Genomic DNA, 57404 nt, shown 5'->3' with positions numbered 1-57404 from the left:
GCAACGAAGGGGCGATTGCCCGGCAGCATGATGTCCAGGCGATTCACAATCTGGTGAAGAGGTTCTTTACGCTCAAGCGCCATGCCAACAATACACCAGACCATCATTTCGAGGGGAAGACGGCGCTTGCGTAGCGTTACTGTACCTGATTCGGCAAGGCAACGAGAGATGAGTTCGGGGTCGAGGTAATCCCCCAGAGAAGTCAGTGGGTTACGCAGAGAATCGTAACGGGATACCAAATCAAGGGCCTGTCCAATGTACATAAAAAAATCCGGAAACGAGTGAGCGTTTCCGGATTCTTACACAGCCACTGGATCGGTCAACTGATCCTTAACTGATCGGCATTACAGTGGGTGCTGCGGTTTTCCATAGATAAAAAAGCCGATCATGTGATCGGCTTTTTTGTCATTATGCGCGGGATTAGAAGTTGTAACCCACAACCAGGTAACCACCCCAGCCAGTAGAATGTACGTTGAAGTCGCCGTTGCCAAAGTTCAGGCTGGCGTCGTCGTTCCACTGGCCTCCGTGGTGCCAGTAACGGGCAACAACAGAGTAGTGCCAGTGATCATAACCCAGAGAGAGGATGTGGCTGGACGCGATGGAATCATTGGTACGGGTTCTGATGCCGTTATTGGCGTAACCGCTCTTATCACCCAGATCGGAGCCCCAGTCAAAGTTGGTAAAGCCGATGTAGCTTAACTGGCCGCCCCACAGGGTAGTGATCGGTACAAAGTATTTCACTTTGAAGCGGTAGCCGTCCCATTCGTTCTGGTTAGCGGCGCCGTAGTTCTGCCACTGGTATTTCGCATACACGTTCAGGGAGAGGCTCATTGGCAGACCGGTGTCGATGTCGGTGCCGAGACCCATGTACCAGGTGCTCTGACGACCAGAGGCATTGCGGCCCATGTCGTAGATATAGTTGTTCGCGAAATACCACTCTTTGAACGGACCGAAACTCAGATCGGTACCCGTCAGTTTATCGATGGAGAAACGCGGTTCGATTTCCATAAACAGCGGAGAACCGTGGTTCCAGATACCTTTCGCATCTGTATTACCGCCGAAGAATACCGGCGCATCCATATAACCGTAAAAGTCAAACCAGTCTTTTTTGGCGAACGCTTCATACTCAAGATAGGTATCGTTACGGAGCAGTGGTCCGAAACGGGTGTGATAACTGCCTACCACGTTGACGCTCTGGTGCCACCAGTCAGAAACGTATTCAGGCTTAGCGTTATCCGCTGCATTTGCAGTAAAAGACGCAGAAAGCGCCAGAGCAGCACCGGCTGCGAGGATTGTTTTTTTCATCATTTCGCCACTGATTGATATCCCGGAAGGGAGTGAAAGAAAGCACGCATTGCAATTAAAGATTCATATTTCTGGGCGCCTATTATTAAGTATCAACGCTCACAAAAATACGTGTTGTTTCACATTATTGACATGCACGTAATCGATTGCGCTCACGTTTGCGTGCAATAAACGAGGGGATTGTACTGGCATTTACCAATATTGCAAATTCGTGAATGTGATGACCAAACGTGGAAAAAGAAGAAAAAACGTTACAAATCGCAATAAAGGGCGACACTGTCGCCCTGGGGAATTACTGCGCGCTGGTGGGCTGAATATCGTGGATACGGACGAAACCTAATTGCTCCGGCGTGATACCGTTCAGTTGCAACGGAATATCGACGTCGCTGGGCGCAAGCGTGCTGGCAGGTGCGTTAATTAACTGATTTTGTACGTTAACTTCCTGGTGATTTTGCGTGGTGCCCTGAATTTGTCCCCACTCAACTGTACCGCTAAACGCCGGTAACGGATCGTTCGATTCACCCTGAATGCGCAGCAGAACGCGGGTTCCGGCAGCATTTGGCGTGACGTTTTGCAGAGACATACGCAACATACCAATCTGGCTGTTCAGACGGGCTGGCGTATTGGCACCGGGTAGCAGATAGACACCGCTGCCGGATTTTGCATTCAGCGCGTTCTGTTGGGTAATTTTCACCGTCTCTTTGTTCAGTTTGCTCATCTCGCTATTCAGCGTGCTGACGCTTTGATGCAACTGGCTGACTTCACTTTGCTGGGCGCAGGCACTGAGGGCAAAAAGGCTTCCCAGTAAGAGTGTTCTTAGGTAACGTCTTGTCATTATGTCTGTTTCCGTGAAAAGAAAGAGTGTTGTAATGGTAGATCGCAACGGTTGCGTTGCCATCGATCCATTATCTCAAAAACGGTCTGCCTTTGTTGTCATGTCAGTCCAGGGTAAAATAGATTTCAGTTAACTCACACGTCAGGACGCCGTATGCATTGCCCATTCTGTTTCGCCGTGGATACCAAAGTAATCGATTCTCGTCTGGTGGGGGAAGGCTCCTCTGTCCGCCGCCGCCGGCAGTGTCTGGTTTGTAATGAGCGTTTTACCACTTTTGAAGTGGCTGAGCTGGTGATGCCGCGCGTGGTGAAAAGCAATGAGGTGCGTGAACCCTTCAATGAAGACAAGTTACGTAGCGGTATGCTGAAAGCGCTGGAGAAACGCCCGGTAAGCGCGGACGACGTGGAAATGGCGATCAACCACATTAAATCGCAACTTCGCGCAACAGGCGAACGCGAAGTTCCCAGTAAAATGATCGGTAATCTGGTAATGGAGCAGTTGAAAAAGCTCGATAAAGTGGCTTATGTCCGTTTTGCCTCCGTTTACCGCAGTTTTGAAGATATTCGCGAATTTGGCGAAGAGATCGCACGCCTACAGGACTGATCATGCGGGACGAAATGTACATGGCGCGGGCGCTGAAACTGGCGCAGCGCGGGCGTTTTACCACCCATCCGAACCCACGGGTCGGCTGTGTGATCGTCAACAATGGCGAGATCGTGGGCGAAGGTTTTCACTATCGCGCTGGCGAGCCGCATGCCGAAGTGCATGCGTTGCGTATGGCGGGTGAGCGTGCCCGCGGCGCGACGGCATATGTGACGCTGGAGCCGTGCAGCCATCACGGTCGCACGCCGCCCTGCTGTGAAGCGCTGATTGCCGCTGGTGTCGCGCGCGTTGTCGCGGCGATGCAGGATCCCAATCCGCAGGTGGCCGGACGCGGCCTTTATCGCTTGCAACAGCAAGGAATTGATGTCAGCCACGGGCTGATGATGAGTGAAGCCGAAGCGCTGAACAAAGGTTTCCTCAAACGGATGCGCACCGGGTTTCCGTATGTGCAGCTTAAGCTCGGCGCATCGCTGGACGGTCGAACGGCGATGGCCAGCGGCGAGAGCCAGTGGATCACATCCGTGCAGGCGCGCCGGGACGTACAGCGTCTACGGGCGCAAAGCCATGCTATTCTCACCAGCAGCGCTACCGTACTGGCGGACGATCCCTCGCTGACGGTACGCTGGGAAGAGTTGGATGCTGACAGTCAGGCGCTCTATCTGCAAGAAAATGTGCGCCAGCCGGTGCGCATTGTGATCGACAGCCATAATCGGGTCACGCCAGCGCACAAACTGATCGGGCTACCGGGTGAAACTTGGTTTGCCCGTACGAAAGCGGATGAGCGCAGTTGGCCTGTGAGCGTGCGCGACATTATCGTGCCGGAACATCACGCCCACGTCGATCTGGTGATGCTGATGATGTTACTGGGAAAACAGCAAATTAACAGCATTTGGGTGGAAGCGGGCGCGACGCTTGCTGGCGCATTATTGCAGGCCGGGTTGGTGGATGAACTGGTGGTTTATCTTGCGCCGAAGCTGTTAGGTACGGACGCGCGCGGCCTGTGCGTGTTGCCGGGGCTGTCGGCGCTTGCCGACGCGCCGCACTTTAAATTCAATGAGATAAGGCAGGTTGGCCCGGATGTTTGCCTGCATCTTACCCAAGCGTGATGCCTGCTGTAAAAGGGAAGCAGCGCATAAAATATTATGCTAAAATCCGCCCCCCTGCGGGGTCCGAACTGAACCTGTAAAGGAAGTGTATGAACATTATTGAAGCCAACGTTGCTGCTCCGGACGCTCGCGTCGCCATCACCATTGCGCGTTTCAACAACTTTATCAACGACAGCCTGCTCGAAGGTGCGATTGATGCACTGAAACGCATCGGTCAGGTGAAAGATAAAAACATCACTGTCGTGTGGGTACCGGGCGCTTACGAACTGCCGCTGGCGGCTGGCGCACTGGCGAAAACCGGCAAATACGACGCGGTGATCGCGCTTGGCACGGTGATTCGCGGCGGTACTGCGCACTTCGAATATGTTGCCGGCGGCGCAAGCAATGGCCTGGCGCATGTTGCCCAGGACAGCGAAATTCCGGTCGCTTTCGGCGTGCTGACTACTGAAAGTATTGAGCAAGCTATCGAACGCGCTGGCACTAAAGCCGGTAATAAAGGTGCAGAAGCCGCACTGACCGCGCTTGAAATGATTAATGTATTGAAAGCCATTAAGGCCTGATTTTAGTAAGGGGAATTCCGTGAAACCTGCTGCTCGTCGCCGCGCCCGTGAGTGTGCCGTTCAGGCGCTTTACTCCTGGCAGTTGTCCCAGAACGACATCGCTGATGTTGAATACCAGTTCCTGGCGGAACAGGACGTAAAAGATGTTGACGTTCTGTACTTCCGTGAGCTGTTGACCGGGGTGGCGACTAATAGCGCATATCTCGATGGCTTAATGCAGCCGTATCTGTCCCGTCAGCTGGAAGAGTTGGGGCAGGTCGAGAAAGCGGTATTACGTATCGCTCTGTTCGAACTGTCCAAACGTGATGATGTGCCCTACAAAGTGGCGATCAACGAAGCTATCGAACTGGCAAAAACCTTTGGTGCTGAAGACAGCCACAAGTTTGTTAACGGCGTGCTGGATAAAGCCGCTCCTGCGATCCGTCCCCGCAAAAAATGATCCGTAAGCCGGTGATAAGCGATGCTCTGCGCGCCTGTCCCGGCTTTTTCTTTTTTCTACCGAGGCATTAACGTATGGCATGCGGCGAATTTTCTCTGATTGCCCGTTATTTTGACCGTGCACGAAATTCCCGTCGCGATGTAGAAACCGGCATTGGCGACGATTGTGCTCTGCTCAACGTTGTTGAAAAACAGACGCTGGCTATCAGTGTCGATACGCTGGTGGCGGGCAACCATTTTCTGCCGGAGATCGATCCTGCGGATTTGGCCTACAAAGCACTGGCGGTGAATTTAAGCGATCTGGCTGCCGTAGGCGCGGATCCGGCGTGGATGACGCTGGCGCTTACGTTGCCGGAGGTAGATGAAAGCTGGCTGGAGAAATTCAGCGACAGCCTGTTTGAACAGCTTAGCTACTACGATATGCAATTAATTGGCGGCGATACCACGCGTGGTCCGCTGTCGATGACCATCGGCATTCATGGTTATGTGCCGCCAGGACGGGCAATGAAGCGCTCAGGCGCCAAACCGGGCGACTGGATTTATGTTACCGGAACGCCAGGCGACAGCGCTGCTGGATTAGCGATTTTGCAGCAACGGTTAGCCGTCGGCGATAAAGCTGATGCGGAGTATCTGCTCAAGCGTCATTTGCGGCCAACCCCGCGCGTGTTGCATGGTCAGGCGCTGCGCAATCTGGCAAGTTCGGCGATCGATCTCTCCGACGGCCTGATCTCCGATTTGGCACACATACTGAAAGCCAGCCAGTGCGGCGCGCGTATCGATCTGGATGCATTACCTTTCTCCGACGCGCTCACTCGTCACGTAGAGCCTGAGCAGGCGCTGCGCTGGGCGCTTTCCGGCGGTGAAGATTATGAATTGTGTTTTACCGTGCCGGAACTGAACCGCGGCGCGCTGGATGTCGCCATCGGTCAACTTGGTGTGCCTTTTACCTGTATCGGGCAGATCAGCGCCGATGTGGCGGGGCTGCATTTTACCCGTAGCGGCAAGGCCGTCGCCCTTGACTGGAAAGGATACGACCATTTTGCCGAGAGTTAAAGATATAGCCAAAAGCCGTCTGAACCTGCGAAACCCCTGGCATTTGCTGGCAACCGGGTTTGGTAGCGGTTTAAGCCCGATTGTTCCGGGCACTATGGGATCGCTGGCAGCGATCCCCTTTTGGTGGGTAATGACATTTCTGCCATGGCAGCTCTATTCGCTGGTGGTTATGCTGGGGATTTGCCTCGGTGTCTATCTGTGCCATCAGACGGCAAAAGATATGGGCGTACACGATCACGGCAGCATTGTCTGGGATGAGTTCATCGGAATGTGGATCACGCTGATGGCGCTCCCGACCAGTGACTGGCAGTGGGTTGCCGTCGGCTTTGTGCTGTTCCGTATTCTGGATATGTGGAAACCGTGGCCGATTCGCTGGTTTGATCGCAATGTTCACGGCGGTATGGGGATCATGGTTGATGATATCATTGCCGGGATCATCGCTGCCGGACTGTTGTATCTGATTGGCCACCACTGGCCGATTGGCTTGATCTGAGGGTGATGCGCCGGATGGCGCCTTATCCGGCCTGCAAGCCCAGCTCTGACATCTGATTACGCTATGTAGGCCCGGTAAGTGCCACCGGACATTTTACCTTCCCGGGCTACGGGTTATTTAAATCCTACCACCGGGTGCTGTTTGTACGGTGTTTCCAGCTCGGCAACCTGTTCCGGTTTCAGCGTTAAATCCACTGCGCCTAACAACTCTTCCAACTGTTCTTCGCGGGATGTGCCGATAATCGGCGCAGCGACGCCCGGTTTACTCAGCAGCCAGGCAAGCGCCACCTGGGCACGGGAAGCACCGACATCTTCTGCCACACCGGCCAGCCGTTCGGCAATCTGGCTGTCGTTTTCATCGGTTTCGCTGTACAGCGTTTTGCCGAATTCGTCCGACACCAGACGCGCGGTGGTTTCTCCCCATGGGCGGGTTAAACGTCCTCGCGCCAGCGGGCTCCATGGAATAATCGCCACGCCTTCCTTGTAACATAGCGGCAGCATTTCGCGCTCTTCCTCGCGGTAGATCAGATTGTAGTGATCCTGCATGGTGACAAAATGCGCCCAGCCATTTTTTTGCTGCAAGGCCAGCGCGTGAGCGAACTGGCGAGCGTGCATCGACGACGCACCGATATAGCGCGCTTTGCCCGCTTTCACCACTTCATCAAGGGCTTCGAGCGTCTCTTCAATTGGCGTATGGTAATCCCAACGATGGATTTGCAGTAGATCGACATACTCCATACCTAGTCGTTTCAGGCTATCGTCGATGGAACGCAGGATCTGCGTGCGGGAGAGACCTTCCGCCAGATCGCCCACCTGGTGATAGACCTTAGTGGCGACGACCACCTCGTCGCGGCGGGCGAAATCGCGTAGCGCGCGTCCGACAATCTCTTCGCTGCTACCATCGGAATAGCTGTTGGCAGTATCAAAGAAGTTGATGCCGCCTTCCAGCGCGCGCTGAATGATAGGGCGGCTACTCTCTTCCGGCAGCGTCCAGGCGTGTTTGCCCCGGTCAGGTTCGCCAAACGTCATGCAGCCAAGGCAAAGGCGGGAAACCTTAAGGTCTGTTTTTCCTAATGTGTTGTACTGCATGATTCCACTCCTGCTATGAAAAACTTACGTTTAAGCATAGCAGGAGCGGCTGAAGGGATCAGGCGAGCCAGTTGCGGATGCGGGATTCGATGCCTGTAGCGTTCAGCCCCAGATCGGCGCGGGCTTCATCCTGCGTACCCTGCGGGATGAAGAAATCCGGCAGGCCGAGATTGAGCACTGGCACCGGTTTACGGTGTGCCATCAGTACTTCGTTGACGCCGCTACCTGCGCCGCCTGCGATAGCATTCTCCTCCAGCGTTACCAGCGAGTCATGATGCGCAGCGGTTTCCAGAATCAGCGCTTCGTCCAGCGGTTTGGCAAAACGCATGTCGATAAGCGTCGCGTTCAGGGCTTCGGCGGCTTTTTGCGCTTCCGGCAATAATGTACCGAAATTCAGAATCGCCAGCTTCTCGCCACGACGTTTCACCACGCCTTTACCGAGCGGCAGTTTCTCCAGTGGCTCCAGCGTTACACCAACGGCATTGCCGCGCGGGTAACGCACGGCGCTTGGGCCATCGGCATAGTGATAACCGGTAAACAGCATCTGGCGACACTCGTTTTCATCGCTTGGCGTCATGATGACCATGTCAGGGATACAGCGCAGGTAGGAGATATCAAAAGCACCCTGGTGCGTTTGCCCATCGGCACCGACAATCCCGGCGCGATCAATGGCAAACAGCACCGGCAGTTTCTGGATCGCCACATCGTGGATAACCTGATCATAGGCGCGTTGCAGGAAGGTGGAGTAGATCGCCACCACCGGTTTATAGCCGCCAATCGCCAGCCCGGCCGCGAAAGTCACGGCATGCTGCTCGGCAATCGCAACATCAAAATATTGATCCGGGTATTTGCGTGAAAACTCGACCATGCCGGAACCTTCGCGCATTGCCGGCGTAATAGCCATCAACTTGTCGTCTTTGGCGGCAGTTTCGCACAGCCAGTCGCCGAAAATCTTCGAATAACTCGGCATACCGCCACTGCTTTTCGGCAGTGTACCGCTGGTCGGATCGAATTTCGGCACCGCGTGGAAGGTGATTGGATCTTTTTCGGCTGGCTCATAGCCGCGCCCTTTTTTGGTCATAATATGCAGGAACTGCGGACCTTTCAGATCGCGCATATTGCGCAAGGTCTGCACCAGCCCCAGCACATCGTGGCCGTCCACCGGGCCAATGTAGTTAAAGCCCAACTCTTCAAACAGGGTACCTGGCACGACCATGCCTTTGATATGTTCTTCGGTACGTTTGATCAACTCTTTGATCGGCGGAACGCCGGAAAGCACTTTTTTGCCGCCTTCGCGCAGGGTGGAGTAGAGTTTGCCGGAGAGCAACTGCGCCAGGTGGTTGTTCAGCGCGCCGACGTTCTCGGAAATCGACATCTCGTTGTCATTCAGCACCACCAGCATATCCGGGCGGATATCACCGGCGTGGTTCATCGCTTCGAAGGCCATGCCAGCGGTGATCGCGCCATCGCCAATTACGCAGACGGTACGGCGCTGTTTGCCCTCTTTGGCAGCGGCGACGGCAACGCCAATTCCCGCGCTGATAGAGGTGGAGGAGTGACCAACGCTGAGCACATCGTATTCGCTTTCGCCGCGCCATGGGAACGGATGCAGACCGTTTTTCTGCCGGATGGTGCCGATTTTGTCACGACGCCCGGTAAGAATTTTATGCGGGTAGGCCTGGTGGCCGACGTCCCAGATTAACTGATCGAACGGCGTGTTGTAGACGTAATGTAACGCGACGGTCAGCTCGACCGTGCCAAGCCCGGAGGCGAAGTGCCCGCTGGAGCGGCTTACGCTGTCAAGCAGATAGCGACGCAGTTCGTCGCACAGCTTCGGCAGACTCTCTTTCGGCAGCAGACGCAACTCTTGTGTGGTATCTACCAGCGCCAGCGTCGGGTATTTGGCTATATCAAAACTCATCAGCAACTCATCTAGTGTGTCGTTTTATTTATCACGCTGGATTATATAATTCGCCAGTGCTTCCAGTACCGCCGTATCAAGCGACTGTGCAGCCAGCAGGCTAAGCGCCTGTCGGGCATCGTCAATCAGGTCGTGGGCTTTTGTCCGGGCTTGCTCAAGACCCAGTAGTGCGGGATAGGTACTTTTCCCCAGGTGCTGATCGGCGCCCTGGCGTTTACCCAGGGTGGCAGTATCGCCGACCACATCCAGAATGTCATCCTGAACCTGGAACGCCAGACCGATGCTCTGGGCATAGCGATCGAGCTGAGGCAAGGCTTCCCGTCCTCTGTCGCCCGCGCTCAGTGCGCCCATTTTTACTGCCGCACGGATCAGCGCGCCGGTTTTATGACGGTGGATCTGCTCCAGCGCTTCCAGTGAAATTTGCTCACCTTCCGCCGCCAGATCCAGCGCCTGGCCTCCGCACATGCCAGCCACGCCGCTGGAGATCGCAAGCGTTGATACCATCGCCAGCCGATCGTGTGCCGTCACTTCCAGCATCGGCGCATCGGCGAGGATCGAGAAGGCCAGCGTCTGCAATGCATCTCCCGCAAGAATGGCATTGGCTTCGCCAAATTTAATATGACAGGTCGGCAGGCCACGGCGTAAATCATCGTCGTCCATCGCGGGCAGATCGTCATGGATCAGCGAGTAAGCATGGATGCACTCCACTGCGGCTGCGGGCGCATCCAGCGTTTGCTGGCTGACGCCGAACATCGAACCGGTTGCGTAAACCAGAAACGGGCGTAGACGTTTACCGCCCAATAGTGAGCCATACTGGATAGCATCAACCAGAGGAGTGTTCTGAAAGGGCAGTGGAGCGATAAAACGGCGCAGCGCGTCATTGGCCCGATCGACGCAGGCTTGCAGTTGTTGATTAAAATCCATCGTTATTCAGCGTCCGGTGCGAAAGGCGTTAACGGCGCCTCTTCGGAATCGGAGAGCAGGATCTGCACGCGCTGTTCTGCCTGCTGTAACTTTACCTGCCCCTGGCGCGCCAGTTGCACGCCACGTTCGAATTCATTGAGTGCCTCTTCAAGTGGAAGATCGCCGCTTTCAAGACGAGTGACAATCTGTTCCAGTTCGCTCAGCGCTGTTTCGAAACTGGCTGGTGCTTCGTTTTTCTTTGGCATAGTGAATGTCTGACTCTTCTATTATTCATTCTGACTCAACTTAGCTATTTAGCTATGGTAGCGGAGTCGTGGCACTTAGCCAATTACGCTCAAGGGTAATGCATTGCGCAAGGTCTATTCGATGGTGGTATACTTCCGCGCCTGGATGCAGCCGCAGATATGGGCTGCTGTATTATTTTCCCTTACAGTCCCTGTCGGGCTTGCCAACGAACCATTGCCGCCATGAAGTTTATCATTAAATTGTTCCCGGAAATCACCATCAAAAGCCAATCTGTGCGCTTGCGCTTTATTAAAATTCTGACCGGGAACATTCGTAACGTTCTGAAGCACTACGACGAAACCCTTGCCGTTGTGCGCCACTGGGACCATATCGAAGTTCGCGCCAAAGATGAAAACCAGCGCCTGGCTATTCGCGACGCGCTGACCCGCATTCCGGGGATCCACCATATCCTGGAAGTGGAAGATGTGCCTTTCACTTCTCTGCACGATATTTTTGAGAAAGCGCTGGTGCAGTATCGCGAGCAGATTGAAGGTAAAACCTTCTGCGTTCGTGTAAAACGCCGCGGTAAACATGAATTTAGCTCTATTGAAGTCGAACGTTACGTGGGCGGCGGGCTGAACCAGCATGTCGAGTCTGCGCGCGTTAAGCTGACACACCCGGATGTAACGGTGAATCTGGAAATCGAAGATGACCGCCTGCTGCTGGTAAAAGGCCGTTATGAAGGGATTGGCGGCTTCCCGATTGGTACCCAGGAAGATGTTCTGTCACTGATTTCAGGCGGTTTCGACTCTGGTGTTTCCAGCTATATGCTGATGCGCCGCGGTTGCCGCGTACACTACTGCTTCTTTAACCTCGGCGGTGCAGCCCATGAAATTGGCGTTCGCCAGGTGGCGCATTATCTGTGGAACCGCTTTGGTAGTTCGCACCGCGTGCGTTTTGTGGCAATCAATTTTGAACCGGTGGTCGGCGAGATCCTCGAAAAAGTCGATGATGGTCAGATGGGGGTGGTGCTGAAACGCATGATGGTGCGCGCCGCGTCGAAAGTCGCTGAACGTTACGGCGTGCAGGCGCTGGTAACCGGTGAGGCACTGGGGCAGGTTTCCAGCCAGACACTGACCAACCTGCGTTTGATTGATAACGTTTCCGATACGCTGATCCTGCGCCCGCTTATCTCTTACGATAAAGAGCACATTATCGACCTGGCGCGTGAAATCGGTACCGAGGATTTTGCCCGCACGATGCCGGAATATTGCGGTGTGATCTCCAAAAGCCCAACGGTGAAAGCGGTGAAGGCGAAGATCGAAGCGGAAGAAGCACACTTTGATTTTGCTATTCTCGACCAGGTTGTGGCGGAAGCCAGCAATATTGATATCCGTGAAATCGCTCAGCAAGCCCAGCAAGAGGTGGTTGAAGTTGAAACGGTTAACGGTTTTGGCCCGAACGATGTGGTGCTGGATATCCGTTCGATTGACGAACAGGATGATAAACCACTGAAGCTGGAGGGCGTTGATGTGGTGTCACTGCCGTTCTACAAGCTGAGCACGAAATTTGGCGATCTGGATCAGAGCAAAACCTGGTTGCTGTGGTGTGAGCGTGGTGTGATGAGCCGTTTGCAGGCGCTCTATCTGCGTGAGCAGGGCTTCCAGAATGTGAAGGTTTATCGCCCGTAAACATAATGCCGGATAGCCGCTTCGCTATCCGGCAGTCAGCGCCACCGGGCATGTTAATGCCTACGCTTCGTAGTAATTATAAATCCCCGCCGCCATCACCAACTGTGACGCCACTTCATGGGCTTTTTCGCGCCCGACCAGCAGATCAATAATCTTCAGACCAAAATCAATAGCCGTGCCTGGCCCCTGGCTGGTCAACAAGTTCACGCGCGGATCCCACACCACGCGCTTATCCTGCCATTGTTCAGGCGGAATCGTCTCTTTCAGACCCGGGAAACCGGTCATATTGCCCAACGGGAAGAGCTGATGCGGCACCAGCACCGTACCGGCAGCGGCACAAATAGCGGCAACAATGCGCCCGGAAAGGTGGAACTGGCGAACGGTTTCGACCAGCAGAGGGCTGTCGCGAAAGCACTCCGCGCCTTTCAGACCACCCGGTAACACGATCGCATCGAAATTACCATCCGCAACTTCCACCAGCGGCGCATCTGCCAGCAGTTTAACCCCGCGCGAGCAGGTGATAACCAGGTTACCGTCGCTGGCTACGCTGGCGGTAGTGACAGTAATGCCGCCACGGACCAGCAGATCGATAGTAGTGACCGCTTCGGTCTCTTCACTACCAGGGGCGAGGCATATCAGAGCTGATGCGCTCATACTCACTCTCCTTACGTTTAATCATTTCATACAGACGGGCGTTTTTGGGTACCGCAATACCGTGCGCGCGGGCGCGTCTGAGCAGGTAGCCGGTAATATAATCGCTCTCGGTGTGCCGCAAGGCGCGGACATCCTGGAGCATCGACGAAATATTTTCCGCTGTATTTTCGATAATCTGGTTCACATAACTCAGCAAATCATCCGCAGAAATATGGTGGCCTTCACGTTCGATAACGGCAGCCACTTCGTGGGTGATTTTTGCCACCTCATCGGGAAATTGGCGCAGATCGCCATTTTTACAGTCGTACAGGGCGGTCAACGGATTGATCACGCAGTTCACCGCCAGTTTGCGCCACAGCGCCGGGCGAATGGTGTTATGCCAGGCCACATCCGGCAGCGCTTCTTGCAGGGTATCCGCCAGCGAGCTGAATTCACCGTCCTGCTGCCGCGCCGGGCCAATATGTGTCGTGCCGCTGGCCACATGTACAACCACGTTACCATCCCGGCGAGCCGCGTGAGTCGTGGTGCCAATCAGCAGGGGATTCGGTAGCGCTTTCAGCTCTTCTACAGTGCCCATACCGTTGTGAATCAGCAGTACCGGCGTCGCGGGAGAAAGTGCCGTTGCAAGGCCTTTTACCGCATCAGAAACTTGCCAGGCTTTTAGCGTCACCAACAGCAGATCGCTATGGGCCAAAAATTCAGGATCGTTGGCCGTCAGGGATTCATTAAAAATTGTGCCATCTTCTTCCACGACATTTACACTGCAAAAAGGCTGTGGCACACGTAACCAGCCCTGTACTTCATGTCCCTGTTTACACAGCGCTGTTAACCACAATTGCCCTAAAGCACCGCAACCGAGTACGGTAATTTTCATTGTTCCTCCTCACCTGCAACTGCGCCAGGTGTTACTCCAACCATTATAGTGCTGTCGGCTATGCTTCAGTATTACAAGTTGAGTTATACCTCGTTGCGGGTATTATGCATCGCAACAAATAGAGAGGGAGAAGAAAATATGCCATCTTTCGATATCGTTTCCGAAGTTGAAATGCGCGAAGTGCAAAACGGCGTTGAGAATGCGACCCGTGAAGTCGCGACACGCTTCGATTTTCGCAATGTTGAAGCCACATTCGATCTGAATGAAGAAAAGCAGACTATTAAGGTGCTGAGTGAATCTGATTTCCAGGTTAACCAGTTACTGGATATTTTGCGTGCCAAGCTGTTGAAACGCGGCATTGAAGGGGCATCGCTGGATGTACCGGAAGAGTTCGTTCACAGTGGGAAAAACTGGTTTGTGGAAGCAAAGCTGAAGCAGGGGATCGATGCGCCGACGGCGAAGAAAATCATCAAACTGATTAAAGACAGCAAATTGAAAATACAGGCGCAGATCCAGGGGGAAGAGATCCGCGTGACCGGGAAATCCCGTGATGACCTGCAAGCGGTGATGGCGCTGGTGCGCGGCGGTAATCTGGGCCAGCCGTTCCAGTTCAAAAACTTCCGTGATTAATCTGTTTTCCCCTCCTGCTGACGGAGGGGAAAAGAGCCTGCCTAACCTGCAACGGCCTGTTCGACTTCAAAGCGGTTTGTCACTTTGCTGTCTATCTTCACGTAAGCGCTACGTTCTTCCGCCACGACCAATACTTCACTGACTCCCGCCGTTGCGTGCAGACGCTGCTGTAGCGCGTCATCAATAGCCACATTATCAGGAATGGCGATGCGCAGGCTGCTGACATAGGGCGGTTCCTGCATACTGCTGGCAACCAGCAGCCAGAGCGCGGCCAGCAATGCGCCAAACATGAACACCATTTGCGAGTCAAATAAACCATCCACCCAACCGCCGACCGCACCGCCAATAGCGACGCCGAGAAACTGACTGGTGGAGTAAATGCCCATTGCCGTCCCTTTATAACCGGCTGGCGCTTCTTTACTGATTAATGACGGCAGCAGCGCTTCCATCAGGTTAAAGGCGAGGAAGAAGATTTGTACGCCAATCACAATTTCCCAGAAGTGAGCGCCAACGCCCCATAGCACGATTTCGGCAATCAGCAGTAGCGCAACGCAGAGTACAAAAACGCGTTTCATCCGACGTTTCACTTCGGCGTAGATAATAAAAGGCACCACCGAAGCAAAAGAGATAAGCATGGTGACAAGATAGATTTTCCAGTGCTCTGAAGCCGGGAAACCGGCAGATTCAAGCTGACCGGGCAGCGCCACAAACGTCGACATCAGCAGGATATGCAGGCACATAATGCCAAAGTTCAGCTTCAGCAGCTTTGGATTGGTGATCACCATGCTAAAGCAATCTTTGACCATTCCCGATTCGCGATTGCGTACATGGTGTTTGCTGTCCGGCACTACCCACAGCGTCAGGATGATGCCGATCGTTGCCAGCACAGCAATCATCCAGAACAATGCATGCAGGCCTAAAAGATGTGTGATGACCGGCCCTAAAACCATGGCTATGGCGAACGTGATGCCGAAGCTGACGCCGATAAACGCCATCGCCTTGGTGCGATTTTGCTCGCGCGTGAGATCCGACAGTAGCGCCATCACGGCGGCGGCAATAGCGCCAGAGCCTTGTAGCGCACGGCCAAGAATAATGCCCCAGATAGAGTCGGTGAGCGCGGCAATCACGCTGCCCAGCACAAAAATCATCAGCCCGCCGACAATCAGCGGCTTGCGGCCGATGCGATCCGAAAGCAGTCCAAAGGGGATCTGAAATATCGCCTGGGCCAGGCCGTAGATGCCGATCGCCAGCCCAATCAGGGCTTCCGATGCGCCCTGCAACGCCATACCGTATGTGGTCAGAACGGGCAGGACCATAAACATGCCGAGCATGCGCAGTGAGAATACAGTCCCTAAACCCCAGGTGGCGCGCAACTCGCCTGGCGTCATTTTATAATCGTTCATTACCACCTCAATTTAAAAACCGGACACAGTGTAGTGCGGCGGCAGGGTAGGGTAAACATGCGGTTATTTAACAAATATTACATAACCATATATTTCATGTTGTTATTGGCTTCTTCGTAACAAGGTCAGTAGGGTTTATTCCGGACGAAAAAAAACCGGGTTTCCCCGGTTTTTCCAGTCTGGTGCAGCAAGCTTGCGCTTACCAGACGTATGTCAGCAGGCTGTGTGAATCCGGCACCATAAAGTCCACGGACATCATCACCGAAAGGGAAGTGATGGCAACAATGGAGAACACAAACAGTTTGCGCGCCCACACTTTGTCATCTTCCACTTTGTATCCGCGCAGCGCCATGCCCAGCCACCAGAGGCTTACCGCAGCGGCAACGACCAGGTATTTATACCCGGCATAGCCGCCCAGCGACAACATCAGCGTGGCAATGGCAAACGCCAGGATGTACAGCGTGATATGGTTTTTGGCTACAGAAATACCTTTCACCACCGGCAGTACCGGAATGTTCGCTGCCTGATAATCCTTAAAGCGGAAAATCGCGATGGCATAGGAGTGAGGCATTTGCCACAGGCTGAAAATCGCCAGCAGAATTGCCGCGCCGCTATCGAACTCATTGGTGACCGCGCAGTAGCCAATCACCGGCGGCGCAGCGCCGGAGAGAGAACCAATCAGTGTGCCGTAAACGGAGTTACGCTTCATGTAGAGGCTATAAACGCCAACGTAAACCACAAACCCCATCACCCCCAGCCAGCAGGCCAGCGGATTGGCGCCAAACCACAGCAGCATAAAGCCAGCAATACCCAACAAGGCGGCGTACACCAGCGAGACTTTTGGCGAGATCAGCCCTCTGACCAGCACCCGGTTTTTCGTTCGTTCCATCTTTTTATCAATGTCACGATCGATGTAGTTGTTAAATACACAACCAGAGGCGACCACCAACGACACGCCAATCAGCGTGTAGAGGAACAGGGGATAGTCGATGTGGCCTTTGGAAGCCAGCAGGAACCCCCCAATCACGGAGATCAGATTGCCAAAAATAATGCCCGGTTTCGTAACTTGCAGGTATTGCTTAAACATACTCGCCGCTCTTAGTGAACCATCATGTTGTAGTTGAGGTTCCACATAATCCAGATGGAACCGACTACCAGGATAGCGATGATAATCACGGTAAAGACAAAGGCGGTAAAGTTCCAGCCTTCATCAGACTTGGTGTTCATGTGCAGGAAGCAAACCAGATGCACCAGAATCTGAACTACGGCGGTGACCAGGACAACGCCCAGAAGCACCGGCTTAGAAGCAGAACCGTTCATCACCATCCAGAACGGGATCACCGTCAGGATGATCGACAGGATAAAACCTGTCATGTAGGTTTTTACGCTACCGTGGGAAGCGCCATGATCGTTAGAATGACTCATTACATCGCCCCCATCAGATAAACAACAGAGAACACGCAGATCCATACCACATCCAGGAAGTGCCAGAACAGGCTTAAGCACAGGATACGGGTACGGTTAGTGCTGGTCAGCCCGCGACGGGAGATCTGGAACATCAGAACCGCCATCCAGATCAGACCTGAGGTCACGTGCAGACCGTGGGTGCCTACCAGCGCGAAGAACGCTGACAGGAAGCCGCTGCGATCCGGGCCCATGCCTTCGGCAATCAGGTGGTGGAACTCATAGAGTTCCATCCCGATAAAGCCTGCGCCAAACAACCAGGTCAACGCCAGCCAGGAAACCACCTGGCTTTTGTTGTTTTTGTACATGGCGATAGCCGCCATGCCGTAGGTGATGGAGCTGAACAACAGCAGCGCGGTTTCAACCAGTACGAACGGCAGCTCGAAAATGTCCTTACCTGTCGGGCCGCCCGCAGTGCCGTTCACCAGAACGGCATAGGTAGCGAACAGACAGCAGAACAGAATGCAGTCGCTCATCAGGTAGATCCAGAAACCGAAGACTTTATTCGGCCCTGCATCGTGGTGCCCGTGTTCGTGCGCGTGGGCGTGCGCGTTGGTCAGAGTATCAGTTGCCATTTTTCAGCCCTGCTTTAGTGATTTCATCGAAATGCTGGTTTTCCAGTTTCTCGATTTCTGCAACCGGTACGTAGTAATCCACGTCCTCGTCGAAGCTCTTCACAATCCAGCTGATGATGATGCCAGCGAAACCAGCGATAGCCATCCACCAGATATGCCAGATCATGGCGAAACCAAACACGGTTGCAAACGCGGCGATAACAATGCCGGCACCGCTGTTTTTCGGCATATGAATTTCTTCATATTGCGCAGGTTTTTTGTACGCTTCGCCTTTCTCTTTCATTTCCCAGAACGCGTCACGTTCGTGAATATGCGGGACATGAGCAAAGTTGTAGAACGGCGGAGGAGAGGAGGTTGCCCACTCCAGCGTACGGCCACCCCACGGGTCACCGGTCAGGTCACGGTTCTGATCGCGGTCGCGAATAGAAACGTAGATCTGAATCAGCAGACACAGGATACCGATAGCAATCAGCGCCGCACCGCAAGCTGCGATAATCAGCATGGTGTGGAACTGTGGATCAATCTGCTGACTCAGGCGACGGGTCATACCCATAAAGCCCAGCACGTACAGCGGCATAAATGCAATGAAGAAGCCGATGATCCAGAACCAGAACGCGCGTTTACCCCAGGTTTCGTTCAGGGTGTAACCGAAGGCTTTCGGCCACCAGTAAGTCAGACCAGCGAAGCAACCGAAGACCACGCCGCCGATGATAACGTTATGGAAGTGTGCAATCAGGAACAGGCTGTTGTGCAGTACGAAGTCTGCGCCCGGAACTGCCAGCAGCACGCCGGTCATCCCACCTACGGAGAAGGTCACGATAAAGCCAATGGTCCACAGCATAGAGGAGTGGAACACAATGCGGCCCTGGTACATGGTGAACAGCCAGTTGAAGATCTTCACCCCGGTCGGGATGGCGATAATCATCGTGGTGATACCAAAGAAGGCGTTTACGTTCGCGCCAGCACCCATGGTGAAGAAGTGGTGCAGCCAAACGATGAACGACAGTACGGTAATACATACAGTCGCCCACACCAGCGAGGTGTAACCAAACAGGCGTTTACGCGAGAAGGTGGCGGTGATTTCGGAGAACACCCCGAAGACCGGCAACACCAGGATGTACACTTCCGGGTGACCCCAGGCCCAAATCAGGTTGATGTACATCATCATGTTGCCACCCATATCGTTGGTAAAGAAATGGGTGCCCAGGTAACGATCCAGGGTCAGCAGCGCAATGGTAACAGTCAGAATTGGGAACGACGCGATAATCAGCACGTTGGCGCACAAAGATGCCCAGGTAAATACTGGCATTTTGAACATCGTCATGCCCGGCGCACGCATCTTCAGAATGGTCACCAGGAAGTTGATACCGGTCAGCGTCGTACCGATACCCGATAGCTGGAGACTCCAGATCCAGTAATCGACCCCGACACCAGGGCTATATTCGATTCCTGAAAGCGGCGGATAAGCCAGCCAACCGGTCTGAGCGAACTCACCGACGCCCAGAGAGATGTTAACCAGAATCACGCCCACAACCGTGAACCAGAAGCTCAGGTTGTTCAGGAACGGGAACGCAACGTCGCGCGCACCGATCTGCAACGGAATCACCAGGTTCATCAGACCGATAACGAATGGCATTGCCACGAAGAAGATCATGATCACGCCGTGAGCAGTGAAGATCTGATCGTAGTGGTGAGGCGGCAGGAATCCCGCTTCACCCGCAGAGGCCAGCGCCTGCTGGCTACGCATCATGACAGCATCTGCGAAGCCACGCAGCAGCATCACAACGGCCACGAGGACGTACATGATACCAAGGCGTTTGTGGTCGACAGAGGTCAACCATTCTTTCCACAGCCAGGACCACTTACCGAAGTAAGAGATCAGGCCTACTACCGCCAGACCACCGACGATAATCGCAGCAATCGTAACCATGATAATGGGTTCATGATACGGCACTGCATCCAGTGTAAGTTTTCCGAACATCGTTTTCTTCCTCGACCCCTTAGTGAGAGGTTTCCGCGTGACTCATGTCCATGCCTTCCATTCCTTCGTGCGCGCTATGCTCGCCTTCTGGTTGGGTCATGTCCATGCTCTTACCGTGGCCCATAAATTTGTTGATAATGTCTTTAAACAAATCGGGTTTCACGCTGGAGAAGTATTCAACCTTGTTGTATTCGCTTGGCGCAGCAACTTTCTCATACGCCGCCATATCTGGCAGGGTGCTTGAAGATTGTTTCGCTTTTGCGACCCACTGGTCGAATGCGGTGCGGTCCGGCGTAGCAATGGCTTTAAACTTCATGCCAGAGAAGCCCGGGCCGCTGTAGCTGGCGGAAATGCCATCGTACGTACCTGCTTCGTTGGCGATGAGATGCAGTTTGGTCTGCATACCGGCCATTGCGTAGATCTGGCTGCCCAGACGCGGAATAAAGAACGAGTTCATCACGGAGTTGGAGGTCACTTTGAACTCTACCGGTGTGTTCGCCGGGAAGGCGATTTCATTTACGGTAGCAATGCCCTGTTCCGGGTAGATGAAGAACCATTTCCAGTCCATGGCGACCACTTCAATGGTGATTGGGTGTTCGTCATGTGCCAGCGGTTTGCTCGGTTCGAGCGAGTGGGTGGTTTTCCACGTCAGTACAGCAAGGAACAGAATGATCAGAATCGGCACCGTCCAGACCACAGCTTCCACTTTATTGGAGTGTGACCAGTTCGGGCTATACTTCGCATCTTTATTGCTTGCACGATACTTCCAGGCAAAACCTACGGCCATCAAGATGGCGGGAATAACGACAATCAACATCAAGCCAAAAGCCGTCAGTATCAGCGAACGTTGCTCCAGTCCAATCTGTCCTTTGGGGTCAAGAAGTGCAGAATCGCAACCACTGAGTAGAACAGTGCCGGCGATTAATGACAACCATCCCAAACTTTTATTGTATTTCCTGAGTCTCATTTAACGACCTCAATTCCACGGGATCTGGTGGCGCTTAAAGTGTGCGGGCATTTTACGGAAAGGTTACGTTACTGTAAACATACTTGGCTCCGTGTCAGTAAGGTGTTACTGAGTTCTGCCATTTATGTCACACGGAATGCAACAAACTGTAAAATCGGGCATTCGCACAGCTGAAGTTGAGATTATAACGAAAATGTTACATTACAATCAGCGCTGAGGATAAACTGGTATAACCAATCAATTAATTAAACAAATAATTAACATATACTCAGCAATTGCCGTACATTATTGGAACTAATGTGAAACCCAATAATTAATAACAGTGCTGAATCGTTAAAGAATAGTCCTTAATTTATAGCGCACAAAATAATTAAAGAAAATGTACACATATAACGATAAATAACCGAGTAGACCTGGATTAAAATAATGATTAATAATTGTACGGAACAATAACGGTTATGAATTATTTAGTGGGGATTTTATCCTTGCGATTGATTTAAAAACAAAAAAATCCGGGGAATTGTTAAGTATGAAAGGATGATATTCCGATGGCTGGAAATGCCTCTTAGGCACCTCCAATAGTGCTGCCGCTGTTGTGGTCGCCGGGATGGATTATGCTGGCGATCCTACTGTTTCATTTATATGAAGCACTCTTCAGCTACCCGCCAGTGTACAAAGGTGTTTCTCGCGTCATGATGCTGACCGCCGTGCTGGCTTATCCCGCCTGGTGGGTCATTAGCCGTAACCGGCATCAGTGGTATGCGATGCCCTGCAAAGGGGCTGCGTTTATGTTTTTATTACCTGTCGCGTTTTTGCAGCAATTTTCGCCAATTATCACAGCCGTCGGCGTGATTATCCTGCCTGCGTTCTTCACGCACGTTCTTCGCGGGCTGTTTTTCTTCTATTAATTAATAGCGAACAGTGCCAGCGCTTACCTTTTATCAGGTAAGCGCTGCGTTCACATCAGCCGCGTTTTGCGTAGAGCCAGTAGATCCAGCAGCCCGCCGAACAGAATACCGACAATCGCCAGCAGTGCGCCGCCTTCGAGAAGCCTGGTGCCAATGGTCCAGTTTGCCATTCCGCAGGCCGTAACAATAAGCACCACCAGCCAGCCACTAAGCAGCAGGCAACCGACACTCAGTATGTGCAAGGCCAAACGGTAGGCAGTCGGATATTCGCTGCGTGGCATAAAATGCCCGGTCTGCTGGGTAAATTCCAGCGTTCGCTTACACATCGCCAGCAGCAGCAGACCTGGCGCTGCTGCAATGATAGAGAAGAGATAAAACGTTGACCAACTGTAGGTTTCTACAAACCAACCCGCCAGCGGGCCGACGTACACGCGCCCGACAGCGGACAGCGCCGAAAGTAGAGCGAACTGGGTTGCGGAGAAGGATTTATTGCACAGTGTCATTAATAACGCGACAAACGCCGCTGTTCCCATACCGCCGCACAGATTCTCGAAGAACACAGCAGCACCCATGTTGACGATATCTTTCTGCGTGACGGACAGCAGCCAGTAACCGGCATTGGAAACCGCCTGTAAAAATCCGAAAATCATTAATGCGCGAAACAGGGAGAGGCGCTGCATTAATACCCCGCCATACAGTGCGCCGACGATCGTTGCCAGCAGCCCCAGCGTTTTGTTGACCACGCCGACTTCACCCGCGTCAAATCCGACGCCGCGAATCAAAAAGGTGGTTGTCAGGCTCATGGCGAAAGCATCGCCGAGTTTATACAGCACGATCAGCAGCAAAATCAGCCACGCATTATTGCGGCCGAAGAAATCACGCAGCGGCTCGACAACGGCCTGCTCCAGCGTTTTCGGCACCGGAATGGTGTCTGTTGGCTCCGGCGCCACCAGAGTGGCAATAATACAAGGGATCAGCAGTGCGGCCATCAGCCAGTACATCCCTTGCCAGCCGAGCCAGCGGTCGGCGAGCCACAGCGCCAGCCCACCGGAAACCAGCATGCCAAGGCGGTAGCCGAGTACGCTAATGGCTGCGCCAGCGCCGCGCTCTTCAAAAGGCAGGACATCCGTTTTCCAGGCATCGAACACAATATCCTGCGAGGCGGAACAGAAGGCGATTAGCACAGCCAGTGCCGCCATCCAGCGCAGGTGGTTGACCGGATCAAGGAAGCCCATTCCGGCGATGGACGCCAGCAGCAACAGTTGTGTCAGCAGTAGCCAGCCGCGACGCCTTCCCAATAGCGGTGGTGTGTAGCGATCCATAAGCGGCGACCAGAGGAATTTAAAGACATAGGCCTGGCCGACCAGTGAGAAGAAACCGATGGTTTTAAGATCGACATTTTCTACGGTCATCCATGCCTGAAGCGTACCGCTGGTCAGGGCAAGTGGTAAACCGGAGGCAAAACCCAGGATAAGCAGAATCGCGGATTTGGGCTGCGTGAAGATGCGTAAGTAGTGGTTCGACATAAGTTCAAGACTGGCCCGTAACGCTGGGCCAGTGCTGCAATTAGTGGGCGTTTTGCTTAATGAAATCGTGGATGCTGGTGTCCTGAGACATATCCGCGATAGTGTCGCTCAGCACGCTGTTAACTGCGGTAGTGATTTTGTCGTTAGTCGCCTGGAAAGCGCCTTCAACGTTATAGCTGGCACGGTAGTTTTTCGTCATCTTGTTGCCATTAGCTGCGGTGGCAATGATGGCGATATCCGCTTTGGTGGCGATGTTGTAACGCACGTTGCCCTGAGAAACATCGGCATACAGTTGGTTAACAATAATTTGCAGGTTTACCGCGCCGTTCGGCCCGATCATATAGCCGCGCGCCGTCATCTGTTTCTCCAGCACTTCCTGTAGCAGGAAACGCAGATCGCGGGAGGCGGTTAAGGTGACCAGTTGATTGTCACGCGTTACTTTCGCCAGTGCCTGGTCCTGACGTTGATCGGCACCGGTAATGCTTACGGTCACGCCCATCAGGCTCGGATCCTGCTGCGGCAGGGTGATTTTCGGTGAAACTTCAAGCGTTGTTGGCGAGGTAGCGCACCCAGCCAGCATAAATAAAGCGACCAACGGGAAGAGTAGTTTTTTAAACATGTTCAGGCTCTCAAGGGATCGTAAGCGTTTGGGGAAAAATTCTCGCCATCATAACATCGCCGCTGTTAAGGGGAAGTCCTCAACGTATGTAAATTCATCGCCTTGTCTTTTTTCAGCATCAAAAAACATGTTGTTGAAGCGGGATGGCAAAAATCAGCCGCCTTTTAGAAGAGTTCATCGCGTTGAGCGGGCAAATCAGACGAACGCTAATTTTTGTTGTTTTATTGTTATTAAAACGGTAAAAGCGGCTAACATTTAAAGAGATGGCTGGCATCTCAGCGTTGTCGGAGGCGTAACATCATGATGATGCGTGAACAGATAGAAGCAAAATTGAAAGCGGCATTCGAGCCTGTATTACTTGAAGTCGTAGATGAAAGTTACCGTCACAACGTTCCGGCGGGTTCCGAAAGCCATTTCAAAGTGGTGCTGGTAAGCGACCGCTTTATTGGAGAACGTTTTCTTAATCGCCATCGCATGATTTACGGTACGTTGACTGATGAACTGGCAACGACAATTCATGCACTTGCGCTGCATACTTACACGCTCAAAGAGTGGGAAGGTTTGCAGGACACCCTCCTGACCTCGCCTGCATGTCGGGGCACCGGAAGCATCGCTTAGAAAACCAGGTTGCAACTGTCTGAACTTTTCCAGTATGTTGCATGCAGATTATGTAAAAACGGCCTGCGGGCCGTTTTGTTTTGCCTGAATTTTGAGCGGGAAACGCAATTTTTTGAGCAAAATTGCTTCAGAAGTGTGAAAAATGACGCATCATTGCGCCATTCCCCTTCTCGACTCATATCTGTGATGCCGCTATAATGCTGCGTCTTATTTTTCGGAATGTCTTCGGGATGCTTCTGACGACAGGGAATGTGTTTTCTGATTGAAGAGAACATCCCGGTTCTGCAAAGCGAAAGGGTTTGCTTCGCAGAGTAGAGTTGACCGAGCACTGTGATTTTTTGAGGTAACAAGATGCAAGTTTCAGTTGAAACCACTCAGGGCCTTGGGCGCCGTGTAACGATTACAATCGCTGCTGACAGCATCGAGACCGCTGTGAAGAGCGAGCTGGTCAACGTAGCGAAGAAAGTGCGTATTGACGGCTTCCGTAAGGGTAAAGTACCGATGAACGTCGTTGCTCAGCGTTATGGCGCTTCTGTTCGCCAGGATGTGCTGGGCGACCTGATGAGCCGCAACTTTATCGACGCGATCATTCAGGAAAAAATCAATCCGGCTGGCGCACCGAACTATGTTCCGGGCGAATACAAATTGGGCGAAGACTTCAGCTACGCTGTAGAGTTCGAAGTGTATCCGGAAGTTGAACTGAAAGCGCTGGACACCATTGAAGTTGAAAAACCGGTTGTTGAAGTGACCGACGCGGATGTCGATACCATGCTGGACACCCTGCGTAAGCAGCAGGCGACCTGGAAAGACAAAGACGGTGCTGCTGATGCAGAAGATCGCGTAACTGTTGATTTCTCCGGTTCTGTTGACGGCGAAGAGTTCGAAGGCGGCAAAGCGACTGATTTCGTACTGGCTATGGGCCAGGGGCGTATGATTCCGGGCTTTGAAGACGGTATCAAAGGTCACAAAGCGGGTGAAGAGTTCACCATTGACGTGACTTTCCCGGAAGAATACCACGCAGAAAATCTGAAAGGTAAAGCGGCGAAGTTCGTCATCAACCTGAAGAAAGTTGAAGAGCGTGAGCTGCCGGAACTGACTGAAGAGTTCATCAAGCGTTTCGGCGTTGAAGATGGTTCTGTTGCTGGCCTGCGCGCTGAAGTGCGTAAAAATATGGAACGCGAGCTGAAAGGCGCAGTGCGTAACCGTGTTAAATCTCAGGCGATTGAAGGCCTGGTGAAAGCGAATGAGATTGACGTTCCTGCTGCACTGATCGACAGCGAAATCGACGTTCTGCGTCGTCAGGCTGCACAGCGTTTCGGTGGTAACGAGAAACAGGCTCTGGAACTGCCGCGTGAGCTGTTCGAAGAGCAGGCAAAACGCCGTGTTGTCGTTGGTCTGCTGCTGGGCGAAGTGATTCGTACCCACGAGCTGAAAGCTGACGAAGAACGCGTAAAAGGCCTGATCGAAGAGATGGCGTCTGCTTACGAAGATCCGAATGAAGTGATCGAGTTCTACGGCAAAAACAAAGAGCTGATGGACAACATGCGTAACGTAGCGCTGGAAGAACAAGCGGTTGAAGCGGTTCTGGAAAAAGCGAAAGTGACAGAGAAAGCCACTTCCTTTAACGAACTGATGAACCAACAGGCTTAATCGGCTTCAGCGTTAGCAAAATGTAAAGGCCCGTCACCTGCTGGTGGCGGGCTTTTTTTATCATATTGACATTGACAGATGTGTGCTAAAAGAGCGTTTCAGTGTTAGCGTAACAGCAAAAGATTGTTATGCTTGAAAACAGGCTTGGTCATCCCCACTAAAGGTGGTATTGGCAGTACAGGCTCTGGCTGATAATCCGTCCGTGAGGGGTCATAGTCAGATCCCGCTCACTCAAGTACAATCAGTACAGCAGGTTAGTTTATTTTTTTATCCAGGAGACGGAAATGTCATACAGTGGCGAACGAGATAACTTTGCACCCCATATGGCTCTGGTGCCAATGGTTATTGAACAGACCTCACGCGGTGAGCGCTCTTTCGATATCTACTCCCGTCTTCTCAAGGAACGCGTGATTTTTCTCACCGGCCAGGTCGAAGACCATATGGCAAACCTGATTGTGGCTCAAATGCTCTTTCTGGAAGCGGAAAATCCGGAAAAAGACATTTACCTGTATATTAACTCTCCGGGCGGCGTGATTACTGCCGGGATGTCGATTTACGACACCATGCAATTTATTAAGCCGGACGTCAGCACCATTTGTATGGGCCAGGCCGCCTCGATGGGCGCATTCCTGCTGACGGCGGGCGCAAAAGGCAAGCGTTTCTGCCTGCCAAATTCACGTGTGATGATTCACCAGCCGCTGGGTGGCTATCAGGGGCAGGCGACGGATATCGAAATTCACGCCCGTGAAATCCTGAAAGTGAAAGGCCGTATGAATGAACTTATGGCGTATCACACGGGTCAATCTTTAGAGCAAATTGAACGTGATACCGAGCGTGACCGCTTCCTTGCTGCACAAGAAGCCGTGGATTACGGCCTGGTTGACTCAATTTTAACCCATCGTAACTAATGCTCAGATTGCATGTGCCGCTATACTATATGATGCACAAGCGGCATCATGCTTGAGTAACGTTTTGCGCCTGGAATGGCATTTGCGTCGTCATGTGCGGCACAAAGAACAGATTAAGAGGTTTTGACTCATGACAGATAAACGCAAAGATGGTTCGGGCAAACTGTTGTATTGCTCTTTTTGCGGCAAAAGCCAGCATGAAGTGCGTAAGCTGATCGCCGGGCCGTCCGTGTATATCTGCGACGAATGTGTGGACCTGTGTAACGACATTATTCGCGAAGAGATTAAAGAAGTTGCGCCGCATCGTGAGCGCAGCGCGCTGCCGACCCCGCATGAAATCCGCCACCATCTTGATGATTATGTTATTGGCCAGGAACAGGCGAAAAAAGTGCTGGCAGTGGCGGTCTATAACCACTACAAACGCCTGCGCAATGGCGATACCAGCAACGGCATTGAACTGGGCAAAAGTAACATTCTGCTGATTGGGCCGACCGGTTCCGGTAAGACGCTGCTGGCTGAAACGTTGGCGCGTTTGCTGGATGTGCCATTCACTATGGCGGATGCCACTACGCTGACCGAAGCCGGTTACGTGGGGGAAGACGTCGAAAACATCATTCAGAAACTGCTGCAAAAATGCGATTACGATGTGCAGAAAGCGCAGCGCGGGATTGTTTACATCGATGAGATCGACAAGATCTCCCGTAAATCCGATAACCCGTCAATTACGCGTGATGTTTCCGGTGAAGGCGTGCAGCAGGCGTTGCTGAAATTGATCGAAGGTACCGTGGCTGCGGTTCCGCCGCAGGGTGGCCGTAAGCATCCGCAGCAGGAATTTTTGCAGGTGGATACCTCGAAAATCCTGTTCATTTGCGGCGGTGCATTTGCGGGTCTCGACAAAGTGATTTCTCACCGCGTTGAAACCGGGTCGGGTATTGGCTTCGGCGCGACGGTGAAAGGCAAATCTGAAAAAGCTAACGAAGGCGAACTGCTGGCGCAGGTTGAACCGGAAGATTTGATCAAATTTGGTCTGATTCCTGAATTCATCGGTCGTCTGCCAGTGGTGGCAACGCTGAGCGAGCTGAGCGAAGAAGCGCTTATTCAAATCCTGAAAGAGCCGAAAAATGCGCTGACCAAGCAGTATCAGGCGCTGTTTAATCTTGAAGGCGTGGATCTTGAATTCCGCGACGAAGCGCTGGATGCGATCGCCAGGAAGGCCATGGTGCGCAAAACCGGCGCGCGTGGTCTGCGTTCAATTGTAGAAGCTGCTCTGCTTGATACCATGTACGATCTGCCGTCGCTGGAAGACGTTGAGAAAGTGGTCATCGACGAGTCGGTTATCGCAGGCCAAAGCAAACCGCTGCTGATTTACGGCAAGCCGGAAGCTCAGCAGGCATCTGGTGAATAATTCACCAACTCTTACAATCAGTTAACCAAAAAAGGGAGATTTTATCTCCCTTTTATTTTTCCCTATTCCCGCCGTTGAATGTGTGGGAAACATCCCCATATACTGCTTTACATGTTAATGGTGCGTGTTGCACAGTCACGTCACCTGATTACCTGGCGGACTTTAAACTAAGAGAGAGCTCTATGAATCCTGAGCGTTCTGAACGCATTGAAATCCCCGTATTGCCGTTGCGCGATGTGGTGGTTTATCCGCACATGGTCATTCCCTTATTTGTTGGACGGGAAAAATCGATCCGTTGTCTGGAAGCGGCCATGGACCATGATAAAAAAATCATGCTGGTTGCGCAGAAAGAAGCATCAACGGATGAGCCGGGTGTAAACGATCTTTTCACCGTCGGGACCGTGGCGTCTATTCTGCAGATGTTGAAGCTGCCTGATGGCACTGTAAAAGTGCTGGTCGAGGGGCTACAGCGCGCGCGCATTACCACGCTTGCCGATGATGGCGAGCACTTCTCTGCCAAAGCGGAATATCTTGACTCGCCGGTTATCGACGAGCGTGAGCAGGAAGTGCTGGTACGTACGGCAATCAGCCAGTTTGAAGGCTATATCAAACTGAATAAAAAAATCCCGCCAGAAGTGCTGACTTCGCTGAACAGCATTGACGATCCCGCACGTCTGGCTGATACCATCGCTGCCCATATGCCGCTGAAACTGGCGGATAAACAGTCTGTTCTGGAAATGTCCGACGTTAATGAACGTCTGGAATATCTGATGGCGATGATGGAATCCGAAATCGATCTGCTTCAGGTTGAGAAACGCATTCGCAACCGCGTTAAAAAGCAGATGGAAAAATCCCAGCGTGAGTACTACTTGAATGAGCAAATGAAAGCCATTCAGAAAGAGCTGGGTGAAATGGATGATGCACCAGATGAAAACGAAGCGCTGAAACGCAAAATCGATGCGGCAAAAATGCCGAAAGAGGCGAAAGAGAAAGCCGAATCCGAGCTGCAGAAGCTGAAAATGATGTCGCCAATGTCTGCAGAAGCGACCGTCGTGCGCGGCTATATCGAATGGATGGTTCAGGTTCCGTGGAACGCGCGCAGCAAGGTCAAAAAAGACCTTCGCCAGGCGCAGGAGATCCTTGATACCGACCATTACGGCCTTGAACGTGTGAAAGACCGTATCCTTGAGTATCTTGCGGTGCAGAGCCGTATGAACAAGCTTAAAGGGCCGATTCTGTGCCTGGTTGGGCCTCCAGGGGTGGGTAAAACCTCTCTGGGTCAATCCATTGCTAAAGCCACCGGGCGTAAATATATCCGCATGGCGCTGGGTGGTGTGCGTGACGAAGCGGAAATTCGCGGTCACCGCCGTACCTACATCGGTTCTATGCCGGGCAAACTGATCCAGAAGATGGCGAAAGTGGGGGTCAAAAACCCACTGTTCCTGCTCGATGAGATCGACAAAATGTCCTCCGATATGCGCGGCGATCCGGCTTCGGCGCTGCTGGAGGTGCTGGATCCGGAACAGAACGTAGCTTTCAGCGATCACTATCTGGAAGTGGATTACGATCTCAGCGATGTAATGTTTGTTGCGACCTCTAACTCCATGAACATTCCGGCACCGTTGCTGGATCGTATGGAAGTGATCCGTCTTTCCGGTTACACCGAAGACGAAAAACTGAACATTGCAAAACGTCACCTGTTAACTAAACAGATTGAGCGTAACGCGCTGAAAGAGAGCGAATTGACCGTTGATGACAGCGCAATCGTCGGCATCATCCGTTACTACACCCGTGAAGCTGGCGTGCGTGGTCTGGAGCGCGAAATTTCCAAACTGTGCCGCAAGGCGGTGAAACAGTTGTTGCTGGATCCGTCGCTGAAACACATTGAGATCAACGGCGATAACCTGCATGACTACCTGGGGGTTCAGCGCTTTGATTATGGTCGTGCAGATGATGAAAACCGTGTCGGTCAGGTGACAGGCCTTGCGTGGACGGAAGTGGGTGGCGATCTGCTGACCATTGAAACCGCCAGCGTTCCGGGCAAAGGTAAGCTGACATATACCGGTTCGCTCGGCGAAGTGATGCAGGAATCTATCCAGGCGGCGTTGACCGTTGTTCGCGCTCGCGCGGAGAAACTCGGCATTAACGGCGATTTCTACGAAAAACGCGATATCCACGTTCACGTACCGGAAGGCGCAACACCGAAAGACGGCCCGAGCGCGGGGATTGCAATGTGTACCGCGCTGGTTTCCTGCCTGACCGGTAACCCGGTTCGCGCAGACGTGGCAATGACGGGTGAAATTACCCTGCGTGGCCAGGTGCTGCCGATTGGAGGTCTGAAGGAAAAACTGTTGGCGGCACACCGCGGGGGCATTAAGACTGTTCTGATTCCTTACGAAAACAAACGTGACCTGGAAGAGATCCCAGACAATGTTGTGGCCGATTTAGATATCCATCCGGTTAAGCGTATCGAAGAAGTTCTCAGCCTTGCATTGCAGAACGAACCCTTTGGTATGCAAGTCGTGATGGCAAAATAGTGACCTCGCGCAAAGTGCGTTGATAAAAACAAGGCTGGTGAGTGATTTCTTACTTGCCAGCCTTTTTTTGTATAGCTAATTTAGATTGCTGGTTGGGTATGCCATCATCAACTGCTGTTGTAAGGGCATGACAGGCCTGATATAACTGCTGCGCGGTCGCGCTGTGAAGGATTCAGGTGCGATATAAATTATAAAGAGAGGAAGAGAAGAGTGAACAAATCTCAGCTGATTGACAAGATTGCCGCAGGTGCTGATATTTCCAAAGCTGCTGCAGGACGTGCGTTAGATGCTTTAATTGCTTCTGTTACTGAATCTTTGAAATCCGGGGACGACGTAGCACTGGTAGGTTTCGGTACCTTCGCGGTTAAAGAACGTGCTGCACGTACTGGCCGTAACCCGCAGACCGGCAAAGAAATCACTATCGCTGCAGCTAAAGTACCTGGGTTCCGCGCAGGTAAAGCGCTGAAAGACGCAGTAAACTGATTATTTTCCCCGTGTGGGGAGAGTAAGAAAACACAAGGTGCATCGTGAGATGTGCCTTTTTTATTTGCGAATTCTTACTTTGTACGAGTTTCTGCACGTTGTGGGCTAACAATTGCGCCGGTTTCTTGTCAAAATACGCACTTACACGCAGCGGGCAACTCTTGCTGCCTGAGATCTAAAGTCACCTACAGCGGAGTGTTGTTACACCATGATGGACAATTTACGCGCGGCGGCGAATCACGTCGTGCTCAAGATCATTCTGGGTTTGATTATCGTGTCATTCATTTTGACTGGCGTGGGTAACTACCTGATTGGCGGTAACAATAATTATGCCGCAGAAGTTAACGGTCAGGACATTAGCCGTTCGCAGTTTGAAAATGCGGTGACCAGTGAGCGCAATCGTATGTCGCAGCAGTTGGGCGATCAGTTCTCTGAACTGGCTGCCAACGAAAGCTATATGAAATCCCTGCGCCAGCAAGTGCTCAATCGCATGATTGATGAAGCGCTGCTGGACCAATATGCCAAAAAGCTGCATCTTGGCATTAGCGACGAGCAGGTAAAGAAAGCTATTTTTTCCACTCAGGCTTTCCAGGCTAACGGCAAATTCGACAACAACCGCTTTAATGCCATCATCAATCAGATGGGCATGAGCGCCGATCAGTACGCGCAGGCGCTGCGTAACCAGTTAACCACCCAGCAACTTATAAACGCTGTTGCCGGTACTGATTTTATGCTTAAAGGCGAGGCTGACGAACTGGCGGCACTGGTTGCCCAGCAGCGCGTTGTCCGCCAGGCAGTGATTAATGTGAACGCGCTGGCAGCGAAACAGACCGCCAGCGATGACGAAGTGACCAGCTACTACGATCAAAACAAGAGCCGTTTCATCGCACCGGAGCAGTTCCGTGTAAGCTACATCAAACTTGATGCTACTGCGATGCAGGAAAATGTCAGCGATGCTGAGATTCAGGCTTACTACGATCAGCATCAGGATCAGTTCACCCAGCCGCAGCGTAACCGTTACAGCGTCATCCAGACGAAAACGGAAGACGACGCTAAAGCCGTGCTGGATGAGCTGAATAAAGGCGCTGATTTCGCTACCGTCGCGAAAGCGAAATCCACCGATATTATCTCTGCCCGCAACGGCGGCGATATGGGTTGGCTGGAAGAGAGCACCACGCCGGATGAACTGAAAAATGCCGGCCTGAAAGAGAAAGGCCAGCTTTCCGGCGTTATCAAATCTTCTGTGGGTTTCCTGGTTGCGCGTCTTGATGATATCCAGCCTGCGAAGGTGAAACCGCTCAGCGAAGTGCGCGATGAACTGGCTGCAAAAGTGAAACAGGAAAAAGCTCTGGACGCCTGGTATGCACTGCAACAGAAAGTGAGCGAGGCGGCGAGCAACGATAATGAATCTCTGGCTGGTGCAGAACAGGCCGCAGGGGCGAAAGCGGTGCAAACGGGCTGGTTCGGTCGCGATACTCTGCCGGAAGAGCTGAACTTCAAACCGGTGATTGACGCGATTTTCAATGGCGGTCTGGTGGGGCAGAACGGCGCGCCAGGTAGCAACTCCGATATCATCACCGTTGATGGCGATCGTGCGTTTGTACTGCGTATCACCGATCACAAAGCGGAAGCCATCAAATCGTTGGCTGAAGTGAAAGCGCAAGTTACCGACATTGTGAAGCACAACAAAGCTGAGCAGCAGGCGAAGCTGGATGCAGAAAAACTGGTAGCTGAGCTGAAAGCGGGCAAAGGTAACGATGCACTGAAAGCCGCTGGTCTGAGCTTTGGCGAGGCGAAAACGTTGGCGCGTACAGGTCAGGATCCGGTAAGCCAGTCTGCGTTTAACCTGCCGTTGCCGGAAAAAGACAAACCCTCTTTCGGCTCGACGACCGATCAGCAGGGTAACGTTGTGATTCTGGCGCTGGACGAAGTAAAAGCCGGTACCATGCCTTCTGCACAGAAAGAAGCGATGATTAAAGGCATCACGCAGAACAATGCGCAGATCGCTTTTGAAGCGCTGATGAGCAGCCTGCGCAAAGAAGCCAAAATCAAACTCGGCACGATCGCTGAACAGCAGTAATAGGTAAAGGCGCGAAGCGTCTCCCAAAAAAAAGCAAAATTTTGCAAATCACAAAGGCCGCTTTCGCGGCCTTTTCCATTTCTGCGTTTTGTCCTTTGCCCACATTCCGACTTCTGTTTATTGTTGCCTTGCATTGAAAAACAAGGAGAAAACAGCATGAAACATGGAATTAAAGCACTGATTATTACATTGGGCGTTGCCTGCTCGTCGCTGAGCTACAGTGCGCTGGCTGCCCCGGTAACCGCAGAGAAAGCACCGCTCTCGCCGAGCAAAAATGAAAACGCTTCCTCAGGAAAAGCAAAAGTACAGGACATGGCAACCAACGCTGATGAGGGGGGCGGTACGCGGGTAAGTATTAACAGCGCCAGTGCGGAAGAACTCGCGAAGGCGATGAACGGCATCGGTATCAAGAAAGCCCAGGCGATAGTCAGTTATCGCGATGAGTACGGCCCGTTTAAAACCCTCGACGACCTCAAGCAGGTGCCCGGTATGGGCGGTACGCTGGTGGAACGTAATCTGGCGCACTTGAAACTGTAAGGCGCTTGCGGAGTCGCTAATCTTTGCCAGAATAGAGAGGTCATACCAGTTATGATCTCTCTGTCTCTATAACAATAAACGGTAAAGGTTAAAGCGCTATGCAGACACAAATCAAAGTTCGTGGTTTTCATCTCGATGTTTACCAGCACGTGAATAATGCTCGCTATCTGGAGTTTCTCGAAGAGGCTCGCTGGGACGGGCTTGAAAATAATGACAACTTTAAATGGATGACAGCCAATAACATTGCTTTCGTGGTGGTGAATATCAATATCAATTATCGCCGTCCGGCGATGCTCGGTGATTTGCTTACTGTCACCAGCCATGTACAGCAGATCAACGGTAAAAGCGGCGTCTTAAGCCAGGTCGTCACACTGGAACCGGAAGGAGAGGTGGTTGCTGATGCGCTGGTGACATTTGTCTGCATCGATCTGAAAAAACAGAAGGCGCTGGCATTAGAAGGGGAACTGCGGGAAAAACTGGAGAAGATGATCCGCGCAGGCGATTAATCTTAAAAACGGACTGGCGAAAACCGGAAAAAGCAAAACCGCACACTACAAGATTGCAGGCCGGATGAGCGTTAGTGCCCATCCGGTACAATCCCAGGTTCGTGTCTTTTATTTCAATCCGGTTTTCTGTTTCATGGCTGCCATCACGGCGCTTTTATCCGCCAGATAATGTTGCAGGCCGTTGGCGCGCAGGTTGCAGGCTGCGCAATGACCACAGCCATCGCCTTTAATGCCGTTATAACAGGTCAGCGTTTCGCTGCGTACCAGATCCAATTTGCCCCAGTAATCTGCCAGCGCCCAGGTTTCGGCTTTATCGATCCACATCAGCGGGGTTTCAAAGCGGATATCTTTCGCCAGACCGAGATTGACCGCATGGTTAAGTGCTTTAACAAACTCATCGCGGCAATCCGGGTAACCGGAAAAGTCGGTTTCACAAACGCCGGTGATCACGGCTTCTGCCTGTACTTGATATGCATATACCGCCGCCAGTGTCAGAAACAGAATATTACGTCCCGGCACGAAAGTATTTGGAATACCGGTGGCATCAGGCTCGTAGTCCGGAACCGGAATGCTGTCGCGTGTCAGGCTGCTGACCGCCAGTTCATTGAGCAGGGTGACGTCCAGCACTTTATGCGCTCGGGCGCCCAGCGTTAACGCCAGTTCGCGGGCCACATCGATCTCTGCGCGGTGGCGCTGACCGTAATCAAAGGTGACGCAATGCACTTCGTCATACTGCTGCAATGCCTGCACCAGGCAAGTTGTGGAGTCTTGTCCGCCACTGAACACGACAACGGCACGTTTCATAATTCTTCCTGACAATCGCGAATAAAGCGCTATGGTAGCGCGTGCCGCTAACAGCGACCAGCTTCTTCACCGCGCTGGGGCGGGAAGCCATGCTTCGGCAAAGTCAAACCAGCCGCGCGTATTCAGATGGATCCCTTCCACACCAGGCGGTGCGCTGATACGGTACTGGTAATTAAACAGCGGTGTAAGCGTGGCATTATCCATCAGGGTATCGAATACATCACGCAGCGCCTGGTAACGCTCCTGCTCATTTGCCTGGCGCTGCACGGCATCCAGCGTCGCCTGCAAATGCGCGAACTGCGGTGCACTAAGCAGGTTGGGCCATAGCGGGTCGCAACGTAACCACTGCTCAAGGGTATATTCCGGCGTTTCGCCAATCAGCCTGTCTCCCATCATCAGGTCGGCAGTAGCAAGTTGGGTGCAGCCATCCCAGTTTTTACTGTCGTGGAAAATGACCGTCAGTTCGCAACCAAGTGTGGCGAGATAAAGCCTGAGTTGCTCCGCCATGATGTGCAGTTCTACCGGTAAATGGTAGAGCAGGGTGAGTTTTGCTGGCAGCGGAGCCTGTTCGGCTGGCCATTCAGGCATTTGCCAGCCGGGTAAAAGCTCACTGCTGGGCGTGATCAAATTCTCGTCAAGCGGTAGCGTCTGCACCAGTGAGGTGTGATGGATAATCTGTACCAGACGGCGAGACTGCGCCGGGCTGAGGCGCGCGCCAGGCCTCTGGGCAAGGTAACAAAACCCAAGGCTGATGCCGTTGCTGACGGGTTGCAGGTGATGAAGCTCATCCGGCTCGCCAATGGCAATTTGTACCGGATGTCGACAACTGGTGCCTAAATCCTGCTCAAACAATTGTGGCGTGATCCAGAACTCCACCGCCTTCAGGAATGGGTGTCCAAGATGATAATGGTCGTGGCTTTCCAGCCGGACCAGCTCGCGGCTGTACGTTACCAGGCGAAACGGCCCGGTACCGACCCTGGGCTGCTGCGGATGCGCCAGACGGCTGCCGTAGCTGGCAAGACGGTACGGCAGCCAGAAATCAGGACGGTGCAGTTTGAATGTCAGACACCAGGGATGCGTGATTTCAATATCCGCGACGCTGGAAAATAACTTTTGCAACGCAGGCAATTGCAGCAGCAGTTGCAGGCTCTCCTGCAACTGCGCGGCCGTGACGGTATCGCCGTTATGCCAGTGCAGCGTGGCATGCAAATGGAACCGCCAGCACAGGCCGTCTGCGCTCACATCCCAGTGATGTGCCAAATCGCCCTGTGGTTGAATGCTGTGACTGACAAAACGGGTCAGGCCGCTGAAGATCTGCCCGGCAAGATGCTGTTCCGCGCGTCCGGGAAGAAAACCCGGAACGAGGGGATCAAGCGGGCGATAGTAGGGGATGCGCAGTGTTGGCGTTTCGTTTTGCCACAAGCCGCCGAGAAATGGATTCAACAACGTGCGCAGATCGTCAGGCGCAATTTGCGCCAGCGCCAGGGCGTTCTGCTGCTGACCGCTATTGAGCGCCTGTTCGAGCATCTCACTGCGTATCGATTCTGGCGCGATCAGCAACTGTAACTCACCGCGTTTACCCCGTCCGGATTGTGATTGCCAGCGCAACCAGCCAGCGTCCTGCATCTGGCGCAGCAGCGTGCGCATATGCCGATCGCTGCAAAAACAGTGTGCCGCCAGCTCTGTTACGCTGGTGGATTGTGTTTCCCCGGCAGAGATTTGCCACAGGCGTTGGTACTGATTGAGTCGATTGAGGAGTCGCATAAACCCGGAACAATATTTGTCATCTATTCACTATTACTTCCGTATATCTCACGTAATACTGGAACGCAACTGTGAAGAAGACATAACCGGAGAAAAGATGATGGCGCGTTTGGCTGCTTTTGACATGGATGGCACCCTGTTAATGCCCGACCACCGTTTAGGTGAACGAACGGTCACCGTGCTCCAGCGTCTGCGCGAACGGAATATCACCCTGACTTTTGCTACCGGGCGGCACGCGCTGGAGATGCGTAGCCTTATCAGTAGTCTGGCGCTGGATGCTTTTTTGATCACCGGTAACGGGACACGCATCCATTCCCAAGAAGGCGAGCTACTGTTCCGCCAGGATCTGAACCCGGAAGTGGCGGATCTCGTGCTGCACAGCACATGGGATACCCGCGCGACCATTCATGTATTCAATGATTCCGGTTGGTTGACGGATAATGCGCAGCCAGAGTTGCTGGAAGCTCATCTACTCAGCGGTTTTACCTATCAACTGGCCGATCTTAAGCGCTTACCAGCGCACGATGTGACCAAGATTTGTTTCGTCGGCGATCATGACGATCTCTGCCGCCTGCGTATTCAGCTGAATGAGACGCTGGGAGCGCGTGCGCACTTGTGCTTTTCTGCCACTGATTGTCTGGAAATCCTGCCGACAGGCTGTAACAAAGGTTCCGCGCTGGCGGTGCTGAGCCTGTCGCTGGGGCTGACGTTGCAGGATTGCATGGCGTTTGGCGACGCGATGAATGACAGAGAGATGCTTGAAAGCGTGGGGCACGGCATGATCATGGGCAACGCTATGCCGCAGCTACGGGAAGCGTTACCGCATTTACCGGTTATTGGGCACTGCCAGAATCAGGCAGTATCACACTTTTTGATGCACTGGCTGGACACTCCTAATCTTCCTTATTCCCCCGAATGAAAAAGATTTTTCCAGCAAGCCGGGTTTTCACCCGGCTTTTTTTGTCTATAGAAAACCCCCAGCCAGGCTGAGGGTTGCGTAAAGCTTTCGGCTTTAAGCCGGTTATTATGCTGTCAGACGGGCAATTTCCGCGCGGCAGGGATCGATATCGCCGATGTTTGTCGCCACCCATTGCGGGTTGTAGTAGGTTTCCAGATACCGCTCGCCGCTGTCGCACAGTAGCGTCACGATAGAACCGCTGCGTCCTTCGTCGCGCATCCGTGCGGCGAGCTGTAGCGCACCCCACATATTGGTACCGGTGGAGGCGCCCACTTTGCGGCCGATTTGCGTTTCCAGCCACTGCGCCGTTGCCACACTGGCGGCATCGGGAACCCGCAGCAGCTCGTCCACCACGTCGGCAATAAAAGAAGGTTCCACCCGCGGACGGCCAATCCCTTCGATTTTGCTGCCTGTCGTACTGCGCAGGCTGGCGTCGCGTTGCTGCCAGTAATCAAGGAACACCGAGTTTTCCGGGTCCACCACCATCAATTGGGTGCCATAACCCTGACAGCGTATATAGCGGCCAATGGTCGCTGAGGTGCCGCCGGTGCCTGCGCTCATCACAATGTAATCCGGCTCCGGATGCGGTTCATTTTTCATCTGACGGAAGATGCTGTCGGCAATATTGTTGTTGCCGCGCCAGTCGGTCGCGCGTTCAGCAAACGTAAACTGATCCATGTAATGTCCGTTCAGCTCTTTTGCCAGCCGTTCCGATTCCGCATAGATCTCGCACGCGCTGTCAACAAAGTGGCAGCGACCGCCATAAAACTCTATCTGCTCGATTTTGCGTTTAGCGGTGCAGTAAGGCATGACCGCGATAAAGGGGAGCCCCAGCAACCGCGCGAACCAGGCTTCGGAGACAGCGGTTGAACCGGAAGAGGCCTCAATAATGGTCGTGCTTTCTTTGATCCAACCGTTGCACAAACCATACAGGAACAATGAACGCGCCAGCCGGTGTTTCAGGCTACCGGTAGGGTGCGTGCTTTCATCTTTCAGATAGAGATTGATCCCCGGAAAAGCCGACAGCATCAGGCGAATAAGGTGCGTATCTGCAGAACGCTGTGCATCGGCGTTAATTTCATTGATAGCGTATTTTACCCAACTGCAATTCATGGCGGTTATCCGTTTGTCACTTTGTGCCCAGTCTAGCGAAAGTAAAAGAAAAAAAGGTTGCCATTTGGCCTTTGTGTTAGACTATCAGGAGAAAAATATTCTCCTGGATTCTAAAATGTTAGATAAAATTGACCGTAGGCTGCTCTCCCTACTGCAACAGGATTGTTCACTCTCTTTGCAGGCGCTGGCAGATGCCGTTAATCTGACCACCACTCCCTGCTGGAAACGTCTGAAGCGGCTGGAAGACGACGGGATTTTGCTCGGCCGTGTCGCCGTGCTGGATGCAGAAAAACTGGGGCTGAATTTGACTGCCTTCGTACTGATTAAAACACAACACCACAGTAGCGACTGGTATTGCCGCTTTGTCAGCGAAGTGACGCAAATGCCGGAAGTGCTCGGTTTCTGGCGCATGGCGGGGGAGTATGATTATTTGCTACGTGTGCAAGTGGCAGATATGAAACGCTATGACGACTTTTATAAGAAGCTAGTGAACAGCGTGCCGGGGCTGTCAGATGTCACTTCTAGCTTCGCCATGGAACAGATAAAATACACCACGGCTTTACCCATTGAATAACGCTTAGGCTAAACCAACAGCCGGAAAATCACCTTCAGGATATAACCGCGTGCGATTATTTGCCCAGTTAGGCTGGTACTTTCGCCGGGAGTGGCAACGCTACCTTGGCGCAGTGGCCTTACTTATCATTATTGCTATCTTACAACTCATTCCGCCCAAAGTGGTGGGGGTGATTGTCGATGGCGTAACCGAACAGCATTACACTACATCACAGGTGTGGATGTGGATTGGCGTACTGGTTGCGGTTGCCATTGTCACCTATCTGCTGCGTTATGTCTGGCGCGTCTGGTTGTTTGGCGCTTCTTATCAACTGGCCGTGGAGCTGCGTGAAGATTTCTATCGTCAGCTGAGTCGCCAGCATCCGGAGTTTTATCTGCGTCACCGTACCGGTGATTTAATGGCGCGCGCAACGAATGACGTTGATCGCGTTGTGTTTGCTGCCGGTGAAGGTGTGTTGACGTTAGTGGATTCGCTGGTGATGGGCTGCGTGGTACTGGTGGTGATGTCGACGCAAATCAGTTGGCAACTAACGCTGCTCTCGCTACTGCCGATGCCGATTATGGCGCTGGTTATCAAGCGTTACGGCGATCAGTTGCACCAGCGTTTTAAGTTAGCGCAGGCCGCATTCTCCGCGCTTAATGATCGTACGCAGGAGAGTATGACCAGCATCCGCATGATCAAAGCTTTCGGCCTCGAGGATCGCCAGTCGGCGCTGTTTGCAACGGAAGCCGCCGACACCGGGGAGAAAAATATGCGCGTCGCCCGCGTTGATGCGCGTTTTGATCCAACCATTTACATTGCCATTGGTCTGGCGAACATGCTGGCGATTGGCGGCGGTAGCTGGATGATTGTCCACGGTACGCTGACGCTCGGCCAGCTCACCAGTTTTGCCATGTATCTGGGGTTGATGATTTGGCCAATGCTGGCGCTGGCGTGGATGTTTAATATCGTGGAACGCGGAAGTGCCGCTTATAGCCGAATCCGCGACATGCTGGCAGAAGCGCCGGTAGTGAATGACGGCAGTGAGCCGTTGCCGGAAGGGCGCGGCAATCTGACTATTGCTATCCGTGAATTTCGCTATCCGCAAACGGAAACCGCAGTGCTGAATAATGTTAACGCGCTGCTGACGCCGGGCCAGATGCTGGGTATCTGCGGGCCGACCGGCGCCGGGAAAACCACCTTGCTGGCGTTAATTCAGCGCCATTTTGACGTTGGGCAGGGAGATATTCGTTTCCACAATATTCCCCTTCAGCAATTGAAGCTGGATGCCTGGCGCAGCCGTCTGGCGGTAGTGAATCAGACGCCGTTCCTCTTCTCCAATACGGTGGGCAATAATATTGCCTTAGGCAAACCCGGCGCTACACAGGAAGAGATTGAACATGTAGCGAAGCTTGCCAGCGTGCATGACGACATACTGCGTCTGCCGCAGGGCTATGATACGGAAGTAGGCGAGCGCGGCGTGATGCTTTCCGGTGGCCAAAAACAGCGCATTTCTATTGCACGTGCACTGCTGCTCAATGCCGAGATCCTGATCCTGGATGATGCGTTGTCGGCCGTTGATGGCCGTACCGAACATCAAATTTTGCATAACCTGCGCCAGTGGGGCGAAGGACGCACGGTCATTATCAGCGCGCATCGCCTGTCGGCGCTGACGGAAGCCAGTGAGATTTTAGTTATGCAGCATGGACATATTGCCCAGCGCGGCCAGCATGAACAGCTTGCGCGCCAACCGGGTTGGTATCGCGATATGTATCGCTACCAGCAACTGGAAGCCGCCCTGAATGACGTACCGCAGGAGGCAGACGATGCGTAATTTCTCACGACAGTGGCCGACGCTGAAACGGCTGCTGGTATATGGCAAACCGTGGCGCAAGCAGTTAATCAAAGCGGTGCTGATGCTATGGGTTGCGGCGATTGCGGAAGTCTCCGGTCCGGCGCTGATCAGCTACTTTATCGATAACATGGTGGCGAAAAGCTATCTGCCACTTGCGCTGGTTGCCGGCCTGGCTACGGTTTATGTCGGCCTGCAACTGCTGGCGGCGTTACTGCACTACCGTCAGTCGCTGCTGTTTAACCAGACGGCGGTCGGCGTAGTACAACAACTGCGTACTGATGTGATGGACGCCGCGCTGCGCCAGCCGCTGAGCGAATTTGATACTCAGCCAGTCGGGCAGATTATCTCTCGCGTGACCAATGACACCGAAGTGATCCGCGATCTTTATGTCACGGTGGTGGCGACGGTGTTGCGCAGCGCTGCGTTGATTGGCGCGATGCTGCTCGCCATGTTCAGCCTGGACTGGCGGATGGCGCTGGTGGCGATGACGATTTTCCCGGCGGTGCTGATCGTCATGCTGATCTATCAGCGCTTCAGTACGCCGATTGTGCGCCGGATGCGTGCTTACCTTGCTGACATTAACGATGGCTTTAACGAAATCATTAACGGCATGAGTGTGATTCAGCAGTTCCGCCAGCAGGCTCGCTTTGGTGAACGTATGGGCGATGCCAGCCGTTCCCACTATCTTGCGCGCATGCAAACTTTACGGCTGGACGGTTTTCTGTTGCGCCCGCTGCTAAGTCTTTTCTCGGCGCTGGTATTGTGCGGGCTGCTGATGCTGTTTGGTTTCTCCTCCGTAGGCACGGTAGAAGTCGGCGTGCTGTATGCGTTTATCAGTTATCTTGGCCGTCTGAATGAACCTCTGATTGAGCTGACGACGCAGCAATCGATGTTGCAGCAGGCTGTTGTCGCTGGCGAGCGAGTGTTCGAACTGATGGATCGTCCGCGCCAGTCTTATGGTTACGATGATACGCCGCTACATAGTGGCGCCATTGATATTGAGAATGTTTCGTTTGCCTATCGCGACGATCAACTGGTGCTACAGAATATTTCGCTGTCGGTTGCTCCACGCAGCTTTGTGGCTTTAGTGGGGCATACTGGCAGCGGAAAAAGCACACTTGCCAGCCTGTTGATGGGTTACTACCCGCTTACACAGGGCGAGATCCGCCTCGACGGAAGGCCACTCTCTGCACTCAGCCATACGGCGCTGCGTAAAGGCGTGGCGATGGTGCAACAGGACCCGGTGGTACTGGCGGACAGCTTTTTCGCCAATGTGACGCTGGGGCGCGATATCAGCGAAGCGCAGGTGTGGCAGGCGCTGGAGACAGTACAACTGGCGGAACTGGCGCGCGGTATGAGTGCGGGTATTCATACCCGGCTCGGCGAGCAGGGGAATAATCTCTCAGTTGGGCAAAAACAGCTGCTGGCGCTGGCGCGCGTGCTGGTTGATACGCCGCCGATCCTGATCCTCGATGAGGCAACGGCAAATATCGACTCTGGTACCGAGCAGGCAATCCAGCATGCGCTGGCGGCGGTGCGTAAGCAGACCACATTGGTGGTGATCGCCCACCGCTTATCGACCATTGTTGAGGCCGAAACCATCCTTGTGTTACATCGCGGGCATGCGGTGGAGCACGGGACGCACCAGCAATTGTTGGCCGCGAAAGGGCGCTATTGGCAGATGTATCAACTGCAACTGGCCGGGGAAGAACTGGCGGCCAGCGCGCGCGAAGAGTCGCTTATCGCCTGATGCACCAAAATTAGGCATGCGACCGACAGAGTTCTCTGTTGGTGCAAAAAAGTAACGCGAAACGCACTGCTATGGTGCGTTTTTCTTTTCTGGCGCCAGCCTGAATCGCGAGCCAGCATTTTTCCCTTTCCGCTTTTCCCGGCCTGTCTGAACTAACAATCTGAAATTCTCCTCGTTTTCATTGTTGGCACACCGCTTGCAATATCTGTTACGTGTTAGCTGCGGCCATTATCGAATTTCGACTGGAGGGGGATCTATGAAGCTGGTTACCGTGGTGATTAAACCATTCAAACTTGAAGACGTTCGTGAAGCACTGTCTTCTATTGGTATTCAAGGACTGACCGTGACTGAAGTTAAAGGTTTCGGGCGTCAGAAAGGTCATGCCGAGCTGTACCGCGGTGCGGAATATAGCGTCAATTTCCTGCCTAAAGTGAAAATTGATGTGGCAATTGCTGATGATCAGCTCGATGAAGTGATCGATGTGATCAGCAAAGCGGCCTACACCGGAAAAATTGGCGACGGCAAAATTTTCGTTGCTGAGTTGCAACGCGTCATTCGTATTCGTACCGGCGAAGCCGACGAAGCGGCACTGTAATAGCTGGCCACACAGTGATAGGGATTGGAACAATGAAAAACACAACATTAAAAACAAGTCTTGCTTCACTGGCATTGCTGCCAGGTCTGGCGATGGCGGCTCCCGCTGTAGCAGATAAAGCAGATAACGGCTTTATGATGATTTCTACTGCGCTGGTGCTGTTTATGAGCATCCCGGGCATCGCGCTGTTTTACGGCGGCCTGATCCGCGGTAAAAACGTGCTCTCCATGCTGACGCAGGTGGCTGTCACCTTCGCGCTGGTATGCGTTCTGTGGGTGGTTTATGGCTACTCTCTGGCTTTTGGCGAGGGCAACAGCTTCTTCGGCAGCTTCAACTGGGTAATGCTGAAGAATATCCAACTGACTGCGGTCATGGGTAGTATCTACCAATATATCCACGTTGCTTTCCAGGGTTCTTTCGCCTGTATCACCGTGGGCCTGATTGTTGGGGCGCTGGCGGAACGTATTCGCTTCTCTGCGGTGCTGATTTTCGTAGTGGTATGGCTGACGCTCTCCTATGTGCCAATTGCGCATATGGTCTGGGGTGGCGGTTTGCTGGCAACGCATGGCGCTCTGGACTTTGCTGGCGGTACCGTGGTGCATATCAACGCTGCTGTTGCAGGCCTGGTCGGTGCTTACCTGATTGGCAAACGTGTGGGCTTTGGCAAAGAAGCGTTCAAACCGCATAACCTGCCAATGGTCTTTACCGGTACCGCTATCCTCTATGTGGGTTGGTTCGGTTTCAACGCGGGTTCTGCAAGCGCTGCTAACGAAATTGCCGGGCTGGCCTTCGTGAATACCGTTGTGGCGACTGCTGGTGCAATCCTTGCGTGGGTGTTCGGCGAGTGGGCGCTGCGTGGCAAACCATCCCTGCTGGGTGCATGTTCCGGCGCGATTGCAGGTCTGGTAGGCATCACCCCTGCGTGTGGTTATGTTGGTGTCGGCGGCGCGCTGATTGTGGGTCTGATTTCAGGTGTGGCAGGTCTGTGGGGTGTTACTGCTCTGAAACGTATGCTGCGTGTTGACGATCCGTGTGATGTGTTTGGTGTACACGGCGTGTGCGGTATCGTCGGTTGTATCCTGACCGGTATTTTTGCCGCAACTTCTCTGGGCGGCGTCGGTTATGCACAAGGCGTGACTATGAGTCAACAGGTACTGGTTCAGTTGGAAAGTATCGCAGTCACCATCGTATGGTCTGGCGTCGTGGCCTTTATCGGCTACAAACTGGCTGACATGACTGTGGGCCTGCGTGTACCGGAAGATCAAGAGCGCGAAGGTCTGGATGTTAACAGCCACGGCGAAAATGCCTACAACGCCTGATTGAATTGAGTTATCTCCTGAGCATAAAAAAGCCTCCTCGGAGGCTTTTCCTTTTGTAGAAGCTCAATTGCGGTTGCGCATTACCCCTTCCTGCACGGTCGACGCTACCAGCACACCTTGTTGTGTGTAGAACTCCCCGCGTACGAAGCCGCGCGCTCCGGAGGCGGACGTACTTTCCACGCTATAAAGCAGCCATTCATTCATATTAAATGGGCGATGGAACCACATCGAGTGGTCGATGGTGGCAACCTGCATACCGTGTTCAAGGAAACCTACGCCGTGTGGCTGGAGCGCCACTGGCAGGAAGTTGAAGTCTGAGGCATAGCCCAGCAGGTATTGATGGACGCGAAAGTCTTCCGGCACCACGCCGTTCGCGCGGATCCATACCTGGCGTGCAGGTTCGGCAACATGCCCTTTCAGCGGGTTGTGAAATTCCACAGGTCGGAACTCCAGCGGCTTATCGCTGAGAAATTTCTCTTTCACCAGCGGCGGCAAAAAATGGGAGAGTGCATGAGCAATATCGGTTTCGGATTTCAGTGAATCCGGTGCGGGCGCATCCGGCATCGGTTTTTGATGTTCGTAACCCGTTTCCGGTGCCTGGAACGAGGCGGTCATGTAGAAAATCGGTTTCCCGTTCTGGATCGCTGCCACGCGGCGGGCGCTGAAGCTGTTACCATCGCGCAGAACTTCCACGTCATAGACAATCGGTTTCAGGCTATCGCCAGGACGCAAGAAGTAGCTGTGGAAGGAGTGTACCAGACGCTCAGCGGGGACGGTTTCTTTAGCGGCGTACAGCGCCTGGCCGACAACCTGGCCGCCAAAGACCTGACGTAACCCTAAATCTTCGCTCTGGCCGCGAAACAGGCCTTCTTCGATTTTTTCCAGATTCAACAATAACAGCAGGTTAGAGAGTGCCTGACTCATAAATTTCCTCAAATAAATAACGGCTGACTGAGCGAATAATCCGCTAAGTATAACCTGGGAAAGTGAGTGGTCCGATGGGTTCAATAATCTGAATAAATGGGTCTTTGCAGGAATATATCGCGTTTATGTGCCAGACTTGTTCTCGTTACGATGGTTTAGCCACCCATCCTGGCAGGCAAGCGTTCTGCCGGTGCATTGAAGATAAGGAGACATCTATGAAAATCGTGCACATGTTAAGTGGTTTGGCAGTTGCAGTTGCGCTCTCTGCCTGCGCTCAAAAAGGCGCTAACATTCCGACACCAGCACCTAATCCTGGCGCACCTGCGGCAACCAATAAAGCTGCGATTGCGCAACCCAACGTTTCCGGTACGGTCTGGATCCGCCAGAAAGTGGCGCTGCCGCCAAATGCGGTATTAACCGTGACAGTTTCTGATGCGTCCCAGGCGGATGCGCCGTCGAAAGTGCTGGCGCAGAAAGCAGTGCGTACCGAAGGTAAACAGCCTCCGTTCAGCTTCGTGTTGCCGTTTAACCCGGCTGATATCCAGCCGAATGCACGTATCCTGCTGAGTGCGGCCATTACCATCGACGGTAAAATTGTCTTTATTACCGATACGGTTAAACCGGTTATCAACCAGGGTGGAACTAAGGAGGATCTGACACTGGTGCCGGTGCAACAAACGGCTGTGCCGTTGCAGCAAAACAGTGGTGCCGCCACGACCGTGCCTTCCACTTCCCCCACGCAAGTGAACCCCTCTGAAGCCACTCCGGCGCCGACACAGTACTGATAACAGCTCCTCTCCTGCGGGGGAGGAGCGTTTTAATAATTCCAGCGGTAATGTTGTAAATCGATTTGGCCGTTGCCCGACACTACCACGCCTTCAGCCAGTAATGCCTGGCGCTGGCGCTGTAAATCCGGCCCGGTTAATGAAATGCAGCCATGACGATTCACCACCCGATGCCATGGCAACGTACTTCCTTCCGGTAAACGTTTCAGTACGCCACCGACCTGTCGCGCGGCACGCGGAGAGCCAGCCAGTTTCGCCACGTCGCCATAAGTCGTGACGTAACCTTCCGGTATTGCGGCAACGATTTGCCAGACCCGCTGTGGGAAAGAATCTTCTATATCCATGCTGATATCCTGAGGGAAGACTTTGCAGCATAAACAGCATAAAGCGTGCTGTGAAGGGGCAGTTGCGCAATAAACCAGCATCCGCCCCGGCGCGGCTTGCAATTGCCATCCGGGACAGGGATAATGCGCCAGCGCGTTGATTAGCAACGCTCTCAATGGGGGCTCTGTTGGTTCTCCCGCAACGCTACTCTGTTCACCAGGTCAGGTCCGGAAGGAAGCAGCCAGGGCAGACGACGTGTGTGCCGGGATGTAGCTGGCAGGGCCCCCACCCATTATCTGCTTGTGAAGCCCCGTTTCCCGTTTATCCCTTTACATCTTCAGCACACCAGCGGTTTATTTGAAAATGCTTACCGCGCTTGTTATACCCGTCATACTTCAAGTTGCAGGTGTGTTGGCTTTTTTATTCGGCTCATCCCTGAGCCTTACCCCTTCGGGACCGCTGCTTACAGCGTTCAAATCTGCTCCCGGCAGATTTGTCGCTTACCCCAGTCACGGACTTATGTAAGCTCCAGGGGATTACTGAGAGATATCCTGTCTCTCACCGGAGGCCAACCTTCGGTTGGGCAAATTCGTTCCCGACGAATTTGTCGCTGCGTTGCCGCCTTCCTGCAACTCGAATTATTTAGGGTATATATACCCTTACTCCATTATTCTTATGCGACTCGGCTAACGTGAAGTCTGTGCGGATGCGGGCGAATAATTTCCGGCGTTACACCATGCTGCGTTTTAACGGGCGTTGCGAATGGTTGAGCGCTAGCCATAGCGGTTTGATACGCAGTAATGCGTTTTCCAGCTCGGCTAATTCCAGTGAAAAGGGCATACGTAAATAGCGGTCAAAGGCGCCGGAAAGACCAAAACGTGTTCCCGCACCGAGGTGGATGCCGATAGTTTCCGCACGGGCGGCGAATTGGGTTGCCAGCATATCGGGCAGCTCTACCCAATAGGAGAGGCCGCCCTGCGGTATCTGAAAGCGCCATTCCGGAAAATGCTCATGCATTAACGCAGCGCAATTATCACGACGCCTGGTGAGCATCTGTCGACGACCGGGCAAAAATGCCTCTGCGTTTTGCATTAGCCACAGTGTTGCCAATTGTTCCAGTAACGGGGAACCCAGATCCAGTGTGTCACGGGTCTGGGCGAGGGCGGCAATCGTGCGTGTTGAGGCGCGGATCCATCCCAGGCGTAATCCACCCCAGAAGCTTTTCCCCGCCGAACCGAGCGTGAGCACGTTTCCAGCAGGATCGAAGGCTGCCAGTGGCGGAGGTGGCGGCGCGTCGTACCACAAATCCACCATTGTTTCATCGACCACCAGCGTTGTGCGCGTGCGCGCTGCGATAGCCGCGATGGCTTCGCGGGTGGCGATATCCATACAGCGCCCGGTTGGATTGTGAAAATCGGGCATCAGCCAGGCAAGACGTGGCGCGGTCTGCGCCAGCGTGGCGGCAAAACCGTCGCTGTCCCAGCCAGTTTGTGGCAGCGATACGCCAACGGGCCTGCATGACGCGCCCTGGATCGCGGCAATAGCCAGCGGGTAGGTTGGGTGATCGACCACCACGCGATCTCCCGGACCGGTCAGCATACGCAGTATCAGCGCCAGTCCGCTGACGGCACCATTCACCACCATCACTTCATCGGCGTGAGTTGTTAGCCCGCGCGCGGTATAACGTGCGGCAATGGCTTCACGCAGCGGCAGTAAACCGAGCTGGTCGTAGCCGTTTCGTGTCAGGTAGTGCGGGATCATGCTCAGCGCGTGGATATAGGCCTGGTGGATTTCCGGCCCGGCGCTCAGCGCCGCCGTAGAGAGATCCAGTGCCGTACCGGCTGTTGCGAGCGTTGGAACGCTACGGCTATCAGGCAGAATCACCCGCGATCCGCTGCCGTGACGGCTCTCAAGATAGCCCTCATCGCGCAAGTGCGCCAGTGCACTGGCAACGGTAGTGCGACTGATTTCCAGCGTCGAGGCCAGTTCGCGCTCGCCGGGTAGACGAGTGTCTAATGCCAGTCTGCCATCAAGAATCAGCAACCGCAGGGCATCGGCAAGCTGACGCCATAGCGGCATACGGGATTCGGGTTGCTGCCAGTGTCCTAACAGGCGCTGTAAAGATTGGCTACCAAAGCGACGGGATGACATATGCAGTCCACTATATGAAAACTGGACATTAATCATAATGCCATTTGCGGTGAAGATGAAAGCATGAACAACAGGAGAACAAAAATGCTACGTCGATTACTGCAACTTTATATTGGTTTGGTCCTGTACGGTGTTTCTACTGCGATGTTTGTTCGCGCGGATTTGGGGGCCGATCCGTGGAACGTTTTCCACCTGGGTGTGGCGAAGCTGTTGTCGATAAATATTGGTGCGGTGATGATCGCTACCGGCGTGCTGGTGTTGTTGTTCTGGATCCCGCTGCGCCAGCGTCCGGGTCTGGGAACCATCAGCAATGTGATCGTGCTTGGGCTTGCCGCCGATGCTGCACTGGCGTTGATGCCGCCGCTGGAGACACTCCTGGCGCGCAGCGTAATGCTGGTGGCGGCAGTGATTGTCAATGCACTGGCGACCGGAATGTATATTGGCGCAGGGTTTGGCGCAGGCCCGCGTGATGGTCTGATGACCGGGATCCATGCCCGCACGGGTTGGTCCGTGCGCAATATCCGTACGGCGATTGAGATTTCAGTCCTGCTGGCAGGTTGTCTGTTGGGCGGCACATTTGGCGTCGGCACGGTATTTTATGCGTTCACTATTGGCCCGCTGATTCAGCTTTGTCTGCCGTGGTTTCGTCAGAAACCGGCACTAAGTGTGACGCCGCAAACCGAACCAGTAGCCTGATTTTTTCGTTTATATAGCGAAAAATCTCCTGTTCTGGCGGAGCGTCTGCAATACTTGATTCTCTCAGGAAGAAAAGGAGCATCATCTGTGGCGACACCTGAGCTTCAAACGGCACGTCTGGTTCTCAAACCGCTGGCATCGGAAGATGCCACGCAAATTCAGCGCATTTTCCCTCGCCAGGAGATTGTTCGTTATCTGGTCGCCAGCGTTCCCTGGCCCTACCCGGATAATGCGGCGCAGAACTATGTTGATAATGTTGCGCTGGCAGCAACGCGCGCAGGGAAAGGCTGGTACTGGACGTTGCGGCGTAAGGAAAATCCCGATGAACTCATCGGCGTGATCTGCCTGATGGATACGCCGGACAATAACCGGGGATTCTGGCTGGTTCCGGAGTGGCAAGGGCAGGGATATATGACGGAAGCCTGCCATGCGGTAACGGATTTTTGGTTTAACGCGCTTGAGCGTGACGTACTGCGCGCGCCCAAAGCTGTCGCCAATGATCGTTCGAAGAGACTTTCTCAACGCAGCGGTATGCATTTAGTTCGCCTGCAAAAAGGTGAATACGTTTCCGGGGAGCTGGAGACGGAGTTGTGGGAGATAACCCGCGAAAAATGGAACCAACTGCACCACTGAAACCTGCCAGCATGCTCGCTGGCGGGTTTTATTCCCGAGGTTAGCCTTATATTTATTCGTTTTAAATTATAATGTCATTTAATTGACATATTACTTTCATTTTTCTGTCATAAATATAGTGCAAATTATTTCTGGGGATTTTTCGCCCTGTTATAATATTGAAATATAAATGTGGATCGATTTCGTAAGTTCGTGTATTAATTAGCATGTTTATTCACACAAGAAGGGATAATCATGGCCAGTGCAGTATTAAACGTCAAAATTGATGAAGCGCTAAAAGAGAAGCTGCGTCATTACGCAGAAGTAAATAGTGAAAATTTAAGCACGGCGACAGAAAAACTGCTGCTGCTGGCGTTCGAAGCAGCAGAAGAGGCGGGAGTCTCGGAAGATGATATTGACAACCAGCACACGGAAGAAGAGAGTGCAGCTCCGTTAACTCCTAAAGAGATCAAAGCACTACGTAAAATCCTGAAGAAGAAAAAATGAACCAACAACTGCTATCAACCGCCAGTAACTACGGCGAAGCCTGTGCGATGTTGCGCTCAGGCTTTGTAAAACAGGTACGACTGGACTGGAATATCGGAAGTGATGAGTTTTTTCGGATCGCATCGGACTGGTGTGACGCTGGCGCGAAAATCAAAAAAGAAGGGAACAGCTTTATTATTTCAATAAAAGGATTTCCTATTCCTCGCCAGCAGTAACCTTGTTGTCATGAAACCGTCATTTAAATTGCATTAAAAACTGTGATGATTGTTTCATAATAACTCTACAGAACCATCTCAAACCACATTACGGATGATGTTTCCGGCGAGCCTGTGTGGTTCGCCGATATTTCTTTTTATCCCGCAGAATATATTTCATATCGATTGTCTTCATCGGTGGTATTTTTCACGAAGCGCTCACAAGCAGATCCGGGCAAAACGGGTATACTAATGATCCCTTTGCTGTCAGGAACGCCATGAAAACTATCACACTTTACGACGTTGCCAGCCATGCAGGCGTCTCTTACCAGACCGTATCCCGGGTGATCAATGATGCGGCCCATGTTTCAACTCGTACCCGTGAAAAGGTGCTCGCCGCCATGGCCACGCTGCACTATGTTCCCAATCGCGGCGCCCAGCAACTTGCGGGCAAACGCAACAGAACGCTGGGGTTACTGACTACCGATCTGGCGCTCCATGCGCCGTCACAAATTGCCTCGGCGGTGAAATCCCGCGCCGGTCTTGCCTCCGCGAGCGTCATTATTTCGATGCTTGGACAGCATGACGCTGCTAGCTGTAGCGCGGCATTGCAGGAGTTGTTGGCACAGCGTGTGGAAGGCGTGCTTATTAATGTTCCACTGGAGGATGCGCAGGCCGAGCAGTTGGCAGCGCAGGTGCAGCCGACGCCGGTGTTATTTCTGGATGTCAGCGATAAGGCGGCCGTTAACAGCCTGGTATTTGATGCGGAGATGGGCGCGCGCCTGGGTGTGGAGCATGTGCTGTCGCAAGGCCACCAGCGTATTGCCCTGCTGGGTGGGCCGCAGAGTTCGGTTTCAGCCCGTGCCCGTTTTAGCGGCTGGCTGGCGGCGTTAGAACAGGCGAAACTGGCCCCCTGTGCCAGCGAACATGGAGACTGGAGTGCTGCTTCGGGATATGAAAAAGCCCATCTGCTGCTGGCAGGCCCCCGGCTGCCACAGGCGATTTTGGTAGCCAACGATCAGATGGCGCTCGGCGTGATGCGCGCCTGTGCCGAGAAGGGCATTGATGTGCCAGGCCAGATTTCAGTGGTGGGGTATGACGACACAGCGGACAGCGCCTGGTTTTCTCCGCCGCTGACCACAGTGCGCCAGGCGTTCAAAGACGCTGGCGAACGTAGCGTGGACTGGCTGCTTAACTCGACTGACAGGGAGTTGGCCCTTAGCCAGATTCGGTTGCCTGTCACGTTGATCGAACGCCTGTCAACTGCTCCGGCGCGCGAACGGAAGATCTGCTGCGGTGAAGTTCTTGCCCGGCAACTGAATGAGCTGGCGCAGCAGGTTGCTATGCTGGATCGTCGCTAATGCTTTTGTGATCCTTTTCGCTTTCAGCCGATCCCGGGCTTTACCCACAATTAAAAATGCGTCATTGTTTCCTGAATTGTGAGCGCTTCGCAAAAAGAGGTTTTATGTCTGCTGCCGCATTAAGTTCACTGGTTTCCCGTCGCGACTGGGAAAACCCGGCGATCACCCACTGGCACCGTTTACCGGCTCATGCGCCCATGCGTAGCTGGCGCGATGAAAATGCGGCGCGCGATGAGGCCGCTTCATCTGCGCGGCGCTTGCTGAATGGTGAATGGCGTTTCAGTCTGTTTGATTCGCCGGAAGCTGTACCGGAACGCTGGATAACAGAGGATTGTGCCGATGCGGTGGCCATGCCGGTGCCATCGAACTGGCAGATGCAGGGATTTGATACGCCCATTTATACCAATGTTACCTATCCGATTCCGGTGACGCCTCCGTTTGTTCCGCAGCAAAACCCGACAGGTTGTTACTCGCTCACATTTACATTGGAAAAAGGCGAACTGGCGCAGGGGCAGACGCGGATTGTTTTTGATGGCGTCAATGCGGCGTTTTATCTTTGGTGTAACGGCAAATGGATCGGCTACTCGCAGGACAGCCGCCTGCCCGCTGAGTTTGATCTCAGTAAGGCGCTAAAAGCGGGGAAAAATCGGCTGGCGGTGATGGTGCTGCGCTGGTGTGATGGCAGCTACCTGGAAGACCAGGATATGTGGCGGATGAGCGGGATTTTTCGTGATGTCTCCCTGCAACATAAACCGCAGACGCATATTGCCGATTTCCACTATGTCAGCGAACTGAATGCGGAGCTAACTCACGCGCAATTGCAGGTTAACGTGCAACTGGGCGGGGCGTTTGCAGAGTGTCGCGTTGCTGTTGCCCTGTGGCGCGACGGAGAAAACGTTGCCAGCGCGCAGCAATCGCCGGGCAGCGTTGTGGTGGATGAGCGCGGCGCGTGGGCAGAACGCCTGCGCGTGACGCTGCCGGTTGCCACACCCGCGCTGTGGAGCGCGGAAACACCGAACCTCTACCGCCTGACAGTAACTCTGCTTGATGCACAAGGAAACGTACTGGAAGCGGAAGCCTGCGATATTGGCTTTCGCAAGGTGGAAATCCGTAATGGTTTGTTGCTGCTTAACGGCAAACCACTGCTGATTCGTGGCGTAAACCGTCACGAGCATCATCCGCAAAACGGACAAGCCATTGATGAAGCCACCATGCGTCGTGACATTGAGCTAATGAAACAGCACAACTTCAATGCCGTGCGTTGTTCTCACTATCCGAACCATCCACTGTGGTATCGCCTGTGCGATCGGTACGGTTTATACGTGGTGGATGAAGCCAACATTGAAACCCACGGCATGGTGCCTATGAGCCGCCTGGCGGATGATCCGGTTTGGCTACCGGCTATGAGCGAACGCGTGACGCGCATGGTGCTGCGCGATCGTAACCATCCATCGATCATTATCTGGTCGCTGGGCAACGAATCCGGTCACGGCGCAAACCACGATGCGCTGTATCGCTGGCTGAAAACGACCGATCCGACGCGTCCAGTGCAGTATGAAGGCGGCGGCGCGAACACGGCAGCCACCGATATTGTCTGCCCGATGTATGCCCGCGTCGACCAGGATCAGCCCTTCCCGGCTGTGCCAAAGTGGTCGATTAAAAAATGGATCGGTTTGCCCGGCGAAAATCGGCCGCTCATTCTCTGCGAATACGCGCATGCAATGGGCAACAGTTTTGGCGGTTTTGCCAAATACTGGGAAGCATTCCGCGCTTTCCCGCGTTTGCAGGGCGGTTTTGTCTGGGATTGGGTTGACCAGGCATTAACTAAAACCGGTGACGACGGGCAGCCATTCTGGGCCTACGGCGGCGATTTTGGTGATACACCGAATGACCGCCAATTCTGTATAAATGGGCTGGTATTTCCCGATCGCACACCGCATCCGGCGCTGTATGAAGCGCAGCGCGCGCAGCAATTTTTCCAGTTCAGCCTGCTTAGTACTACACCGCTGGTACTGGAGATTGAGAGCGAATATCTGTTCCGCGCCACGGATAATGAATATCTGCGTTGGTCTGTTGCCCGCGATGGCGAAGTGCTGGCGCAAGGAGAAATCCCTCTGGATATTGCCCCACAAGGCAAACAATGTATTGAACTGAACATACCAAAGCTGGAGGCCGCACCCGGCGAAGTCTGGCTGAATGTGGATGTTTTCCAGCGCGCGGCGACGTGCTGGTCGGCGGCGGATCATCACTGCGCCTGGGATCAATGGCGTCTGCCCGCACCGTTGTATATTACTCCACGCGTGGCGCAAAACTCGTGCCCGACATTGCAGGCCAGCGAGCAGGAATTCATCATCACGCATCAGTCACAGCGCTGGCACTTCTGTCGTCGCAGCGGCAACCTGCAACAGTGGTGGCGCGATGAGCAACCGACGCTGCTGACACCGCTGAGCGACTGTTTTACCCGCGCGCCGCTGGATAACGACATTGGTATCAGCGAGGTGACGCGCATCGATCCCAACGCGTGGGTGGAGCGCTGGAAGGCGGCAGGCATGTACGATCTGTCTGCTGAGTTGCTTTATTGTGATGTTGAAGAGCGCAGTTCCGGGATTGTGGTGAGCACCGGTCAGCGCTGGCTGGGCGCAGGGAAAACCGCATTTGTCAGCCATAAATACTGGCGAATTGATGGTGACGGCGCACTGCATGGTGATGTCACGGTTCAGGTAGCGCGTGATATTCCGCCTCCTGCGCGGGTGGGGCTGGTCTGTCAACTGGCAGAACGGCATCCGCAGGTAAGCTGGCTGGGACTGGGGCCGCATGAAAACTACCCGGATCGCCGCCAGGCAGCACGTCAGGGGCGGTGGACGCAGCCGCTGTCGGCGTTGCATACGCCCTATATTTTCCCCGGCGAAAATGGCTTGCGCTGCAACACGCGCGCGGTATGGTACGGCGCGCACCAGTGGCAGGGGGATTTCCATTTTTCCCTCGGTTGCTACAGCGATGACCAACTACGGGAAACCACACACCACCATTTATTGCGTGAAGAAGCCGGTTGCTGGCTGCATCTTGATGCTTTCCACATGGGGGTTGGCGGTGATGATTCCTGGAGCCCGAGCGTGTCGCCGGAGTTTATCCTGCAAGATGAGACGGTGCATTACGCCTTTTGCTGGCGGCAGAACTAAACTTATCGGATCTGATGCAGCGGGGCTGTCCCGCTGCGCAGTCATGCGGGGATTGATGCATGAAATATGTCGATGGTTTTGTGGTCGCAGTGCCAGAGAGTGAAAAAGAGGCGTATTGCCAGCTTGCGGCGAAAGCGGCACCAATCTTTAAAGAGTTCGGCGCAACGCGCATTGTCGAATGTTGGGCTGACGACGTACCGGATGGCAAACTTACCGATTTTCGCATGGCGGTAAAAGCTGAAGACCACGAAGCGGTCGTCTTCAGCTGGATTGAATACCCGTCCAAAGAAGTGCGCGATGCTGCGAATCAAAAAATGATGGTTGATCCCCGTATGCGCGAACTGGGCAATGCGATGCCTTTTGATGGTAAACGCATGATATACGGCGGCTTTGTGCCTGTGCTCGATGAGTAATGCGAAACTCAGGAGACTTTGGTGAAGAGTGCTTTACGCTCAAGCACATCGCCATCGGTTCGGAACACGCCGTCGCCGGTGTAATGCAGCGTCTGTGGCCACGTTGGTTCACGGTTTACCCGCGCAGCAACAACTTCAAAAATAAAGAAGTTATAGGTATCCACCATCGCATCGTCATAAAGGCGGCATTCGAACTGGCCGTAGCACTCTTTAATAGATGGCGCGGCCACGTGCTCGCTTTTTTCTGCCGTCAGGCCAAATTGAGCAAACTTATCGACTTCATCGCCCGTACAGTTACCAATGCGGGAAACGGTGTCGATCATACTGGCCTCAGGCAGATTAATTACACACTCTCCACTTTGCCGGATGCGTTCGAAGCTGGCATTGCCACCGGAAATCATGCAGCCGACCAGCGAAGGGGAAAACTCCAGAATCGTGTGCCAGCCTAAGGTCATAATATTATTCCGCCCTTGCCAGTGGCTACTCAGCAGTACCACCGGGCCAGGCTCCAGCCAGTGCCGGACATCGTGCAGCGGCCAGGATTGCTTTTTCATTGTGCTTCCTCCGCGTTGTTAAAACCCTTTTAACAGTAGCAGAGTGCTTTATCATGAAGGTTATTAAATAAACGCCTCCGCCGGTAGTAATGCCAGTCAGTTAAGCAACTGACTGGCTCTTTTTCGGGGCTGTGGGGTATTTCCAGGGCCTCTCCTTTACCACTCTCGGGAAGGCCCTTTCCCTTCTTGTCGGTAATTTCACAAGTTGTCCCATACTTGCAAGATCGCGCATCAGCTCCGGTATACGTCCCGGTGATGCGCCCTGCAATGTCATCAGCATTCTCATCACCATTCCGCATGATTCTGAGAAACTCAGTTGATTCGGCCAGTAACCTTTCAGATGTTCCGCCATTTTAATCATCTGATATCTCACCAGATTATAAGCCAGTAAGACACCCCACAGCTCTTGCTCCACAAGCTCCGGCT

General features: G+C 53.3%; 56 protein-coding genes, 1 other RNA gene and 1 pseudogene. 33 read left to right on the top strand and 25 right to left on the bottom strand.

The features are described from left to right. From GA0061070_RS15330 to GA0061070_RS15320, 3 genes are all read right to left on the bottom strand, one after another. Positions 1–263: transposase domain-containing protein (locus tag GA0061070_RS15330; RefSeq protein ID WP_208598178.1), on the bottom strand; the 263-nt coding region annotated here is incomplete at its 3' end. A 157-nt stretch (positions 264–420) separates the two neighbouring features. Then, positions 421–1305: a nucleoside-specific channel-forming protein Tsx gene (locus GA0061070_RS15325; protein ID WP_090136931.1), complete on the bottom strand. Its 885-nt coding sequence runs from the start codon at positions 1303–1305 to the stop codon at positions 421–423. A gap of 292 nt (positions 1306–1597) precedes the next feature. After that, on the bottom strand, positions 1598–2140 hold the full coding sequence (locus GA0061070_RS15320; protein ID WP_090136930.1) for a SadB/YajI family lipoprotein: 543 nt from the start codon (positions 2138–2140) through the stop codon (positions 1598–1600). Between the two features lie 153 nt (positions 2141–2293). Here GA0061070_RS15320 and nrdR point away from each other — a divergent pair, with 153 nt between their 5' ends. From nrdR to pgpA, 6 genes are all read left to right on the top strand, one after another. Further along, positions 2294–2743, top strand: a complete 450-nt coding sequence (gene nrdR / locus GA0061070_RS15315; protein ID WP_090136929.1) for a transcriptional regulator NrdR — start codon at positions 2294–2296, stop codon at positions 2741–2743. Positions 2744–2745: 2 nt separating this feature from the next. Then, positions 2746–3849 (top strand): bifunctional diaminohydroxyphosphoribosylaminopyrimidine deaminase/5-amino-6-(5-phosphoribosylamino)uracil reductase RibD, encoded by a 1104-nt coding sequence (gene ribD / locus GA0061070_RS15310; protein WP_090136928.1) that lies wholly within the window; start codon positions 2746–2748, stop codon positions 3847–3849. 89 nt (positions 3850–3938) lie between these two features. Further along, entirely contained in the window at positions 3939–4409 is a 471-nt protein-coding gene (ribH, locus tag GA0061070_RS15305) for a 6,7-dimethyl-8-ribityllumazine synthase (protein WP_090136927.1), read from the top strand. Positions 4410–4428: 19 nt separating this feature from the next. Beyond that, complete coding sequence (nusB, locus tag GA0061070_RS15300; protein WP_090136926.1) at positions 4429–4848, top strand: transcription antitermination factor NusB; 420 nt, start codon at positions 4429–4431, stop codon at positions 4846–4848. 74 nt (positions 4849–4922) lie between these two features. Further along, positions 4923–5900: a thiamine-phosphate kinase gene (thiL, locus tag GA0061070_RS15295; RefSeq protein WP_090136925.1), complete on the top strand. Its 978-nt coding sequence runs from the start codon at positions 4923–4925 to the stop codon at positions 5898–5900. Continuing rightward, on the top strand, positions 5863–6393 hold the full coding sequence (gene pgpA, locus GA0061070_RS15290) for a phosphatidylglycerophosphatase A (protein ID WP_090136924.1): 531 nt from the start codon (positions 5863–5865) through the stop codon (positions 6391–6393). Before thiL ends, pgpA begins: the two co-directional genes overlap by 38 nt. Before the next feature lie 113 nt (positions 6394–6506). On the opposite strand, the gene GA0061070_RS15285 is transcribed toward pgpA, so the two are convergent. The 4 genes from GA0061070_RS15285 to xseB are packed head-to-tail and all read right to left on the bottom strand — an operon-like array spanning position 6507 to position 10571. Further along, a complete protein-coding gene (locus tag GA0061070_RS15285) occupies positions 6507–7481 on the bottom strand; it encodes an aldo/keto reductase (protein WP_090136923.1) in 975 nt (324 codons plus the stop codon). A gap of 58 nt (positions 7482–7539) precedes the next feature. Then, positions 7540–9402: a 1-deoxy-D-xylulose-5-phosphate synthase gene (dxs, locus tag GA0061070_RS15280; RefSeq protein ID WP_090136922.1), complete on the bottom strand. Its 1863-nt coding sequence runs from the start codon at positions 9400–9402 to the stop codon at positions 7540–7542. 24 nt (positions 9403–9426) lie between these two features. Beyond that, complete coding sequence (ispA, locus tag GA0061070_RS15275) at positions 9427–10326, bottom strand: (2E,6E)-farnesyl diphosphate synthase (protein WP_090136921.1); 900 nt, start codon at positions 10324–10326, stop codon at positions 9427–9429. Between the two features lie 2 nt (positions 10327–10328). Next, positions 10329–10571 (bottom strand): exodeoxyribonuclease VII small subunit, encoded by a 243-nt coding sequence (gene xseB, locus GA0061070_RS15270; protein WP_090136920.1) that lies wholly within the window; start codon positions 10569–10571, stop codon positions 10329–10331. Positions 10572–10793: 222 nt separating this feature from the next. Here xseB and thiI point away from each other — a divergent pair, with 222 nt between their 5' ends. Continuing rightward, a complete protein-coding gene (thiI, locus tag GA0061070_RS15265; protein WP_090136919.1) occupies positions 10794–12242 on the top strand; it encodes a tRNA uracil 4-sulfurtransferase ThiI in 1449 nt (482 codons plus the stop codon). 60 nt (positions 12243–12302) lie between these two features. Here thiI and yajL read toward each other — a convergent pair whose 3' ends face one another. Continuing rightward, positions 12303–12896, bottom strand: coding sequence for a protein deglycase YajL (yajL, locus tag GA0061070_RS15260; RefSeq protein ID WP_090136918.1), 594 nt, complete (start codon positions 12894–12896; stop codon positions 12303–12305). Further along, positions 12859–13770: a 2-dehydropantoate 2-reductase gene (gene panE / locus GA0061070_RS15255; protein WP_090136917.1), complete on the bottom strand. Its 912-nt coding sequence runs from the start codon at positions 13768–13770 to the stop codon at positions 12859–12861. Before panE ends, yajL begins: the two co-directional genes overlap by 38 nt. A 138-nt stretch (positions 13771–13908) precedes the next feature. Between panE and GA0061070_RS15250 the strand changes: the two genes are divergently transcribed. Further along, positions 13909–14400 carry a YajQ family cyclic di-GMP-binding protein gene (locus GA0061070_RS15250; protein ID WP_090136916.1) on the top strand — a complete coding sequence of 164 codons (492 nt, stop codon included), beginning with the start codon at positions 13909–13911 and terminating at the stop codon, positions 14398–14400. A gap of 41 nt (positions 14401–14441) precedes the next feature. Here the strand turns inward: GA0061070_RS15250 and GA0061070_RS15245 are convergent, their stop codons facing one another. From GA0061070_RS15245 to cyoA, 6 genes are all read right to left on the bottom strand, one after another. Continuing rightward, a complete protein-coding gene (locus GA0061070_RS15245; protein ID WP_090136915.1) occupies positions 14442–15803 on the bottom strand; it encodes an MFS transporter in 1362 nt (453 codons plus the stop codon). A 199-nt stretch (positions 15804–16002) separates the two neighbouring features. Further along, positions 16003–16890 (bottom strand): heme o synthase, encoded by an 888-nt coding sequence (gene cyoE, locus GA0061070_RS15240; protein WP_090136914.1) that lies wholly within the window; start codon positions 16888–16890, stop codon positions 16003–16005. Between the two features lie 11 nt (positions 16891–16901). Then, positions 16902–17228 carry a cytochrome o ubiquinol oxidase subunit IV gene (locus GA0061070_RS15235; RefSeq protein WP_090118385.1) on the bottom strand — a complete coding sequence of 109 codons (327 nt, stop codon included), beginning with the start codon at positions 17226–17228 and terminating at the stop codon, positions 16902–16904. Then, entirely contained in the window at positions 17228–17842 is a 615-nt protein-coding gene (locus GA0061070_RS15230) for a cytochrome o ubiquinol oxidase subunit III (RefSeq protein ID WP_090136913.1), read from the bottom strand. The genes GA0061070_RS15235 and GA0061070_RS15230 overlap by 1 nt, the downstream gene beginning before the upstream one ends. Next, a complete protein-coding gene (gene cyoB / locus GA0061070_RS15225; protein WP_090136912.1) occupies positions 17832–19823 on the bottom strand; it encodes a cytochrome o ubiquinol oxidase subunit I in 1992 nt (663 codons plus the stop codon). Before cyoB ends, GA0061070_RS15230 begins: the two co-directional genes overlap by 11 nt. Positions 19824–19842: 19 nt before the next feature. Next, positions 19843–20790 (bottom strand): cytochrome o ubiquinol oxidase subunit II, encoded by a 948-nt coding sequence (gene cyoA / locus GA0061070_RS15220; protein WP_090136911.1) that lies wholly within the window; start codon positions 20788–20790, stop codon positions 19843–19845. A 614-nt stretch (positions 20791–21404) separates the two neighbouring features. Here cyoA and GA0061070_RS15215 point away from each other — a divergent pair. Beyond that, complete coding sequence (locus GA0061070_RS15215) at positions 21405–21698, top strand: hypothetical protein (protein WP_139109776.1); 294 nt, start codon at positions 21405–21407, stop codon at positions 21696–21698. Between the two features lie 50 nt (positions 21699–21748). Here GA0061070_RS15215 and ampG read toward each other — a convergent pair whose 3' ends face one another. Next, positions 21749–23224 (bottom strand): muropeptide MFS transporter AmpG, encoded by a 1476-nt coding sequence (gene ampG / locus GA0061070_RS15210; RefSeq protein ID WP_090136909.1) that lies wholly within the window; start codon positions 23222–23224, stop codon positions 21749–21751. Between the two features lie 40 nt (positions 23225–23264). Continuing rightward, complete coding sequence (locus tag GA0061070_RS15205; RefSeq protein WP_090136908.1) at positions 23265–23843, bottom strand: lipoprotein; 579 nt, start codon at positions 23841–23843, stop codon at positions 23265–23267. A gap of 300 nt (positions 23844–24143) precedes the next feature. Here GA0061070_RS15205 and bolA point away from each other — a divergent pair, with 300 nt between their 5' ends. From bolA to GA0061070_RS15155, 9 genes are all read left to right on the top strand, one after another. Beyond that, positions 24144–24461, top strand: a complete 318-nt coding sequence (gene bolA, locus GA0061070_RS15200) for a transcriptional regulator BolA (RefSeq protein ID WP_090136907.1) — start codon at positions 24144–24146, stop codon at positions 24459–24461. Between the two features lie 351 nt (positions 24462–24812). Next, positions 24813–26111, top strand: a complete 1299-nt coding sequence (gene tig / locus GA0061070_RS15190) for a trigger factor (protein ID WP_090136905.1) — start codon at positions 24813–24815, stop codon at positions 26109–26111. 284 nt (positions 26112–26395) lie between these two features. Beyond that, the gene (gene clpP / locus GA0061070_RS15185; RefSeq protein WP_090118394.1) at positions 26396–27019 is read left to right on the top strand and encodes an ATP-dependent Clp endopeptidase proteolytic subunit ClpP; all 624 of its coding nucleotides are present in this window, start codon (positions 26396–26398) and stop codon (positions 27017–27019) included. A 130-nt stretch (positions 27020–27149) separates the two neighbouring features. Next, the gene (gene clpX, locus GA0061070_RS15180; protein ID WP_090136904.1) at positions 27150–28424 is read left to right on the top strand and encodes an ATP-dependent protease ATP-binding subunit ClpX; all 1275 of its coding nucleotides are present in this window, start codon (positions 27150–27152) and stop codon (positions 28422–28424) included. A 182-nt stretch (positions 28425–28606) separates the two neighbouring features. Then, the gene (gene lon / locus GA0061070_RS15175) at positions 28607–30961 is read left to right on the top strand and encodes an endopeptidase La (RefSeq protein WP_090136903.1); all 2355 of its coding nucleotides are present in this window, start codon (positions 28607–28609) and stop codon (positions 30959–30961) included. Positions 30962–31171: 210 nt separating this feature from the next. Beyond that, on the top strand, positions 31172–31444 hold the full coding sequence (hupB, locus tag GA0061070_RS15170) for a nucleoid-associated protein HU-beta (RefSeq protein ID WP_007373541.1): 273 nt from the start codon (positions 31172–31174) through the stop codon (positions 31442–31444). Positions 31445–31652: 208 nt separating this feature from the next. After that, positions 31653–33524, top strand: coding sequence for a peptidylprolyl isomerase (ppiD, locus tag GA0061070_RS15165; RefSeq protein WP_090136902.1), 1872 nt, complete (start codon positions 31653–31655; stop codon positions 33522–33524). A gap of 156 nt (positions 33525–33680) precedes the next feature. Then, positions 33681–34061, top strand: a complete 381-nt coding sequence (locus GA0061070_RS15160) for a helix-hairpin-helix domain-containing protein (RefSeq protein WP_090136901.1) — start codon at positions 33681–33683, stop codon at positions 34059–34061. A 98-nt stretch (positions 34062–34159) separates the two neighbouring features. After that, positions 34160–34567: a YbgC/FadM family acyl-CoA thioesterase gene (locus tag GA0061070_RS15155; RefSeq protein ID WP_090136900.1), complete on the top strand. Its 408-nt coding sequence runs from the start codon at positions 34160–34162 to the stop codon at positions 34565–34567. 108 nt (positions 34568–34675) lie between these two features. Here the strand turns inward: GA0061070_RS15155 and queC are convergent, their stop codons facing one another. Further along, positions 34676–35371 carry a 7-cyano-7-deazaguanine synthase QueC gene (queC, locus tag GA0061070_RS15150; protein ID WP_090136899.1) on the bottom strand — a complete coding sequence of 232 codons (696 nt, stop codon included), beginning with the start codon at positions 35369–35371 and terminating at the stop codon, positions 34676–34678. Positions 35372–35437: 66 nt separating this feature from the next. Then, on the bottom strand, positions 35438–37135 hold the full coding sequence (locus GA0061070_RS15145) for an SgrR family transcriptional regulator (protein ID WP_090136898.1): 1698 nt from the start codon (positions 37133–37135) through the stop codon (positions 35438–35440). 100 nt (positions 37136–37235) lie between these two features. Here GA0061070_RS15145 and cof point away from each other — a divergent pair, with 100 nt between their 5' ends. Then, positions 37236–38054, top strand: a complete 819-nt coding sequence (gene cof, locus GA0061070_RS15140; protein ID WP_090136932.1) for an HMP-PP phosphatase — start codon at positions 37236–37238, stop codon at positions 38052–38054. A gap of 105 nt (positions 38055–38159) precedes the next feature. On the opposite strand, the gene GA0061070_RS15135 is transcribed toward cof, so the two are convergent. Continuing rightward, positions 38160–39206 carry a PLP-dependent cysteine synthase family protein gene (locus tag GA0061070_RS15135; RefSeq protein ID WP_090136897.1) on the bottom strand — a complete coding sequence of 349 codons (1047 nt, stop codon included), beginning with the start codon at positions 39204–39206 and terminating at the stop codon, positions 38160–38162. A gap of 115 nt (positions 39207–39321) precedes the next feature. Here GA0061070_RS15135 and GA0061070_RS15130 point away from each other — a divergent pair, with 115 nt between their 5' ends. From GA0061070_RS15130 to amtB, 5 genes are all read left to right on the top strand, one after another. Then, positions 39322–39780, top strand: coding sequence for an Lrp/AsnC family transcriptional regulator (locus GA0061070_RS15130; RefSeq protein WP_090136896.1), 459 nt, complete (start codon positions 39322–39324; stop codon positions 39778–39780). 49 nt (positions 39781–39829) lie between these two features. Further along, the gene (locus GA0061070_RS15125) at positions 39830–41593 is read left to right on the top strand and encodes a SmdA family multidrug ABC transporter permease/ATP-binding protein (RefSeq protein WP_090136895.1); all 1764 of its coding nucleotides are present in this window, start codon (positions 39830–39832) and stop codon (positions 41591–41593) included. Then, the gene (locus GA0061070_RS15120) at positions 41586–43364 is read left to right on the top strand and encodes a SmdB family multidrug efflux ABC transporter permease/ATP-binding protein (protein ID WP_090136894.1); all 1779 of its coding nucleotides are present in this window, start codon (positions 41586–41588) and stop codon (positions 43362–43364) included. Before GA0061070_RS15125 ends, GA0061070_RS15120 begins: the two co-directional genes overlap by 8 nt. A 256-nt stretch (positions 43365–43620) precedes the next feature. Further along, complete coding sequence (gene glnK / locus GA0061070_RS15115) at positions 43621–43959, top strand: P-II family nitrogen regulator (RefSeq protein ID WP_002891893.1); 339 nt, start codon at positions 43621–43623, stop codon at positions 43957–43959. 32 nt (positions 43960–43991) lie between these two features. Further along, positions 43992–45278, top strand: a complete 1287-nt coding sequence (amtB, locus tag GA0061070_RS15110) for an ammonium transporter AmtB (RefSeq protein WP_090136893.1) — start codon at positions 43992–43994, stop codon at positions 45276–45278. Between the two features lie 63 nt (positions 45279–45341). Here the strand turns inward: amtB and tesB are convergent, their stop codons facing one another. Then, positions 45342–46202: an acyl-CoA thioesterase II gene (gene tesB, locus GA0061070_RS15105; protein WP_090136892.1), complete on the bottom strand. Its 861-nt coding sequence runs from the start codon at positions 46200–46202 to the stop codon at positions 45342–45344. A 215-nt stretch (positions 46203–46417) separates the two neighbouring features. Between tesB and GA0061070_RS15100 the strand changes: the two genes are divergently transcribed. Then, on the top strand, positions 46418–46987 hold the full coding sequence (locus GA0061070_RS15100) for a YbaY family lipoprotein (protein ID WP_090136891.1): 570 nt from the start codon (positions 46418–46420) through the stop codon (positions 46985–46987). A 32-nt stretch (positions 46988–47019) separates the two neighbouring features. On the opposite strand, the gene GA0061070_RS15095 is transcribed toward GA0061070_RS15100, so the two are convergent. Then, complete coding sequence (locus tag GA0061070_RS15095; protein WP_139109775.1) at positions 47020–47331, bottom strand: MGMT family protein; 312 nt, start codon at positions 47329–47331, stop codon at positions 47020–47022. A gap of 165 nt (positions 47332–47496) precedes the next feature. On the opposite strand from GA0061070_RS15095, the gene ffs reads away from it, so the two are divergent. Next, an RNA gene (gene ffs / locus GA0061070_RS15090) (signal recognition particle sRNA small type) lies at positions 47497–47593 on the top strand. 447 nt (positions 47594–48040) lie between these two features. On the opposite strand, the gene yczR is transcribed toward ffs, so the two are convergent. Then, positions 48041–49462 (bottom strand): MocR-like transcription factor YczR, encoded by a 1422-nt coding sequence (yczR, locus tag GA0061070_RS15085; RefSeq protein ID WP_090136889.1) that lies wholly within the window; start codon positions 49460–49462, stop codon positions 48041–48043. Positions 49463–49546: 84 nt separating this feature from the next. Between yczR and yczE the strand changes: the two genes are divergently transcribed. The 7 genes from yczE to GA0061070_RS15050 all read left to right on the top strand — a co-directional run bounded on the left by yczE (position 49547) and on the right by GA0061070_RS15050 (position 56424). Further along, positions 49547–50158, top strand: coding sequence for a membrane protein YczE (yczE, locus tag GA0061070_RS15080; RefSeq protein ID WP_090136888.1), 612 nt, complete (start codon positions 49547–49549; stop codon positions 50156–50158). An 87-nt stretch (positions 50159–50245) separates the two neighbouring features. Then, a complete protein-coding gene (locus tag GA0061070_RS15075; RefSeq protein ID WP_090136887.1) occupies positions 50246–50791 on the top strand; it encodes a GNAT family N-acetyltransferase in 546 nt (181 codons plus the stop codon). Between the two features lie 234 nt (positions 50792–51025). Continuing rightward, positions 51026–51277, top strand: coding sequence for a hypothetical protein (locus GA0061070_RS15070; protein ID WP_090136886.1), 252 nt, complete (start codon positions 51026–51028; stop codon positions 51275–51277). Continuing rightward, on the top strand, positions 51274–51492 hold the full coding sequence (locus tag GA0061070_RS15065; RefSeq protein WP_007373565.1) for a hypothetical protein: 219 nt from the start codon (positions 51274–51276) through the stop codon (positions 51490–51492). Before GA0061070_RS15070 ends, GA0061070_RS15065 begins: the two co-directional genes overlap by 4 nt. A gap of 257 nt (positions 51493–51749) precedes the next feature. Next, positions 51750–52832 (top strand): LacI family DNA-binding transcriptional regulator, encoded by a 1083-nt coding sequence (locus GA0061070_RS15060; protein WP_090136885.1) that lies wholly within the window; start codon positions 51750–51752, stop codon positions 52830–52832. A 104-nt stretch (positions 52833–52936) separates the two neighbouring features. After that, positions 52937–56011: a beta-galactosidase gene (locus GA0061070_RS15055; RefSeq protein ID WP_090136884.1), complete on the top strand. Its 3075-nt coding sequence runs from the start codon at positions 52937–52939 to the stop codon at positions 56009–56011. Positions 56012–56070: 59 nt separating this feature from the next. After that, entirely contained in the window at positions 56071–56424 is a 354-nt protein-coding gene (locus GA0061070_RS15050) for a DUF1428 domain-containing protein (protein WP_090136883.1), read from the top strand. Positions 56425–56432: 8 nt separating this feature from the next. Here the strand turns inward: GA0061070_RS15050 and GA0061070_RS15045 are convergent, their stop codons facing one another. Further along, positions 56433–56978, bottom strand: coding sequence for a flavin reductase family protein (locus GA0061070_RS15045; protein ID WP_090136882.1), 546 nt, complete (start codon positions 56976–56978; stop codon positions 56433–56435). 100 nt (positions 56979–57078) lie between these two features. Next, positions 57079–57404: pseudogene (locus GA0061070_RS15040) on the bottom strand (IS4 family transposase); the annotation flags it as partial.

The sequence above is a fragment of the Kosakonia oryziphila genome (assembly GCF_900094795.1).
Lineage (GTDB): Bacteria > Pseudomonadota > Gammaproteobacteria > Enterobacterales > Enterobacteriaceae > Kosakonia > Kosakonia oryziphila.
Note: the sequence above shows the minus strand (reverse complement) of the source record. Positions and strands in the feature narration are given on the sequence as shown.

Excerpts from the sequence above, each read along its gene's own strand:
- GA0061070_RS15325 (WP_090136931.1), bottom strand. The coding sequence starts at position 1,305 with ATGAAAAAAACAATCCTCGCAGCCGGTGCTGCTCTGGCGCTTTCTGCG.
- GA0061070_RS15320 (WP_090136930.1), bottom strand. The coding sequence starts at position 2,140 with ATGACAAGACGTTACCTAAGAACACTCTTACTGGGAAGCCTTTTTGCC.
- nrdR (WP_090136929.1), top strand. The coding sequence starts at position 2,294 with ATGCATTGCCCATTCTGTTTCGCCGTGGATACCAAAGTAATCGATTCT.
- ribD (WP_090136928.1), top strand. The coding sequence starts at position 2,746 with ATGCGGGACGAAATGTACATGGCGCGGGCGCTGAAACTGGCGCAGCGC.
- ribH (WP_090136927.1), top strand. The coding sequence starts at position 3,939 with ATGAACATTATTGAAGCCAACGTTGCTGCTCCGGACGCTCGCGTCGCC.
- thiL (WP_090136925.1), top strand. The coding sequence starts at position 4,923 with ATGGCATGCGGCGAATTTTCTCTGATTGCCCGTTATTTTGACCGTGCA.
- GA0061070_RS15285 (WP_090136923.1), bottom strand. The coding sequence starts at position 7,481 with ATGCAGTACAACACATTAGGAAAAACAGACCTTAAGGTTTCCCGCCTT.
- dxs (WP_090136922.1), bottom strand. The coding sequence starts at position 9,402 with ATGAGTTTTGATATAGCCAAATACCCGACGCTGGCGCTGGTAGATACC.
- ispA (WP_090136921.1), bottom strand. The coding sequence starts at position 10,326 with ATGGATTTTAATCAACAACTGCAAGCCTGCGTCGATCGGGCCAATGAC.
- xseB (WP_090136920.1), bottom strand. The coding sequence starts at position 10,571 with ATGCCAAAGAAAAACGAAGCACCAGCCAGTTTCGAAACAGCGCTGAGC.
- thiI (WP_090136919.1), top strand. The coding sequence starts at position 10,794 with ATGAAGTTTATCATTAAATTGTTCCCGGAAATCACCATCAAAAGCCAA.
- yajL (WP_090136918.1), bottom strand. The coding sequence starts at position 12,896 with ATGAGCGCATCAGCTCTGATATGCCTCGCCCCTGGTAGTGAAGAGACC.
- panE (WP_090136917.1), bottom strand. The coding sequence starts at position 13,770 with ATGAAAATTACCGTACTCGGTTGCGGTGCTTTAGGGCAATTGTGGTTA.
- GA0061070_RS15250 (WP_090136916.1), top strand. The coding sequence starts at position 13,909 with ATGCCATCTTTCGATATCGTTTCCGAAGTTGAAATGCGCGAAGTGCAA.
- GA0061070_RS15245 (WP_090136915.1), bottom strand. The coding sequence starts at position 15,803 with ATGAACGATTATAAAATGACGCCAGGCGAGTTGCGCGCCACCTGGGGT.
- cyoE (WP_090136914.1), bottom strand. The coding sequence starts at position 16,890 with ATGTTTAAGCAATACCTGCAAGTTACGAAACCGGGCATTATTTTTGGC.
- GA0061070_RS15235 (WP_090118385.1), bottom strand. The coding sequence starts at position 17,228 with ATGAGTCATTCTAACGATCATGGCGCTTCCCACGGTAGCGTAAAAACC.
- GA0061070_RS15230 (WP_090136913.1), bottom strand. The coding sequence starts at position 17,842 with ATGGCAACTGATACTCTGACCAACGCGCACGCCCACGCGCACGAACAC.
- cyoB (WP_090136912.1), bottom strand. The coding sequence starts at position 19,823 with ATGTTCGGAAAACTTACACTGGATGCAGTGCCGTATCATGAACCCATT.
- cyoA (WP_090136911.1), bottom strand. The coding sequence starts at position 20,790 with ATGAGACTCAGGAAATACAATAAAAGTTTGGGATGGTTGTCATTAATC.
- GA0061070_RS15215 (WP_139109776.1), top strand. The coding sequence starts at position 21,405 with ATGCTGGCGATCCTACTGTTTCATTTATATGAAGCACTCTTCAGCTAC.
- ampG (WP_090136909.1), bottom strand. The coding sequence starts at position 23,224 with ATGTCGAACCACTACTTACGCATCTTCACGCAGCCCAAATCCGCGATT.
- GA0061070_RS15205 (WP_090136908.1), bottom strand. The coding sequence starts at position 23,843 with ATGTTTAAAAAACTACTCTTCCCGTTGGTCGCTTTATTTATGCTGGCT.
- bolA (WP_090136907.1), top strand. The coding sequence starts at position 24,144 with ATGATGATGCGTGAACAGATAGAAGCAAAATTGAAAGCGGCATTCGAG.
- tig (WP_090136905.1), top strand. The coding sequence starts at position 24,813 with ATGCAAGTTTCAGTTGAAACCACTCAGGGCCTTGGGCGCCGTGTAACG.
- clpP (WP_090118394.1), top strand. The coding sequence starts at position 26,396 with ATGTCATACAGTGGCGAACGAGATAACTTTGCACCCCATATGGCTCTG.
- clpX (WP_090136904.1), top strand. The coding sequence starts at position 27,150 with ATGACAGATAAACGCAAAGATGGTTCGGGCAAACTGTTGTATTGCTCT.
- lon (WP_090136903.1), top strand. The coding sequence starts at position 28,607 with ATGAATCCTGAGCGTTCTGAACGCATTGAAATCCCCGTATTGCCGTTG.
- ppiD (WP_090136902.1), top strand. The coding sequence starts at position 31,653 with ATGATGGACAATTTACGCGCGGCGGCGAATCACGTCGTGCTCAAGATC.
- GA0061070_RS15160 (WP_090136901.1), top strand. The coding sequence starts at position 33,681 with ATGAAACATGGAATTAAAGCACTGATTATTACATTGGGCGTTGCCTGC.
- GA0061070_RS15155 (WP_090136900.1), top strand. The coding sequence starts at position 34,160 with ATGCAGACACAAATCAAAGTTCGTGGTTTTCATCTCGATGTTTACCAG.
- queC (WP_090136899.1), bottom strand. The coding sequence starts at position 35,371 with ATGAAACGTGCCGTTGTCGTGTTCAGTGGCGGACAAGACTCCACAACT.
- GA0061070_RS15145 (WP_090136898.1), bottom strand. The coding sequence starts at position 37,135 with ATGCGACTCCTCAATCGACTCAATCAGTACCAACGCCTGTGGCAAATC.
- cof (WP_090136932.1), top strand. The coding sequence starts at position 37,236 with ATGGCGCGTTTGGCTGCTTTTGACATGGATGGCACCCTGTTAATGCCC.
- GA0061070_RS15135 (WP_090136897.1), bottom strand. The coding sequence starts at position 39,206 with ATGAATTGCAGTTGGGTAAAATACGCTATCAATGAAATTAACGCCGAT.
- GA0061070_RS15130 (WP_090136896.1), top strand. The coding sequence starts at position 39,322 with ATGTTAGATAAAATTGACCGTAGGCTGCTCTCCCTACTGCAACAGGAT.
- GA0061070_RS15120 (WP_090136894.1), top strand. The coding sequence starts at position 41,586 with ATGCGTAATTTCTCACGACAGTGGCCGACGCTGAAACGGCTGCTGGTA.
- glnK (WP_002891893.1), top strand. The coding sequence starts at position 43,621 with ATGAAGCTGGTTACCGTGGTGATTAAACCATTCAAACTTGAAGACGTT.
- amtB (WP_090136893.1), top strand. The coding sequence starts at position 43,992 with ATGAAAAACACAACATTAAAAACAAGTCTTGCTTCACTGGCATTGCTG.
- tesB (WP_090136892.1), bottom strand. The coding sequence starts at position 46,202 with ATGAGTCAGGCACTCTCTAACCTGCTGTTATTGTTGAATCTGGAAAAA.
- GA0061070_RS15100 (WP_090136891.1), top strand. The coding sequence starts at position 46,418 with ATGAAAATCGTGCACATGTTAAGTGGTTTGGCAGTTGCAGTTGCGCTC.
- GA0061070_RS15095 (WP_139109775.1), bottom strand. The coding sequence starts at position 47,331 with ATGGATATAGAAGATTCTTTCCCACAGCGGGTCTGGCAAATCGTTGCC.
- yczR (WP_090136889.1), bottom strand. The coding sequence starts at position 49,462 with ATGTCATCCCGTCGCTTTGGTAGCCAATCTTTACAGCGCCTGTTAGGA.
- yczE (WP_090136888.1), top strand. The coding sequence starts at position 49,547 with ATGCTACGTCGATTACTGCAACTTTATATTGGTTTGGTCCTGTACGGT.
- GA0061070_RS15070 (WP_090136886.1), top strand. The coding sequence starts at position 51,026 with ATGGCCAGTGCAGTATTAAACGTCAAAATTGATGAAGCGCTAAAAGAG.
- GA0061070_RS15065 (WP_007373565.1), top strand. The coding sequence starts at position 51,274 with ATGAACCAACAACTGCTATCAACCGCCAGTAACTACGGCGAAGCCTGT.
- GA0061070_RS15060 (WP_090136885.1), top strand. The coding sequence starts at position 51,750 with ATGAAAACTATCACACTTTACGACGTTGCCAGCCATGCAGGCGTCTCT.
- GA0061070_RS15055 (WP_090136884.1), top strand. The coding sequence starts at position 52,937 with ATGTCTGCTGCCGCATTAAGTTCACTGGTTTCCCGTCGCGACTGGGAA.
- GA0061070_RS15050 (WP_090136883.1), top strand. The coding sequence starts at position 56,071 with ATGAAATATGTCGATGGTTTTGTGGTCGCAGTGCCAGAGAGTGAAAAA.
- GA0061070_RS15045 (WP_090136882.1), bottom strand. The coding sequence starts at position 56,978 with ATGAAAAAGCAATCCTGGCCGCTGCACGATGTCCGGCACTGGCTGGAG.